The organism is Mycetohabitans rhizoxinica HKI 454 (assembly GCF_000198775.1).
GTDB classification, from domain to species: Bacteria; Pseudomonadota; Gammaproteobacteria; order Burkholderiales; family Burkholderiaceae; genus Mycetohabitans; species Mycetohabitans rhizoxinica.
In genome coordinates, this window is record NC_014718.1 from 749,394 (window position 1) to 807,064 (window position 57,671).

Sequence of the window (57,671 nt, forward strand, 5' to 3'; positions counted from 1 at the left end):
TCGTTTGATGCCACATCGGAGCGCTAAACGTGACGATATGACACAGCGCAGTGCAATAGTGGGGCCGTTGACATTCTCAGCCAGCGCCGACCATGCCCGCCGATGTTATCGTTTCGCCCTCGCGAGGCGTCATGTGCACTGCCTCCCCCGCAGTCGAGCACGCCGGCCCAAAATCCAATAGCGAAAAAGCGCTCGGATCCGCCGCTCGCAAGCCGGCCGCCACGTCGCGACACACGGCGCCGCTAGACGAGCTGCGGTCCAAGTTAGGCGTCCATCTTCGTGGTAAGCAGCCTCCGGCGTCGATCGGATCCACGATGCCAGGCCGTGCGGTCGGCTCCACGATGCCGGCCCGTGCGATCGGAGTCACACCGGCGGATCGCGACACGCCCGGCTACAGCATCGACACGGTAGGCGTGCTAGGTGTCGATGAGCCGCGCCACTGGACGCGTGCGCAGTTGCTGAATCATCTTGTCGAAGCCAATTATCCAGGCCCGACCCTGGCGACAGCTGAGCTGGCGTACCAACTCCATACAAGCTTGGATGACGGCACAGGCGAAGTGAACGCCGCGCGCGTCCAATTAGTCTTGTTTGCGATGCACGAAGCAGGCCTACGCGACAACACGAGGGCCATGATGGACAGCACGATGGCCACGATGGTGTTGCAGCAACTGCGCTTGTTGAACTTCGACCAGCCTTTCCACGACGCGCCCACCCCAACGGGCGACGCCCGCTTGCCCGATCAGCAACTGCAAGCATGGCGCGCGTCGTGGGAAACAGCTCGCGTGCTCGCTCGTACGGAAGAAGGGTTCGAGACGCTGCTCAAGCTGCGCGCAGAGAAGTGCGCGCCGCTATCCCGCAGCGTGGACCGGGACATGCTCCACGTGCTGTTGGATAGCGCCGACCGGATCGATAACCACGTACGATTGACTCAGCCGCACGACAGTCACGCGACGCCGGTGCACGCCGCGCCCGATTTCGATGACCCATCACCCTCGGGAACTGACAAGCGTCAGCAGTGGCTGCAAGGTCACTTGGCCATGAAAGGGCAGGACGCCAAATCCACGCTGCTGGCCAGCCAGGTCTTCGCCATCGCCAAGAAATTCTTCGACCAAACCGAACCTCCGCACAGCGCGAGTGGTCCCACGCCAGAGGGTCGTTTCGCGTCGTTCATTGAAACACTCACGCCCAACGAAAAAGAGGCATTATTCGACTGGCAACAGCGCTTCCACGAAAGCGGCCGGGGAACCGACAAGGCGAAGGCATCGGGCCGTTTGAACAATGTTAGAAAGGTTGTAACCTCGATTATAGGAAAACTCGTACCTGGCGAAGTTGCCGCATTTTTCAATCGGCGACCAGGCTTGCACGAAACCGATAAGGCGAAGGCATCGCACCGTTTGAACAAGTTCGTATCGGAGGTCGCGACCAGGGACCGTGAACATTACGGCTCCCACCTAATACAGCGGATTTTCGGAACCATGAAAGCCCCGATGGTCGCTGCTACTCGCATTAAATCAGGTGCCGGCAAAGCCACCGAGGAGTCGAGTGCTGCTGACGCGCAGGCCTCGGCGCCAGACTACGCGTCAGCGGCTTCAACGGCAGGGGCTGCCGAGCCGACCCGTGCGGCATCGACCGCGATTCAGTCGATCACGACTGCTGTTGCTGACGCATCCGATCGCGGCTGGGATGCACTAAAACGCATCGTGCCGTCGCTGCGTCCCGGCATGGCGGTCGAGTTCAGTGACGGGGGAGCGCTCACCGTCACGACAGAACGGGTATCAGCTTCGGTCACCGCCGCGGTAAGCCAGGCCACCCAGGCGAGCCCGGTACCCTTACCCGTCGTGGTCCCAAGCATCAACGCCAAGCGCTCACGCAAACGCAAGGCCACAGTGCAAATGGGATGTACCGAGCAGCACGCCTGGCTTTTTATCGGCACGGCCCATGCGACGGGCCGCGGCGCGGGCGCCGGTGTGCTGGTCGGCGCATCGTTCCCAGGCAGCCTTGTCGGTGGCACCGTCGGTGTGCAATTCTACGATTCGGAGCACGCACGCCCCCGCGGCATCCTCGTTCAAGTGGCTCGCCAGCCAAAGGCGGACGGCTCCGGCTACGACGACGAAGCCATGGAAGCCAGAATGGGCCACATCATCGACACCATGATGAGCCTATCACCCGCCGGCGCCACAGCCGAATCACGCGGCACCCGCGAGCAATGCTGGAACGCACTGGCGCAATCGCTGGTCGGCGCGCGCGATGTGTCCGTCGGATGGATCGACGGCACCGTGGACGAAAAACGTCATGGCTCGTCGACGGGGCCCGTCGCCAGCGCTGGCGTTCCCATTGGGCTTCCGCACCCGTTCGGTATGTCCACCAGCGTTTCCGTCCCGGTGTCCGGCAAGCACGTGCACAACATATCGACGTCCCGCAGCGACTCCGGCCGCATGTCCACCGAAAAGCGGCACGCGGAGCGCAGCATCGAGGTCAAGGTAGAGGTCAGGGTCGGCGCTTCCGTTTCAGCCACCCTCTCGAGCAACCCGAAGAGCGGTATCAGCACCGGCCCAAGCTCCAAACGCTTATGGGACAAGCAACTCTATCAGGCGAAGGTGTCACTTTCGCGGACGTTGCAGTCCTACCAGGGAAAAATCGAACCACGCGCCTGCTTTCTGGATGTCGATTTCCTGGACGCAACCGCATATGAATATGCGACGCGCCAGCTGCTTGACCACAATGGCGACCGTGACGATGCCGGAATCAAGGCGGTTCGCACGTATCTCGAACAGAAACGGGCCCAATCGGCCAAGCCGCTGGCGGACCAGGCGGCCAGCGCGGTAAAAAACGTGCTGGAGCTCGGCAATGGAACGAGGCAAACGGACAGCCATATCCATCGCTATGCGCTGACGGACCCGGCTGCGGAACAGATCAACCTGTTGCAGGCGCACTTCGAGCAGCATTACCTGCGTCCTTGGGAAGCCGGCTTGCGAGAACGCGTGTCCGCGAAGGATCTCGAGAGAATGAGGCAGGTCCTCGAGGCCAAACGCGAGCAGATCCTGGCCGATCCCGCTTCATGGAGATTGGCTTCTCTGGTCACGAGAGAACGCAGCGAGGCCCATGAGTCTGTTCCCGACCTGTCCCCGTGGGTAAGAGGCGCGGCGACAGCGCTGCTACTCGTGGATGCCAACGCGGGTGCGACTCGGATCGACGAGAACGAGGTGGTTCACCACCGCTTCGAAACCGACGTCAACGTTAAGCCGCTGGTCGACGTCTCGATGTCGTCCGGGATCACGTTCGAGCGCCTGCGTCGCGATGGATACCATGCTTTCATGGGTAAGCCGGTCGCGGCTACCAAAGCTACCAAAGCTACCAAAGCTACCAAGCTGCCAAAGCTGCCAAAGCTGCCAAAGCTGCCAAAGCTGCCAAAGCTGCCAAAGCTGCCAAAGGGACAAGGCAGCAAAAAGGCTAGTTCGCAAATTTAGTCGACAAGCGCGACGCCGAGGCTGCGCGTTCGCGCCCGATCGCGCAGCCTCACGTGCGGCGCGCTCAGTGGCCGAGTTCGCGCAACAGCGCCACGACGTCATGCGCCCATTCGATCCAGGTTTCTTCGGCACGGATGCCGTACCGCAGCACCGCATGCTGCAGACGTTGTTTCGTCGAGAGTACGGGGGCGGCGAAATCCCGCTGCTCGATGTTCCGGTAGGTATCGAGGCGGGCCTGCCACTGCTCGAGCAGTCGCGCTAGCTCCTCCCCCAGCCCGTCCGGACCGACAACAGCGGCCGCGCGAAGCTTGACCAGAAACGCTTGCCGGCAGTTTCGGTCTCCATCGTCCAATGGCTCGAGGATCCACCGCACGAGTTCTGCCCTTCCGGTCGGCAACACCTGATAGCATTTCTTGCGCCGTGCCGGATCGTTCGGGTCATCAACGGCCGCCACCCACCCGACGGTCGCCATGCGGGCAAGTTCGCGATAAATCTGCTGGTGCGTGGCGTGCCAGAAATAGCCGATCGAGCGATCGAAGCGGCGCGCCAGGTCGTAACCCGAAGTTGGCTTTTCGAGCAGCGACGTAAGGAGGGCGTGCTGGATGGACATGAGCCGCATTTTATCCGCTTGGCAACGTTAGCGACGCCGCATTTGATGATATTGACGCTGCGCTGGCTGTCCCTGGTGCGTCACCTCGCTTGACCGGTCATGACTTCGCATCGGTTGTCGCGTCAAAACGACAACCGCCGACGATGCGCAGCTTGTATCGTCGCGCCGTTACGCTTGCATGTGCCGCGGCACGACAACGAGCGCCGTATCACGGCCGGCATGGCGCACCGCCAGATCGAGCTGCTCAGGCAATGAGATTATCCTTACGTCTTCGGCGCGTTCCATTTTCATATGACCTTGTTCAATACACTAGCCAGCGTAATGCCATCCAGTCGTTCTGGACATCGCAAACGGTGCTGCTCAGCGACGTGCCGCTCGAACAAGCGATGTTTGCCCATCGAGCCCGGCCCCGGCGCGCCTTCTTGAACTGTTGCGACGGGATCCCGTTGGCTGCCACCGGGCACGCGCGATGAACACAACGGCACGGGCACGCGACGAATTCCTCGCACAGATTGGCCGCGCAGCTCACGCGACGCGGTCGTGAGACGGCGGCACATCGCGAGACGGCGGCACAGTTTGCGACGCGGCTCGAGCGGCGGCCCGTCTTTGCACTGCCCGACCACGCCACGCTGATTTCGGTCGACAATTCTGGCGCGCTCGAAGACGCTGGCTGCCGATTGATTGAGGCCATCGAGCGTGGCCGACTGCCGCATCTATGGCTCGATGACGGGGCCGTTTGCTGGACAATGCGAGAGGCAGCGGCTCCCCGTTGTTGCGGATCGGGCCACGGGCGCGAAGCAAGCGCCGGATAACCGCTGCGCCGGACCACAATAAAAGGCGTGCCGCCCCGGCACGCCGCCAGTCTGATACCATTTGAGCTTGAACCGTGGTTCCACTTCGCCGCGTTCCGTATCCCTCAACCTCTAGTGGTCATGCATTCGGCATCGATCACTACGCACGCTCAGCACAACGCATGGCGTCAGAATCCGGCCGGTCGCAAAACGACATCCTCAATTCAGCGCGCAAAGAACGCAAGCGCGTCCAGATCTACTTGGTCAACGGCATCCGTGTCGTCGGCCATGTTGAATCGTTTGATCAATATGTCGTGATGCTTCGTACTCCTGGCGGCATGCAGGTCATCTATAAGAAAGCGATTTCGACGGTCCAGCACGACACGCCCGACAGCCGTGCCGCCCGGTCGTCGACATCGGGCCGCGGCGCCGGACCCGCTCGCGGGGGGCCAACGTCCCGCATGTCGGTGCGCCCGCGCGCGGGTGCACCGACAGACACCGCCTCCCGGCCGGTGGTGGTCACCCGAAAGCGCCGCGTCACGATTCCGAACAACAATACCGGCGAGTAAGGCTGCCACCGCGCTTATCGAGAACCCGTCGGACACACGGGTAGCCGCGTCACGCCGCCGCCCGCCGCGTCGAGCCAATACTCAATCGTCCCGATCAGGCAGCCTAACGCATGCGACTCGCCGAGATCGACGACTCAGCGGGATCCCGAACAATCTCACCTATACGGTGGCCGGCTCCGACAAACCAAAAAAGCGCAACGCGTTTTGACCAAGGATCTTGCTTTTCGCGTCATCGCTTAGTTCCGGGTGCGTCGCGACCAGTTCGCCGATCAACTGCTCTCCGAGCGGGAACGGGTAGTCGGAGCCGAGTAACACCCGATCCTCCCCCATGGTATCGACCAGCATTTTCAGCGCACGTGGATCGAAGACCGCGCTGTCCACGTGAAACCGATTCAAGTACGACAGCGGCGGGTGTGGGCAATTTTCCCGAACGATATCCCGGTTTTCCCACGCGTTCTGCACGCGACCGAGCAAGAACGCAAAGCTGCCGCCGCCGTGCGCGAAGCAAAGCTTCAACGAGGCCGGGATACGCTCGAAGGCACCGGACAGAATCAACGACACCATGCTCAACTGCGTCTCCGCCGGCATGGCGACAAGCCACGGCAGCATCCATTTCTTCATCCGGCCATCGGTCATCATGTCCCACGGATGAACCAGCACCGGAATCCCATCGTTTGCGCAGTGTGTAAGAAACGTGACCAGTTGCTCGTCGTCCAGGTCGCGCGAGCCGAGGTGATTGCCGATCTGCACACCGCGGTGTCCGCAATGGAACGCGCGCGTCGCCTCGCGGCACGCTAGCTCGACGTCCTGCAACGGCACCTGCGCCAGCGCCATCAATCTGTCCGGTGCATACGCGCACATTTCCAGCGCGAGATCGTTCATCCGTCGCGCCCATTCGTCGGCCGCCGTGGCGTCGTAGCGATAGCCGAACATCACCGGCGTCGCACACATCATCTGGATGTCGATGCCGCGTTCGTCCATCTCAGCAATACGCGTGCGCGGATCCCACAGCGCACGGTACACTGGTCGAAATGACTGGTCTCCCGTCATGATCATGCCATGCTGGCCATCTGCGTCGATATTCAGCCAGGGAGCATGCGCGGCGTCCAAGCGCGCCGCCTCTTCCCGCGTGATACGCGGGAAGAAATGAGAATGCATGTCGATTCGAAGTTTCATTACAAGTCGGTGTGGCAATCCAGTCAGGTCCGGTTAATTAAGCAGCTTTACCCGCATGCAATTGGCCGCACTGCGGACATCGCCGCTTGTCCTCGGAGCCATAAAATGCGTCGAACAACGGCGGCAGGTCGGTCACGATGCTCTTAAGCTGAACCTCGACCCGATGCACCCGGTGGTGGCAAGCGTCGCAGTACCATTCGAACCCATCGAGTAGTCCCGGCGGCCGCTGCCGYTCGATCACCAAGCACGCGCTGCCGGCCTCAGGCCGCTGCGGTGAATGCCGCACATGCGGCGGCAACAGGAATATGTCGCCTTCTTTCAGTTCCACACGCTCCTTGCGACCGTCGATCCACAGGTACAGGTACGCGTTGCCGCGCAACTGGTAAAAGAACTCCTCGAGCGGATCATCGTGGTAATCGGTCCGATGATTTGGACCGCCCACGACCGTCACAATCAGGTCGCTGTCCTGCCAGACTTGCTGGTTGCCCACCGGCGGCTGCAGCAAGTGCATGTGTTCGTCGATCCAGCGTTGGAAGTTGAACGGCTTCCCATATCCCAGCATGTTGGTTTCCTCTATCGATGCACAGTACCGCCGCCTCACGCCGGCACAACCGACGTGCCGGACGCCCCGCACCCCATGCTTGGCGTCCCGCGCTCAGCGCTGGCGCGGCGCATACGCGACAGCCTTAATCTCGATCAGCAGGTGCGGGTGGGGTAGCTGATGGACGGCTACGGTCGTGCGGGTCGGCCCGGTCTCGTCAAAAAACTCGCCATAAACCTCGTTGTATCCACCAAAGTCATTCATGTTGACCAGGAACGCCGAGATGTCGACCAGATTCGAGAGGTTGGCCCCCTCGGCGCACAGGATGTCGCGAATATTCTCGATCACCGCCCGGGTCTGTGCCCGGATGTCCAAGTTCACCGTACCGAGCGCATCAACCGACGCGCCGACGATCGTATTGTCGGGACGGCGGGCGCTGGTGCCCGATACGAACAAGAAGTCACCGGCACGCTGCAGGTGCGGAAATCGGCCACGCGGCGTGGCCTTGCCTGGCACAACGCGGCCCTGGGAAGTCGATTCAGTCATGAGGTTTTCCGTATTTCGTGCGTTTATCCGATCTTCACGCAAATATTGGTAAGTTCAGAGTAGAAGTCGAGCGAATGTCGACCGCCTTCGCGACCGATGCCCGACAGCTTGGCGCCGCCAAATGGCGTGCGCAGATCACGCACGAACCACGCGTTGACCCACACAATGCCGGTCTCGATCTGGCGCGCGACACGGTGGCCCCGGGTCAGGTGCGTAGTCCAGATGCTTGCCGCCAGACCGTAGGCGCTATGGTTGACGCGGCTGATCACCTCGTCCTCGCTGTCGAACGGCGCCACATGGCAAACCGGCCCGAAGATCTCCTCGGTCACGCAGCGCGCGGTGTCCGGCAGGCCCGTCCAGATGGTCGGGTTCACGAATGCGCCACGATCCCGGGCATCACCGAAATGCGGGACATCGCCGCCGGTTACCACGTTGGCACCTTCCTCGACGGCCAACCGGAAATACGACAGCACCTTGTCGCGATGGTGTTGTGAAATCAACGGTCCCATCGTGGTGGCCGGATCTTCTGGTGCGCCCACGCGCAGCGCCTGTGCCTTTTGCTTCAGCGCGGCCACGAAGCGCTCGAAGATTGGCCGCTCGACGTACACCCGTTCGCTGCATAAGCAAACCTGCCCTGCGTTCGTGAAGCTTGATTTGGCCACGCCGTCAACCGCGGCGTCGAAATCGGCGTCGGCGAACACGACCGCCGCATTCTTGCCGCCCAGCTCAAACGAAATGTCCTTCACGCCATCGGCAACCGTCTTCATGATAGTGCTGCCGGTGCGCGACTCGCCGGTAAACGTGATCGCGCTGATGTCCGAATGACGGGTCAGGAACTCGCCCGCCGCGTTGGGCCCGTGACCATGGATCAGGTTGAATACCCCGCGTGGCAAGCCAACTTCATGGATCACCTCGGCCAGCAGTGTCGCCGAGCCGGGCGTTTCCTCCGACGGTTTGGCCACCACGCAATTGCCCATCGCGAGCGCGGGCGCAACCTTCCACGTCAGCAGCAGCAGCGGCAGATTCCATGGCGAAATGATGCCCACCACGCCGAGCGGCTTGCGCGTCACATAATTGATCAACTCGCCGCCGTCCGACGTATGGGTCTCGAAAAACTCGCTGTTTGCGGTACGCACCAAGTCGGCAAATATGCGGAAATTGGCGATGCCTCGCGCCACGTCCAGCGTCCGCGCTTGGGCAACCGGACGGCCGGTGTCCGCCACTTCCGTGGCAACGAATGCATCAAAGTGCGCTTCAATGCCTTGGGCAATCCGGTACAGCCAGTCCGCCCGCTGCGCCGGCGTCGTGTCGCGCCAACCGGCCAGTTGGGCTGCTCGTGCCGCCCGCACCGCGCGATCCACGGCTTGTGCATCAGCCTCGCAGACCAACGCAACCTGCGAGCCGTCGACCGGGCTCAAGTCCTGGAACGTGACATCGCCCGCCACGAACTCACCATCGATGTAGTGCCGTAACAACCGAGGATAGGACGACGCGGTGTCCGATTCGATGTTCACAACAACCCCTGCATATTCAAAAGGTTAAGAGCAGTCTATGAGAGGCACCGCGTGCGCGGAAATCAAACATTCGTGATTGACTATATGAATCGGTAATACCAGTGCCACAACCGAGCCGGCCGAGCCGGCGCGCGACCGGCCGTGGCGCTTCCACGCGGTTTGAAAGTCTGTACACCGCAGGCCCCATTACCAGTATCCGGCTGCCACCCGACCATAACGCAGCAGACCCGCCCTGTTTACTCAAGCGCCACCGAGTTCATCGCGTCGCGCTGCAGCGGCGTGGCGATGTGCATTCCTTCGTTCCAAAGACCTTAATTTCGGTCAGTCGTACGAAGCAGGCGGGTCGCGCCAACGCATGATGTCGATCAGTGCCTACACCCCTATCAGGGGATCGCAGCAGATGGTCAGGCGTGGGACTCATTCCTGCAATACGCGAGGCGCCATCCGGACCTCGTATTCATGAGAAAGGACGAGATTGTCCGCTACGCGCTCCAAAGTCCGTCGGCGCTGCGTAAACCTCCATTAAAGACGGGATATACGTTGCTGCGTCCGCATGCTCATGCCCGCGCGCCACATCAAGCCTATTGCGTCACGACACCGAGTTGACGCAAAAAGCGGGCGTTGGGGACAACGCGGGACGATGGCTGCCGCCTTCTCGCCAACCCAAGCGTCCGGGCGGCATCGATCGTACCGGTAGCACTCCCGAAAAAGCTCACCTGAACGTGCAGTTGCTACCGGCCTGGACTCGCAAGTTTTCAAATTCGCGAGCGGCTGCCCCTACTCGAGTCCATTCAAGGTTCAATCGACACGGATCTTTACTTGAAACCCCACGGTGAACGGCAGCTTCTCCGACGGTATCGGCGGGATCAGGATGAAATTCGTGCCAACACGCTTGTAATTCGTCATGAGCACGGGGGCGAGAACCGGCCCGACGGTCCGATTATGTCCCATTCCCCAACGGCCGTAGTTGTACCCGGAAATCACGCCACCCATCGCGGCAACTCGGAACCATCCCCAATGGACACACTCCGGCGCCCATATGGCGCCGCCGTAGAACGACGGACGCCGAATCGAATTGCGGAAGTACCCTGCCGTCGCACCCCACTGTGGCGAGAAGTAACACTCAACGCCGATCCCCGGATTGAACGGCTCGAAGTGCTTCGACGGATCGGGATCAATATGGTACGAGCCCAGCATCGCATCGACCCATACACCATGGTCACACCAGCCGGCGTGGGCACGCGGCACCCCGAACCCGGATATCGCTATGTACAATACCATTAGGCTGACGTGCACGCGCGCGTCACGATGCTGAAGCATCGTTCGAATAGGCATGCTTTCTCCAAAGGCAGGCCAGAGCCGGGAAACGCGCACTTTACCGCATCCAGCGAGACATCGATTCACACGCCCCGCAGCATCGACGACGCTGTCCAATCTAGGATAACCTTGCCGCTGTGTCCGGACAACATCGCATCAAAACCACTGCGGTATTCCTCCACGGGAAAGCGGTGCGTAATGATCGGTGACAGGTCCAGCCCGCTTTGCAGCATCGCGACCATCTTGTACCAGGTCTCGAACATTTCGCGTCCGTATATCCCCTTAATCTCCAGTCCTTTGAAAATCACATGGTTCCAATCGATCGCGGTGCGTGCCGGCGGGATGCCAAGCAGGGCGATCTTGCCACCGTGATTCATATGCTCCAGCATCGATACGAGCGCGCTCGGCGCGCCCGACATCTCAAGTCCGACGTCAAACCCTTCGGTCATGCCAAGTTCGCGCATAACCTGCGTCAATGATTCGTGCGACACGTTGACAGCACGGCTTGCGCCCATCTTCATGGCAAGCTCAAGCCGGTACTCATTGACGTCCGTGATCACGATATTGCGGGCACCGACATGACGGGCGATTGCTGCGGCCATGGCGCCGATCGGCCCTGCACCGGTAATCAGCACGTCCTCACCGACAAGGTTAAAAGTCAACGCCGTATGCACCGCATTGCCAAACGGATCGAAGATCGCGGCTAACTCGTCATCGATGTCATCCGGTATCTTGAAGGCATTAAAAGCCGGGATCGCCAGATAGTCGGCAAACGCACCTGCGCGGTTTACGCCGACCCCGATCGTATTACGACACAGGTGACGCCGACCGGCGCGGCAGTTCCGGCAGAAACCGCAAGTGATATGGCCCTCACCGGAGACCCGGTCGCCCACCTTAAATCCTCGCACTTCTTGCCCGATGGCGACGATTTCGCCGACGTATTCATGACCGACGTGCATCGGAACCGGGATGGTTTTGCTCGCCCACTCGTCCCACTTCCAGATATGAAGGTCGGTACCGCAGATCGCTGTCTTGCCGATGCGGATCAACACGTCGTTATGCCCGATCTCCGGTTTTTTCACTCTGGTCAATGTCAGGCCTGGTCCCGCTTCCAGCTTCGCCAGCGCACGCATGGGCGTTCCTCAAATGACATTTAGTGCTCGGCCAACGCGCTCGAACGCATCGACAGCCGCCTCGATCTGCTCCGGCGTGTGCGCGGCGCTCATCTGGGTACGAATCCTCGCCCGCCCTTTCGGCACCACCGGATACGAAAACCCGGTTACATATACCCCTTGAGCCAGCAATGCCTCGGCCATCCGACCGGCGAGTTGCGCATCGCCCAACATGACCGGGATGATGGGGTGCTCACCCGGAATCAACGTAAAGCCCAGCGAACTCATTGCGCGGCGGAACTGGGCGCCGTTCTCGCGAACGCGCCGGCGTAATGCCGCCCCTTCGTCGCTGCGCAGCAATTCCAGCACGGTGAGCGAGGCATAGGCAATGCTGGGCGCGAGCGTATTGGAGAACAAGTAGGGCCGCGAGCGTTGTCGCAACAACTCGACGATTGGCGCGCGGGCCGCGACGTATCCGCCGGATGCACCGCCCAGCGCCTTGCCGAGTGTCCCGGTGACGATGTCCACCCGGTCCTGCACACCACAGTGTTCGGGCGTGCCCCGTCCGTGCTCCCCAATGAAGCCCACAGCGTGTGAGTCATCGACCATGACCAGCGCGCCGTAACGGTCCGCCATATCGCAGATCGCCTTCAAGTCCGCGATGATCCCATCCATGGAGAATACGCCATCGGTCGCAATCAGCTTGAACCGTGCACCGGCCGCGTCGGCGGCCTGCAACTGCGCTTGCAGGTCGTCAATGTTGTTGTTCCGATACCGAAAGCGCTTGGCCTTGCATAACCGTATGCCGTCGATGATGCTCGCATGGTTTAGTTCGTCACTGATGACCGCGTCGTCCTCCGTTAACAGCGTCTCGAACAATCCGCCGTTCGCGTCGAAGCAACTGGAGTAAAGAATGGCATCGTCGGTATGCAGGAACGAGGCCAGGGCCGCTTCGAGTTGTTTGTGAACCGATTGGGTCCCGCAAATGAAACGTACCGACGCCATGCCGAAACCATCCCGGTCCAATCCATCTTTCGCCGACTTCACGATCCGTGGGTCGTCGGCGAGGCCCAGATAATTGTTCGCACAGAAGTTCAACACCTGAGCACCGTCCGCCAGCGCAATGCTCGATGATTGTGGCGAGGCAATCACGCGCTCCGACTTATAAAATCCATCTGCGCGGATCTGCTCCAGCACAGTGCGCACGTGCGAGAGATATGCGTCGTTCATGAACACTCCTGAGGTGGGATAACGCGTGATGCCGATGCAAGCCGCAGCGCGTAGCCTGCTCACATCCAGGCATTCTGGCTTGCTGAACTGATTCAAATATCGAATTCGTGTTCGATATAGGGAACAATTTACTCCACCGAGGCATCCGCGACAAGTTCCGGCCCACGCTCGCCAGTACGCCATACCATCCCGCGCAAACGGTCGGCAAGCGCGCGGAGCGACGATGGTGTCACGCCTCCTTGTGTCAGCGCCCACATTCAGCGATTGCGCAACGAACGCAATAAAGCCAATCTCACGATCGCGTTGGCCCGGCACTTGACCAATGCACTCGGCGTCAACCTGGTTTGCCTGTTTGCATCGGCAAGCCATGATGTGGACCCGATACAGGCCGCCGGCCCACGACATCCCGAGGCTGCCCGGCGGACAGAGCGCGCGCCATTCGCAACGCAGGCAAGGGTGAAGCCACGGCGCTGTTAGTCAGCATACACCCATAACGACGGCAACGTGGGCTCCATTTACGTCGGCGAGCCATGATCATGGCTCGCCGATAAAGCCTCCCCTTCTCCCGTAAATTCTCACCTTAGCGGTAGAAGCCGCATTCGCGCCGACTGCTCCATCTCTTCAAAAATTAGCTATTCGATATAAACTTGAGGCCAGTAATCGTTGGCATATCTCCGATTTTTGCATGGGATTGTGCTATTTGCGCCGCTATTAACGTCCATGTTGCTGTTTTTCTCCGGGCAAATCGTGCGCATAAGCACGATTTGCCCAACCTCGCCACGCACGGCAGAGGCCATTTTCTAGTAATGCAGATAGATTCCGGTACTGAACAGCCGGTTGTTACGCAACACTCCAAGGGTTGTCGATGTGTGAACACCGACGTGTTGAAGGGATGGGCTCTAGCTAGCGGCTATTTGCCAATCCCCTCTCGTTTTGCTGATTACCGCAGAGAAGAAGATATCCGCGACGTGAAACGAATTACCTGGGCTTTGCTATAGGTCCCGAAAACCTTCACCTTTGTTTATGTAAGCAACAGCGCGATGACAAGGAATCGTCAACCGCAAGCGCAGATGCAGAGGCGACGTGCTCAGACCCGACACACAGTCGAACGAGAATACGTTGTCGAGCACGTTCGGCGAACAAACCGAATGGCGCAGCAGCACAGCAGGCTACAGCTCCCCGTGTCGGCTCTCGAGCTGATCCTGTAAAAGCTCACCTTTTAGCCCCCGAAGATCCTCACCGTCGTTTTCAGCTAAAGCTCCCTCATCGATGTCCCGTAAAATCTCACCTTATCTTCCGAAAACGCTCGCCTCATAAGTTATCCGGCGCTGCAATGCCCTTTTACGGCTTGCCCAGGTGCGCGCACGGCCGCCCACAGCGCACCGAAGGATAGCTCCCGAAAAACCTCACCTTTGAGTGCAGTGTGACGCCTTGCGGCAACACATCGCTCCGGCCTAGCTGTGTCGCAAGCCGTCAGGCTGGCAGTGTTGCAAGCCGCTTGTTCCACGTTTAGCCTGATAGCGATGGCGAGACTGCAGCCGCAAATCGGTTATAGGCGGACAGCCGAGAAGGGGCTTCGCCGGAGGTGCGCTCGCACGCTGGACATTGCAATTCGAAGCGTTCATCGTGCTCATACAGTTCAAGCTCCGCATCGCCGCATGCCGCACATGTCGATGGCAATGCGACGTAACCGTCAACAGCGGTACCAATCGACGCAATTTCCTCAGGGGTGAGACGGCCAGCCAGCGCCAGGTCGGCAACCAATTTGCCAAGTGCCGACGGTACGCCGGCTTGCACGCGGAATTGCTCTATTTGCCGACTTAACCGGTCAACTTCGTCTGATTTTGTATCCAGCTGGTTTTGCAGCGTGTCGGCACGCGCCTTGATTGCCGCTAGTTGCTGGACATGCTCGAATTCCTTACGACTTTGCTCGCGCAAGCCGGCTTGGTACGAAGACGCGGCTGAACGTAGTGCGTCCAGTTCGACCAGCAACGGCTTGACTCGGCGCTCGGCGTTCGCGATGGCGTCCTTGATCTCGGCCGCGTAGTGTTCAGTGCGAGCCTTCAACTCAGTCTGTAGCGACTCGACTTTGTCGCGTAACGTTGAAATCTCTGCCTCGCTATCCGCCAACCGGCCTTCCAACACGACGACTTGTTCGTGTGCACGCTTAGCCATGGCCCGTTCGGTCGCCAGCCGCTCGGCCGATTCTCCTTCTTTGAGCGCTGCACCAGTCCATGCGTCATGGTGCCGTTGCAATTCGGCACGGGCATGCTCATACAACAGTTGCGCATCCCGGACTTTTTGCTCTGCTGCGGCGATAGTTTGTTGCATCCCAATCCGTTCTTGCGCGAGCTCGTCCCGTGCTGTGGCAAGTGCGGCATCGTAAAGACCGCGAAGCAGTTCGCCGGCGGTGCTGTGCAGCGCTGGTGGGAGTACACCAGCGTCGATCCGCACCTTCGACATGTCGCGTACTCGTTCCCAGAAAAACTCGATATCTTTCGGAATATCACTGGCGCTACCGACACCGGTCAATTCTCGGACGTTGGCCAGTGTTGGACGGACCGCGTGGTCGAAAAACAGACGTTTGCACGCATGCAGCGACAATTCGCGACGCCGAGTGCCTTGCGCTTTCAGGTTCTCCAGCTCGTCCCGTATTAACTGCTTGTCTTCGTCATTCATCGGAGCAGCCCAGTATGATCAATTGTATCAAGCATAACAAATTACGTAATTTTTGCTACTAATTTGTTCACTGAGCGTTGCCCTTCCTGTCATGAGGCTCGATCACGATATTTTGGGTCAACGGCTCTAGGATCGGCGTGAAACATTAATCGAAGCTGTCAGAAATAACTTTAGCTTCCAACTACTTGGCGCATCCTGAGGAACTTTACTTAATGTTTCACGAGCACGGCCAGTATCATTAGTCAAGCTCATTGATCCCGTTGTGTATCCCCGAGGTTCTGACCAGCCAAAGAGAGGAGATGTAGCATTTGCTACTTTCTTGGTAGTACCGGTGCAAACAGTCATCGCCACACGTTGTACCCAAGACTGTTTTTTTCAGGGTCTCGCGGGTTGCTAGAGTCAGTTAACAAGAACACGTAGAAGTATCTTTAAAAACGTTAACGCCGGCTCAAACCCTTGTCCAGCATGGCTTTCCGGACACCAAGGTGAGAGTTTTCGGGAGCTTAGGTGAGACCTCCCGGGATGCCACGGTGATGGGGTTCGGGGAGTCTGGTGAGAAGTGACGGGAAACATCGTGAGCGGATTCGGGGGCGGATCGTGCGGCCCTGATGGCTGTAGGTGAGTTTTTTCGGGAGGATACCCACGCGGACCCCCAGCCAGTAAAGCGTTGACGTGCTGGGATATTGGGCTGGCAGACAATATGGTGAGCTTTTTCGGGAGGTGGTGTTCGGCGCGCGAAGCTGTCTTCCATTGCTCAATTATTGTGCATGGTGAAGGTTTTCGGGACTCGAGCGTTTACTAAGGTGAGTCAATACGGGAGTAGACATAAGGTGAACGGCGCGCTGCGTATCGTGGCGCTGCAAAGGTGAGGGTTTTCGGGAGCGATGGTTTTCTTCCCCTTGCACACGATGGCTCGCCTCTGGGTGGCATGGAGGCGCATTGAGCGGGACTTTCAGCGTGAATATTTCGCTCAATTGAGCGTGGTGGCACCGTTAGGTGAGCCTTTTCGGGAGCCAGATTGCAGGTGAGATAGGCCGTTCAGTGGGTTTTGCCAGGCAACAAGGTGAGATTTTACGGGATTAGCTGGCGTGAGCATACGATGCCATTTGGCCGTTTCATTATGCAGTGTGAGCAGTCACTTTCCGTAAAGTTGTTGATTTATAAGGAATTCTGAGAGCAGAATTATCGCCGTTATGCTACGAAGGTGAGCTTTTTCGGGGCCTCGGGGCAGAAGGAGGGGCGTCGCGGCCGGACTTGACGCTGCTCAATGCGTCGTGCGAAGGGTGAGATTTTTCGGGACTCATAGTGCGTGGTCCTGAAGTCGCATGCAGTTTTAACGGATCAGTACCCCCTTTTCGAGGGCTGTGACAAGCGTTTTTGGCGTGTTATATGGCCAATGCAGGACTGTGGTGGCTTTGCCTTCAACAAAGGTGAGCGTTTTCGGGAGCCCCTGACGCACAATAAGAGTGCGTTGTTCTGCTCATCCCACGTCAGCCGGGCGGAGATCGCCGCGCAATGGTGAGAGTTTTCAGGAAAGGCCTGCAATCAACCCTGGCTTATCTGCGATCGTAATAAAAATTGCTTTAAGGACAAGGACATGCAACCCATCTCAGCCAGCGTATGAATTTCGCGACAGGTTAAAGGTGAGGCTTTTCAGGACTCAATTTTTAGGGTTCGTAGCGGGGGTGGCGGTTAGGCATACGCCTGCAGCCCCGACTACAAGGGGCGCCCACCGTATCAGTCCGGTCTTTAAAGGTGAGAATTTTCGGGGGCATATCGCGGTGAGGTAGGTATTTTCGCGACACCTCACCCATCAGGGGTGAGATGATGGATGTAGACGGCTCTCACCATAGCGGGTATTCTTCAAGCAACCACTGTCCGGACCTGACACATGGCCACCCGCGTTGCAAAGAAGAAGACCGATGTCGTCAGCCCAAACTCCTCGGAGTTGCGTAAGGCCGTCGAAGCCATTGCGATTCAGCCCAAAAGCGGCAAGATTACCTTGCTGACTCGCAAGCTGTTCAATGTGTTGTTGGCTGTCGCGCAACAGGCCGATGAGTCGGGCGACACTTATCGGGCGTTGCTTTCGGATATCGTCGCGAATTCTGCGTTCGACTCTAATGACACGGCGCTGGTCAAGGAGCATTTGCGTCGGATGGTATCAGTGCAGGTCGAATGGAGCACCGGGACATCGAGCCAGAAACCGGGGCGTAAGTGGGGCATCTCAACGTTGATCGCGGACGCCGAAATTCTCGAGGATGCAACCACGCGGCGCGTATGGGTTGAGTTCTCGTTCGCGCCGAAGATTAAGAAGAAGCTTCTCGACCCGGTCCAGTATGCCCGCTTGAGCCTGCAATTCCAAAGCCAACTGCGTAGCAGTGCCGGGCTGGCGCTGTATGAGATTTGCGTACGCTATTTGACCAATCCGAGTCATCTTACGATGCGTGAGCCGTGGCAGTGGTGGCGTCCCATCCTATCCGGAACACCGGACTCGGAGGCTGGCGATGAAGCCAAGCGTGAATACAAGTATTTCAAGCGCGATTATCTGCGGCCCGCCATCGCGGAAGTGAATGCGGTAACCAATATCAATGTCGAATTGATCGAGCATCGTGAAGGGCGGCGCGTATCGGAAATCCAGTTTCGGGTAGCGGAGCGTAAGCAACCGATGCTAGCGCTCGATGAACATCCAAACGTGTTTGACAGCACGCTGGTCGATCGCATGGTCAAGCTTGGGATTCCGTTGAAAGAGGCGCAGACGTTGTACGCCGACAGTGAAGAGAACCGCATTCGCGCCGCGTTGCAGATGACCGAGCAACGGATGCGTAGTACGACACTGCCTGCGGTGCGCAGTGCTGCGGCGCTATTCAAGGACGCACTGAAGAAGGGCTACGCGCCGCCGGTCGAGGAAGTTCCAGCGTTGCAAGACAAGAAGGTTGCTGGGAAGGAGGATCCAAGGGCCCGGCTAATGGCAGAATATGCTGCGTATCGTCGTAAACAGGCGCGTGAGCTTTATGACGAGCAGGATGACGCTGGGCGGGATTTCGCCCGGAAATCATTCGAGGACGAAGCGTTGCCGGGTCTGGGCGCTCACCTGCGGGACGAATGGCGTAAGCGTGGCATTGCATCGAAGATCGCCGAGACGGCCTTTTTTGATTGGCTGGCGTTGAAAACGTGGGGCGAGCCGACGGATGGTGACCTGCTTGCGTTCACGTTGAATCATGCACGCGCCGTGGCATGATCGGCTTGCGAGACGTTGCCGATGGCGCGTGCGGGATATTACGCGTCAGCGGTGTTGGCGCCGCGGCCGTCGATATCCGAGGTTTTCGGCATCAATAGCGCTTCGATTTGCGCTAACAATTCGTCACGCTTTTCCCGTGCCAGTCCCTTCAGCTTCAACTCGAGGCGATCGTCACCATACGACTTTAGGTCGCCAAGCGTCGCCCCGCCGACTTTGATCTCCAGCCGTTGCGCGTAGCGCTGCCGGCGCAGCGGCTTAGATGCGTCGCTAGACACTGCTCTGCCCTTGATGATATCGGCGACTTGCCGGGTACTGAGGTCGTCGGCGACGATCTTGTTAATCAACCGAAGCGTGGCATCCGTACCCTTTGCGGAATGATATCGGGCAACTTGGTACGCCATGTTGGAGCCAAACCGATCCGGTCTAGCCACCATTTCCTGCATGACGGCTTCCGGGAGTTTTGCGATGCCTAATGCGACGGCAACCGTCGACTCATCAATGCCGAGGTGTTCGGCAAGTTCGCGTTGACTTTGGAAGTGCTGCTCATCGAGAAAGCGCCGCCATACGATTGCGTTGTCGAAGACTGTTTGCGAGTCCCGCTGGACGTTCAAATCATAGCCGAGCTTATAACTCTCGATGCCAATGGGCAAGTCTACGACGATTGCCCTGACATTTTCCTTGTTGGCTTCTTTCAGTGCTCGCACGCGGCGACCACCGTCGCTGACAAAGAAGGTGCCGGGGTTTTGATGATCCGGAATGACGTGAATAGCTTGCTGCTGCCCTTGCTTGGCAAGATTCACGGCAAGTTCGGCAATCGATGACTTCAGGTAGAAATGGCGCGGATTGAAGGGACTGGGTTTGATGGCTTTTAGCGGAAGCTCAATGACCTGTCCCGGCGTGTATCCATTTGCGGTGCGCCAAGCCCGGTACGCCGCCGATTCGTTAGTGTTTGGGGTGACGGCTCCGGACGGATCGGGCGCCCCGTTCTTTTTAGCGATCGCGACCGGTTCGGACGTATCAGGGCTACCTGGTTGCTTGACCCACGTGTCAATCGCGTTGAGACGCTCCAGTGCTGTTCGTTTTTCGCTGGTCGTCGTATCCGGCCGTGCCTGGAAGCCTCGGGCGAGTTGAGAGGATTTCATACGGCTCCTTTATGCGCATAAAGTCACTGCAATAGCGCCGCGATCTCATCGGCGCAGGCTCGGATCTCGGCGCTTGCCAGCTTGGCGCCACGGTCCGACATTTGTAGAACGGTCTGTCCCAACGCCATCGCCTGCTTGTAGCACTCGCGGGTAGGGATCTGGGTTTTCAGAAGTGGGAGACCTAGCTCCTCAAGCGCGCGCTTCAATTCGCGTGTCAGCATTCGTTTCTCTTCGGTCTTGTTGAGGAGAAAGACAGCTTTCAAATCTTCGTTCATTGTCTGCGCTTGCTGGATTAGCTTAACCAGACCAACGCTCGACCAATAGTCGGCCGGCGACGACGACGTTGGCACAACCGCAATGCTAGCCGCCAGTAGTACGACGCCGGAGACCTTCTCTGTAATCGACGGCGGGCAATCCACAATGATGAGATCGTAGTCGTTGACGAATTTCTTGATTTCTCTATGAATCTGGCCCCCTGCCTCTGCCAAATTCACAATTGGGAACGGAATGCTTGACTCTTCACTGGCGGCGCTGGACCAGTGGACCAATGTATTTTGTCCGTCCGCGTCGACGACCAAGACTTTCTTTTTTCTTTCGTGGAACGCTGCGCCAAGATGCATTGCGATCGTGCTCTTGCCGACGCCCCCCTTCTGCTGAGTAACCGCAATGATTTCGGCTGCCACTCGTTACTCCCTTAGATAAACTTTAAGAAGTATATAGGAAATTACGATTGAAAATCCATAGTCCATTCGGAGTATGTCGCTCAGCCGAGACTTTATGCGCATAAATTAGGACGGGGGCCTCGGCGGCGCACGGATGATGGCGTGTGCTGCCTTCGTGGTGGTCGATACAGAGTACGGCGCTGACTTAGCCGCATCTAGCGGCAGGGTGCGAGTAACAGCGACATCGGCAACGGTTTGGCTGAGTGTTTTACGAACGGTGTCGCGTGGTTTCCGATGGTTGCGCTATACGAAAGCCAATGGGCTGGAGTCATGCGATCTGAAAATCGACTTAGTCTTCTATCAACAGCTTCTCATCGACAGTGAAAGCTGTGCCGCTTGGAGGATGTGAGGTGACAGCCTAGCGGCAAGGATTTCAGACTCGATGCTTGATAATTCTCTCTTCGCCGCGACGAAGACCTCGTAAGCCTTGTTCGAACGTTATTTCCAGTATGCAGGAGGTGCCGCAGAGAGGGCCACGCCACGGTTAGGCCAGTGTCGCCTGCGTGAATCATAGGCATGTTCGGCGGAACTTAGGCGTATATTGTGGCGCAGCGCAGCTAAGTTAACGTTTTGGCGAGGCGCTTTGAGTGGGAGGTGTACTAGCGTGCAACGCCGAAGGTCTGTGCTGGTCACAAAAGCAGACGAAATGGCTGACGGCTGCCGCAGTACTTTCCCGCGCGCAGACTTTATGCGCATAAAGGTTTGCTTCCTCCGTTGATTCGACGCCTCCATAGCTCCGTAACGGTTGGCAGCTCATCGCTGTCGCTATTAGTCAGGGATTTGATGTAGCAGGAACTTGATACAGTATTATCGCTTTACTATAGACCGGCCACCTCCCACGCGTCATCGATTGGTTCAACGCCACAAGTCTCCGTGATTGTTTCTTTTTGTTTAATTATAACAATCTAGATTTTTTATCGAAATTGTATGTTACTGCTGGCGTAGCGGATAAGTATTGGCAATAGCACGATGCTCTACGAGCGTGCCTGCACGCCACAGTGCCACGCGGCACAATGATGCCCTTCATTCTCTCCTCATATTGCGACCGAGGTACCCATGATTACGATTTACCATCACCCCCGTTGTTCAAAATCACGCGCTGCCTACGCCTTGCTGATCGACGAGTTGGCAGGGCGCGAGGAGGTCCGGACGGTCGAATATTTGAAAACTCCTCCTACACTCGACGAATTGAAACAGCTGCATGCATTGTTGGGTGTACCGGTGCGCAAAATGATCCGGGACAACGAGTCGGCCTTCGCTGAACTTGGACTGGGCGATACCTCACTTTCTGAGGACGCGCTTCTCAAGGCTGTTTCCGAGCATCCGGTATTGTTGCAACGCCCGATCGTTGTTCGCGATTCTCGGGCTGTGATCGGACGGCCACCCGAGCAGATCGCCACACTGTTCGATTAAGCGGCGCCAGCCTTGAGCGAGCGACTAAATCTACGGGCGATCGTTGAGCGGGCGGCTCGCCATGCGCCTATCGACTGGCACAGCGAGACGGACGCGCAACACGCAGGTGCCGGCGGTGAATGTACTGTTTGGTGGCCAGTGGCTGTAGGTGGGTGGGAGAGACGACCGGATTTGCTCGCGTGGCGAGTTGGACGGACGACAGGTGGCCGTTTGCCGAAAATTTGTTTGTGAAGCAATAATCGAATGGCCGCTGCGGCGACGAGGCACGGCCATCGAGTGGTGTATTGACAAGCTTGTCAGTGACCTCGCTCGTCATGTTCACAATGTTGTCGCTTCAAGCAGGCGGTAGACCGATCGATAAGGTGCGCATGGAAGCACACCATCGCTGGGGGCCCCGTTCGGCAAAGGATAGCGAATGGACTGGCGTCACGGCCCCTCTTGCAAGCGGGCAACCGCATGGTACATCGTCGCCATGTGGTAGGGCGTCGTTGATGGCATGTCCGCGCGCACCACGGCGCCGTCCTGAGCAATCAATTCTATCCAGCCGTAGTCGCGCAAGAAGCGCTGCTTGAAACGGCCGAGCTGCGTCTTCAGTGGCACATGCGCATCTTGTACGTCGCTGGTGCTGCGCAGCGCTTGCGATGTGGCCAGCGCGCGGGCGAATTCGGTTTGCGCCCACAACCGCTCGTTTGGCTCGGTTACATGGCCATGCTCGTCCAGCGCAGCACACACCCCGCCGGTGACAGGCGACACACCGTGCCGAAGCGAGAACACATAGGCCGAGCCGAGCCAATTGGGCAGGTCGCTGCATCCAAAGACATCCGGCGCACTCGACGCGAGATAGAACCATTCGAACTGGTGTCCGGGTTCGATGCGCACGGCGTCGCAGCCGATCGGCAACTCCGCGATGCAGCCGGTCGGGCGATGCACGAATGTCGCGATCATTTGTTCCGCGATACGCTGCAGCGCATCGGAAAACCACGCGTCGCGCTGCACGTCGCGGGCAGATAAGTAGGCTTCGGCCAAGTGCATGATCGGGTTCTGCCGCGGGCCGGTGACGATTGTTCGAAAGTCGGCGGACAGCACCGCGTTGTACAGGCCGGCGTCGGTCGCGAAGCGCGTCTCAATCACGTGCAGCGTCGCTTCGAGCAGATCCAGTGCCTCTCGGTTGCCCCGATGCCGGAAATATTCCGCGCAACCGAACACGATGAATGCATGCGTGTACAGATCTTTTTGCGTCTCCTGCGGCGCGCCTTGTGCATCGATGCTGTAGTGCCAGCCGCCATGTGTCGCATCCATGAACCGGCTGCGCAGCGATTCGAACAGGCGGTCTGCGTGATCGTGCCAGCCAGCTGCGCTGAACACGTAGAGCTGGCGCGCACATGCCATTGCCCGGTAGCGCGTGGGCGGCAACGCGGGCTGTCCCGGCGGCGCAATCACGTCATAGGGCAGGCCTAGAGTGTCATTGAAGCCCCAGCTGGTCCACAACGGCAAAATCACGCTGGCCAGGTGCTGTTGCAACTCGTCGATGGTTGCGCTGGCGTAGTTTGGCTGGTTCATGCAACAGGCTTTTTTCTGGGAACGGCTGGGACGCGAGTGTACCGCAACTGATGCCCCGCTGCGCTGTTGGCGTGGCGATGTAGCGCGTACCTGTCGCGTCCGGCCGGGAGCCTGCTATGCTAGCGGGCCCGGCATCGCCGGAGTCCGACTCGTCCCACGGGCGGCCGTGCCCGGATTGGCCGGTGCAAGCAACGTCCCTTCCGACCTATGAATACAGTACAAGAATCGAACGTTCGTCCGCTCGGCATCATGGCCGCGTTGCCGGAGGAAATCGCCCCCCTAATCGACGAAATGCGTGCCGCACCGGACTGGCGTACGGTGACGCTTGGTCGTCGCGAATACGCGCTCGGTACGCTGCGCGGCATGCCATGCGTGATGACGCTGGCGCGCGTGGGCAAGGTGGCCGCGGCGACCACCGCAACCGCGCTGATCCACCAATTTGGTGTTGACGCTATTATTTTTACCGGGGTCGCGGGTGGTGTCGCGCGGCAGGTGCGGGTGGGCGATATCGTCATCGCGGATGCGCTGATGCAGCATGACCTGGACGCATCGCCGCTGTTTCCGCGATTCGAAGTGCCGTTGCTTGGCGTGTCCCGCTTTGGCACCGACGACAGCCTGTCGGACGCGCTCGCAGTGGCCGCGGCCTCGTTTGTGCGCGCGCACGCCATGGAACTCGTCCAGCGCTACCGTGGTGTGATCGACGACGTACCGCGTGTGCACCGGGGGCTCGTGGTCAGTGGTGACCGGTTCATCGCCGACCATGCCGCACGCGAAGCCGTGCTGGCGGCCGCGCCGGATGCGTTGGCGGTTGAGATGGAAGGGGCCGCGCTGGCGCAAGTTTGCCACGAGTACGAAGTGCGCTGTGCGGTGGTCCGCACGATCTCGGACGCCGCTGATGCACACGCCGCGGTGTCGTTCTCGACGTTTCTCGCTGAGGTGGCGAGCGCGTATTCGGCCGGCGTATTACAGCGTTTCCTTGCGCAGCCTCGGGGGCACCAATAGTGGTCGCGACGCGGTGCCGTTCCACGTGGGCCGGCGGTCTTCGGGGTGGTGCCGGCCCGTTGAGCTTGGGGCCCGCTATACGAAGGTTAAGCCCGGCGTTGGTGCGGTAACGTACGAGGAGTTGTGCCTTGCAATGGCGCTTGATCGGATCTTACGGCTAAGGCCGTTGGCGTCGTACCGCAAGCCCCGCCTGCTGGCGTGAGCGAGGCTAGATGTTGGTCACGCTTCGCATCTCAGGCCGGCGCTTCCGGATTCGAGCACCCTCCTGAAGTCATTTATCGAGGCTTTTGCACGATGCTGCGATAAGGTAGGACGCCGAATCGTCAAAGCGTAGTAATACTGAATCGCGTTAGAGGGCGTGATGCGTTATTCGGTACCCCAACAAACGCACCACGTGGCCACACGAGTTGGCAAAGTCGTGTGGCCTAACGCTTCGCACCCGCCCGATGCCCGACTACGCGGAACGCACGCGTAGCCCGACGCGCCATCTGCGATTCACTGTTGAACCGTGGAAGGTTCTATCAGGCAACGAGCGGCCGGTTGACGGCCCGATCCTTGGTCCCAAAGCCGCTTTACGCTACACAGCCTTTTCCGTGCACTCCGCGCACAAGCCCTTGAGTTCGAGTTCTCCTCGGGCGAGCGTGAAGCCGGTGGATTCAATCTTGTCCACCAATGCGTGATGAACGCCCGGCGCATCGATTTCCGCGACTGCGCCGCAGGACTGGCAGACAATCAGGATGCCGTGTCGACAGTGCGTCAGGTCATGGCATACCGCGAACGCGTTGATCGACTCAATCCGATGCACCAACCCCACGGACTGCAGGAAATCGAGCGCGCGATAGACAGTCGGCGGCGCGGCGCCCGGATGAATCTTGCGCATTTCGTCAAGCAGCGTGTAGGCCTTGGTGGCGCGGCCGGATTGCAGCAGCAACGACAGGACTTTCTGGCGCAGCGGCGTCAGCGATTCGCCGCGCTCCTGGCAGTACGCCTGCGCGAGCTGCAACGCCTGCGTGACATCGGCCACCGGCGGACCGGCCTGTGCCGCGAGGGCAGCGAGCGTGCGGGATGGAGTGTTGAGCATGCCAATGATTTTACATGGGCCGGCGCGCCCGTGCGGCGCTGCCGCGCCAGCGCCGCAGCAGTAACGCGTTGCCCACCACACTTACGCTGGACAGTGCCATCGCCGCGCCCGCGATCATCGGATTGAGCCACCCGAGCGCGGCCAATGGCACGCCGACGACGTTGTAGACGAAAGCCCAGAATAGATTCTGCCAGATCTTGCGATAGGTGCGTCGCGACAGGTCCAGTGCGTCGGCCACCAGTGCGGGATCGTCACGCATCAGCGTGATGCCGGCGGCGTGCATCGCGACGTCCGTGCCACTGCCGATCGCGATGCCCAGGTCGGCGGTGGCCAGTGCCGGCGCATCGTTGACACCGTCGCCGACCATCGCCACCACATTGCCTTGTTCGCGCAATCGCGCGATCATCGCGGCCTTGTCCTGTGGCGACATGTCTGCGTGCACTTCGGCGATGCCAACCGCCGAGGCGAGCGCCGCTGCGCTGCCAGCGTTGTCGCCCGTCATTAGCAGGGTGCGCATGCCCGATGCGGCGAGCTGGGCGAGCGCCGCTTGGGCCGATGGCCTGACCGTGTCGCCGAACGCGATCAATGCCAGCGGGGCAGGCGATGGCGCCACGCGCACCAGCCACGATACGGTGTTGCCGACCTGCTGCAACGCGTCCGAACGCGCCTGCAGCGCCGCGTCGGGCGTGATGCGAAGCTCGCGCAGCCATCGCGTGCTGCCGATACCAAAGATCGCGTCGCCGATCGTTGCCTGGATGCCGCGACCCGCGATGGCGCGGGTGTCGCGCGCCTCGGCAGTAGCCACCTGCCGCTGCTGCGCCAGGGCAACGATTGCGCGCGCCAGCGGATGTTCGCTGTGCTGCTGCACGCCGGCGGCAATCGACAGCGCGTCCTCGTCTGTGCCCTCTAATGCATCGAAGGCCACGACCACGGGCTTGCCGTCGGTCAACGTGCCGGTCTTATCGAGCGCGATGACGTTAACTCGATGGGCAAGCTCCAGCGTCTCGGCGTCCTTGATCAGCATGCCATGTCGTGCTGCGACGCCGGTGCCGGCAAGGATGGCGGTTGGCGTCGCAAGCCCGAGCGAACAAGGGCAGGCGATCACCAATACGGCGACTGCGTTCAGGATCGCGTGCTGGACCGGTGCGCCGGCGAGCAACCAGCCGCACAGTGTGACCAGTGCAATCGCGATGATGGCCGGCACGAACACGGCGCTGACTCGATCCACCAGTCGCTGGATCGGTGCCTTGGCGGCCTGCGCGGTCTCGACCAACTGAATAATCTGCGCCAGCATCGTTTGCGCGCCGACTCCCGTTGTCTCAATCACGACCGCGCCTTCGCCGTTCAGCGAGCCGGCGTGCACTGTGTCGCCTTCGTCTTTCGCCACGGGAAGGCTCTCACCGCTCAACATGGCTTCGTTCGCGTGCGTGCGGCCGCCGACGATGTGGCCATCGACCGGGAATCGCTCTCCGGGACGCACGATCACTTGCATGCCGACGCGCACGTCGGACAGGGGTAGCTCACGTTCGGTGCCGTCGATGCGCACGCGCGCCGTATCGGGCCGCAGCGCATTCAGCGCACGGATCGCGGCGGTGGTCTGTCGCTTGGCGCGGGTTTCGAGCCACTTGCCGAACAGCACCAGCGTGATGACGACGGCGGATGCTTCGAAATAGAGGGGGGCTCCGCCATGGGGATGGGTCGCCCATTGGTAGAGAGACTAACCCATAAGCGGCCGATGTGCCGAGCGCGACAAGCAGGTCCATGTTGCCGGACAGCGCTCGCACGGCCTTATAACCGGATCGGTAGAAGCGCGCGCCGAGCACGAACTGGATCACGGTCGCCAGCACGGCTTGCAGCAGGATCGGCACGCTCGGCGCTCCGTGGCCACTAGCGGCCTGCATGTCCGAGATCGGCTCGCCGGACGGCGCACCACCCGCCAGCATGTTGATCATGGGCGCCAGCAAGGGCAGTGTCAGCAACGCGGAAGCGATCACCGCCGCTAGCGGCTGCGCTGCGTTCTCGTGTGGAGCCGCAACGGGCGTCTCGGGCGTTGGGTGTGCGTCATAACCAGCCTTCTTGACGGCGGCGACGAGTGTTGGAACCGCCACATTGGGCCCAGCCGTGACCGATGCCCGCTCGGTCGCCAGATTGACGGTCACATGGGATACCCCCGGCACCTTGCCGAGTGCGCGCTCGACACGCGTCACGCAGGAGGCACATGTCATGCCTTCAATATCCAGCGATGTCGTGTAGTCCAGCGATGTCGTGTAGGTCGGAGAAGCTTTCATCATGTCGGGCACGATACAAGATGGATGCAGTATTAGCCTTCCCATGATGGGAGGGTCAAGGTCCCACGACGACGCAACGCCACGGAGGCTCACGACCGCACGGCATCTCACGACGACATGGCAACTCACCACGGCACGGCGATCTGCCACGCACGACAGCACGACCACTACGATGCCCATCCTAGGTCCGGCGATGCGATCGAAGGGGCTACCGTCGGTCGATACGGCACCCAGGGCGGCGTGTTCAGGGCCCAATTGTCAAGCAATGAGAACGCATCGAGCGGGTTCGATGATGTATCGGGCATCGTGCTGATCCGTTACTCCGCTGGTTGCGTGTTCGGTATGCTATGGCGTGTGAGTCGCGTGTCACCCGACTGTGCGCAACGCATCGCAATCGCGCGCCCGACCCGCCCGACGTCGGGATAACTGTTTCGGTTCAGTGCGGGCAACGTGCCGTCGTTGTATGCTGCGACGGCCATCGCGGCGGGCTGCCGCGATGGTAGGGCTATAGTACCAACTCGCCCTCGTTCTCTCCGATCTCGGCCCGATGCGCCGGTTGCGCGCCCACCGTGGCCACCGTTGGCGCGCAACGCTTCTCCGCGTCCTCCTGGCCGGATAGTAGCGGGCAGCGCTCGAACATTTCGGCTATCCAATCGACGAACACCCGCACCTTCGGCGACAAGTGCCGGTTATGCGGGTAAACCACGGAGATCGGCATCGGCTGAGTCTTCCACTGCGGGAGCACTTCCTTTAACTGCCCCGACTGAAGATATGGCAGTGCCATGAACCGAGCCGGCTGGATCATGCCGAAGCCGTTGATGCCGCAGTTCAGATAGGCATCCGCATCATTAACCGCGACCGCGCCCTTCATCTTCACGGTCACTGGCTTGCCATCGACGAGAAAATCCCAGCCGATGATCCGGCCGGTGCGGCTTGAGAAGTAGTTGACCGCGTAATGGTTCTCTAACTCTTCCAGCGTGCGCGGCTCGCCGTGTCGTTTCAAGTACTCGGGGCTGGCGCAAGTCACGCCCTGGAACACACCGACCCGGCGCGCAACGAGCGTTGAGTCCTGCAGTGTGCCGACGCGGATCACCGCGTCGATGCCTTCCTGGATCAAGTCCACTGGCTTGTCGCCAAGCCCGACCATCAATTCAATGCCCGGGTAGCGAGTATGGAATTCACACAGCCGTGGCAGTACCACCAACCTGCCGATCGAGCTCGGCATGTCCACGCGCAACTTGCCGCGCGGATTGCGCGCGCCTTCATGAAACAATTGTTCCGTCTCGGCGATATCGGCAAGAATGCGCACACATCTTTCGTAGTACGCGGCGCCGTCCGGTGTCAGATTCAATCGCCGTGTCGTACGTTGCAGCAGTCGCACGCCAAGAAACGCTTCGAGATTCTGAATGATCGTTGTGACCGACGCGCGGGGCATGTCCAGCGTGTCGGCGGCGCGCGAAAAGCTGTTGCTTTCGACGACCCGAGTAAACACTTGCATGGCTTGTAGACGGTCCATTTCGCTCACCGTGGTTAGCTTTGCAGCGTCGGCGCGAAGCCAAACCGATTGTTCGGTTGCGCTGAATTGTGTTGCCGGATTATAGGCATTTATCTGGCACTGCGTCGCCACGAGAATTCGCATCACTGCAATTGACCAGAGAGGCGCAGGATGCGCCAGTGCGATTGGGGCGATACACCCTACGAAATCAAAATTACCGGCCATGCGCGCGAGATCGCGTTGCGCATCTACCGGCCTGTGCAGGCGTCGATAGACGCCGGCAATCAGGCCGATAGCGTCGAGCCGTCACGGCGCGCAGCGCGAGCGCGGGCCGCGGCGCGTCAATCGCCGCGCTTGGTGCCGGTGGTGCTGTATTTCCATGGTGGCCTGTTTACGCGCGGATCGCTCGATGACGCCGATGCGACCGCGGTGGTGCTCGCGCGCGTACCTGCGCTGGTCGTGTCGGTCGACTATTCGTTAGCACCCGCGTACCCGTTCCCGGCTGCGCTGGAGGATTCGTACCACGCCGCGTGCTGGATCGCCGAGCGCGCGCACGAATTCGGTGCGGACAGGCACCGCCTCGGCGTGGCTGGGCATGATGCGGGCGGCAACCTCGCGACGTGCCTATGTGCGATGGCCCGCGATCGCGGCGGCGTATCGATTGCCGCGCAAGTATTGCTGGCGCCGTTGCTCGATCCAAGCATGACGCGCGTGGCCGATGCGCGGCGCGTGATCTCCGATGTGGATGTTAGTGAGTGCGCGCAATGCTACCGCGCTTATCTGCCGCATGCGTTACAGCGACTGCATCCGTATGCGGCTCCACTCGAATCGCGCCGCCTGCATCGATTGCCACCGGTGCTCATCGCCAGCGCCGAGCATGATGTGCTTCACGTGGAAGCCGAGAAATATGCCGGCGAACTGATCAATGTCGGCGTGCCGACCCAGGTCACTCGCTTTGCAAGCGTATCGCACACGGCGCTGGCGACGCACCCGCCGGCCTTGACCGAGGCCGTGGCGTTTTTCCGGCATCGGCTGGCCTGTGTGCCGGACGATGCCCTCAAGCAACTCGACCCATTGCACAAAGTCAACAGAGGAAGCTCGAAATGATAATGATCCGCAACCCGCGCCACCGGCATCTGCTGCTTGCGTTCGCAGCGCTGGCCGTCATCGGCGGCCTGGGCGTCGTGATGGCGCTGCGTGACAATCCGGCTTTGCAAGCCAGGGCCGCTAACGCGCCCAGCGCGCCGGAGGTTGACGTTGCACCGGTGGTGGCCAGGACGATCACCGACTGGCAGTCGTACTCGGGCCGTCTCGAGGCCATCGAAAAGGTGGACATCCGTCCGCTCGTGTCCGGCACGATCGTCGCCGTGCACTTCAGGGACGGCCGCAAGACGGCTTGCGCGTGATTACCAAGGGGCTCAAGCCCGGCGAGCGCATCGTCGTGAACGGACTGCAGCGGGTGCGTCCTGGCGAGCCAGTGAAGGTCAATGCCGTGCAGATGATGGGCTGATGTAAAAGGAAATCAGCGTGAATATTTCAAAGTTCTTTATCGACCGGCCGATCTTCGCCGGGGTGCTGTCGGTGTTGGTGTTGCTGGCCGGCGTGATTGCACTGTTCCAGCTGCCCATTTTCGAGTATCCGGAGGCCGTGCCGCCGTCGGTGATCGTGTATGCGCAGTATCCGGGCGCGAACCCGAAGGTGATTGCCGAGACGGTGGCCTCGCCGCTGGAGGAGCAGATCAACGGTGTCGAGAACATGTTGTACATGCAGTCGCAGGCCAATAGTGACGGCAACATGGCCACGACCGTGACTTTCAAGCTCGGCACCGATCCGGATAAGGCACAGCAGCTCGTGCAGAATCGAGTATCGCAAGCGTTGCCACGATTGCCCGAGGATGTGCAGCGGCTCGGGGTGACCACGGTCAAGAGTTCGCCGACGTTGACGATGGTCGTGCACCTAATCTCGCCGAACGACCGCTACGACATGACGTATTTGCGCAACTACGCGCTGATCAATGTCAAGGACCGGCTGGAGCGGATCCAGGGCGTCGGCCAGGTGCAATTGTGGGGTTCGGGCGACTATTCGATGCGTGTGTGGCTCAACCCGCAAAAGGTCGCGCAGCGCGGCATGGCCGCGAGCGACGTGATCAACGCGATTCGCGAGCAGAACGTGCAGGTCGCCGCCGGCGTGGTTGGCGCCTCGCCGTCGTTGCCCGGCGCGCCGTTGCAGCTGTCGGTCAACGCGCAGGGTCGGCTGCAGACTGAAGAGCAGTTCGGCGACATCGTGCTGAAGACCTCGCCTGATGGCGGTGTGACGCACCTGCGAGACGTGGCGCGTGTGGAGCTGGGCGCCTCCGAGTACGGGCTGCGTGCATTGCTTGACAACAAGCCCGCGGTTGCGATCGCAATCAACCAGTCGCCGGGGGCGAATTCGCTGGCGATCTCCGAGCAGGTGCGCAGAACGATGGCCGAACTCAAGGCCGATATGCCGCCGGGGGTCGAATATCGCATCGTCTATGACCCGACGCAGTTCGTGCGCGCCAGCATCAACGCGGTCGTACACACGCTGCTCGAGGCGATCGCGCTGGTCGTGATCGTGGTGATTGTGTTCCTGCAGACCTGGCGGGCGTCCATCATTCCGTTGATTGCGGTGCCGGTGTCGATCGTCGGCACGGTGGTGCCCGACGCGGGCCTGATGGAGGATGTGCTGATGCCGGTCGCCGATGTGGACCGTGACAACCGCCCGCTATCGGGAAGGAACGGCTACGTGATGCATTTCACGCGCAACCCATTACCCGTCTCGGCCGGCGGCTGGACGCTCGTCGCGGAGCCGTTGGATGACGACGGCACCGGCGGCGACGCGCGTAGGCCGGGGTGGCGCAACCGCCATGTCGTGCTGACCAACCGCGACCATCTAGTGCGCAACCGAGATGGCTCGATTGACATCACCGTGCAGCCGACCGCGCCGGCGCGCCCCGCCACAGCGAACTGGCTCGTATCGCCGACTGGCCGTTTCAGGATGGTCATGCGGATCTATGGTCCGAATACGATGATGCACCGCTTGAACTGGCGGCCGCCGGTATTGGATCGCCAGTAGCCAAGCCCGTGTCGCGAGAGTGGCCCGACTTGCCGGTGGCGTGAAGGTGCGCTGGGCCGCCGGTCACTCCGGTCACGTCATCGGACTTTTATAAGGTATTCAGTCGCTATCTGATACCTGCGTCGGCTCATGGCCTATCCCGGCTGGCATGCGGATCGGCTGTGCTTGACCGCTATTTGTAGGAGTCGTTTACGTAGATCGTGCGATGACGGGTTGCTCTGCGTTTAGCATGCTTGCCGACAACATCGTCACTTGCTGAAACCGGCGTGCCCCTCGTGAACCCGTGGGACGCACCGAAGTAATCGTGTGAGTTTGCCCGGCCAACGGGCGTGCGTTTCGATCAACAGCAGCGATGGCGAATATCCTGTAGCCGGCCGCGTTTGCATTGCCGCCAATGCTCCCGCCCGACGCAGTGCAGCCGGCCTACGTGTCTCGCGCTCGTCGGTGACGCCAAGGTGGCACTCGATCGCCGGTAGCGTTAGGTCGGCCTTCGATCCGCCGTCGTGCGAGCCGGCTCGTGGCACCGCTATGGCTGAACGTCACCTTATGCCGCTTTGAGCCGGTGCTGTGTATCAATCCACAATTTTCCCCAGCGCAATGCGTACGCGGTAGCCTGTTCGGCCTCGAAAAAATAGTCGAGTGCCTCGAAGTGCTCCACGTGCGCCTGTGCGCCATGCTGCTGGCCTTCGAGGTCGAGATTGGCGGCATACAGACCATTGCCCAGCGGCTCTGCGCTGGGCAATATCGTGTAGCCCTTGTAACTGCGGCATATCCCCATGGGTATCTTGCAAGCTAGCGTGACACCTATAGCATACGCCGGACAAAACTGGCCGCGAACGAATCAATAGCGCGATTGATACGAAGACGGCTGTTCGACGCTAGTCAGGCTGCTCCGGCAGTCGGCACGGCGCGTCTGGATGCGAGGATCGTGTCGACGTACGCCTTCAGCCTCGCGTTGCTTGCGTCGATGCCGTAATGCTGTGCTCGTTGGCGAGCGCGTTCGGTGAGCCCAGCGCGCAGCGCAGGGTCGGTTAGCACCGTGCGCATCGCGTCCACCATCGCGTCGACGTCCCCGACCGGAACGAGGATACCCGCACGGCCGCCATCGAGGATCTCGCTGGGCCCGGTCGGGCAGTCGGTCGCGATAATCGGCCTACCCAGCGCGAGGCCTTCGAGCAGCACCATCGGCATGCCTTCGGAGCGTGAACTCAGGATTTGGAGCGTCGCGCCAGCGATCACTGGATGCGGGTTGTTCAATTGACCGGTGAAGTGTACGCGCTCGCTGATGCTCAGCTCGCGCGCCAATTGCTCGAGTTCGGCGCGAAACGCCCCGTCGCCCACGATCACCAAATGCTCGCGTACGGCGTGTGCCGTCACCAGACGTTGGTACGCGCGCAACAGCGTACGATGGTCCTTATAAATTTCATCGAGGCGGGCTACCGAGACGATATAGGGCTCGTCAGGTATTGACGCGCTGCCGGCCTGATGGGACGCGCGTTCGCGGATCGCCGCGATATCGATCGCATTGGGCAGCAGCAGCAGTGGAGGTAGCCGCGAGCCGAACATTGCCCGTGCTTCGTCGGCCATTTGCTCGTTCAGCGCCGCAATCCGGTCGTAGGCTTGATATTGTTTCAGCAAGCGCCGGATCTTGCGGAGCCGGCCACCAAGTCGCGCATTGAAGCTGAAGTGATTGACTCCAAGCCATCCGACGCCATATCGCCCTGCAATGCGGCGCAGCGACATATCGAAATCGACGATCAAATGATGCTCGCGCGCAAGATGGGCGATGCGCTGCGACACATAACGGCGCACGACAACCGTATTGAAGATGTCGCGCGCGACGCGTTCGAGCTTGCTGCGCTTGTGCAGATGTCGTCGTGTTTGGAAAAAATCCAGCCATCCGCGATCGACCAGCGTCTCGATGCGCACGTCGGCCGGGATCGACGCGCGAAAGCGGTGTTCCAGCGCAGCTGACGTGAACATGACTGATAGCGTCACATCGAAATGCTTGCGATCGAAGACGCGTAACCACTGGATTATTGCACTTTCAATGCCGCCGTCGTTGAACTCGGTGATGTGGAAAATAATCCGGGTGCGCTGTGCCGTGTCGGCTTCCCTTGACGATAATTGATTCATGAGCAACATGTGGTAAAAATGGCTACGACGACTCGACGACGCGTTAATGGCGTGAGGCGTACCCGTAACCGCAAAGTGTTATACCACAGTCCAATGGGGGCCCTTTTCACTCGCGCGCGAGCGCTCATGCTGCAGCAGTGCAAAACTTTATGCGCACAAAGCTTGTGTGGAGCCCCGTGATCGATGGTGATGCCGATGATGGATGTTCGAAAGCGCCGATGGACGTGCGTAATCGGCTTGCGGCGGAGAGGATGGCTATGCAACGCCGGTCCGTCCCAGTCGAAATCATGTCCATGCGAAGAGCGGGCATTGCGGGCCAAAGCGTGAGCGACAATACGGCGCCGAGTAGCGGTGCAACCAAACAGCGGTGCCACCAAGAAATAGGCGTCGGCGCAAGTCGTACCCAGGCTGCGCAATGCGACGACGCATAGCACTAGGTTGACGCCGTACCTGGCAAAGCCTGTCAGCGCGCGGCGGCGACTCAGCACAAGCATGCCAGTCGCCCGGCGAGGCGCGCGAGGCAGACGCCCAGCTAAATGACAGGATACCGCACGGTCTATGTGGCACTATGCGGCCGGCAGCCGGTGGGGTGGGACGATGCCCAGCTTAGCGATGCGCCGATACAGCGTCGCGCGCGATATGCCGAGTGCCTGCGCCGCAGGAATGGGGCGCCACTGGTTCCGCGTCAGCGCAGCGACGATACGTTCGCGCTCGTCGGTCAGCGATTCGAGCGCCACCGGTGGCGTCGCCGGTGAGCCCAGCTCGGCTGCAATTTCGGCCGGCAGATGGTGCCATTCGACCCGGTTTGTGTCGGCCACGGCGCATGCGTAGCGCAGTGCGTGGCGCAGTTGCCGCACATTGCCGGGCCACGGATGATGGCACAGGCGTTCGAGCACCGCGGCGTCAAGCACCAGTCTATGCGGCACGGCGCGCGCTTCGTCGTCAAAAACGGCCTGTATCAGCGCCCGAATGTCGATACGTTCGCGAAGCGGCGGCAGCCGTAGTACCGCACCGCTGAGGCGGTAGTACAGATCCTCGCGGAACGTGCCTTGCGCGACCATTGCGCCTAGATCGCGGTGTGTCGCGCAAATCACGTTCACGTCGACGCGGGTCGCCGTCTCGGCGCCCAACGGTAATACCTCGCCGTCGGCCAGTACACGCAGCAGCCGTGTTTGCAGCAACAGCGGCATGTCGCCGATCTCGTCTAGGAACAGCGTGCCGCCATGCGCGAGCGCGATCTTGCCGCGCGTGCCTTTGCTGCGTGCGCCCGTGAACGCGCCGGCCGCATACCCAAACAACTCACTTTCGATCAGCGACTCCGGCAGCGCACCGCAGTTGACCGCCACGAAGGGTTGCTGGCATCGGATGCCCGACTCATGAATCGCGCGTGCGAAGACTTCTTTGCCGCAGCCGCTTTCCCCGAGAATCAGGATCGGCAGGCGTCGCTCCGCGACGCGCAGCGCAATGCTCGCCGCCTGGGCAACCCGCCGGTCCTGGCTCTGTGCGAAAGCCTCCAGTGGCCCAGCACCGGCTGGTGTATTGGACAACCGACCGGATGGCATACTGAATAGGCCCGGCGCCCGACCATCGTGCAGCGGCGTGCCGCGCAACGGTGGCGCAAGCTGTGCTGGCGCCGCTGGCTCGGCAACACGCGCTGGGGTCGAGGCGCCCGCCGCGTGGCCGCGCCGTTGCGGTCTACGGATTCGCGCATACAGGATCGTACCTGACGCGCACAGTCGCAACGGCAGCACGTCATGCAGGTTTGATGCATCAAGCATGCGCGCAAGTGGCACGTCGAACAAGTCAGCCAGGTGGCTAGGGGCGCTGCCGGTGAGCCCTGGAATGGTCTCGCGGGCGTGGGCGTTGGCCGCAACGAGGTTGCCGTTCTCGTCGAACGCGATTAGCACCTCCGGCCGCGCCTCGACGAAGTGCCGGCTGCTGTGGCCAAATAGGATCCAATGATGGGGGGTCTGGTTCAGGAAGTAGGCGTCCTCGATCAATCGTGCACTTTGTTGTACTAATTGATAGACCAATCCCTGGCTGTCGCGATTGTCCGGCGAGCGGATCGCCGACGCATCGAGCACGCCAATCAGCGCCCCGTCCGGAGCGAAGATCGGCGACGCGCTGCACGTCAGCGTGGTGAACGCGGCGCGGAAATGATCCGTCTTATGCACGGTAATCGGCGCCAGGTCGGCAAGCACGTTAGCGATACCGCACGTGCCTTCCTCCTGCTCAGACCAGCACGATCCGATGTGTAAGCCCGCGTGCTTGAAGTCTGCGCGACGATCGCGGTCGATCCGATAGTCGATCGTTACGCCATGTGCATTAGTTAGTAATACGCAATAGTCTGCGATCCGGACCGCCTCATGCAGCTTGGATAAGCACTGGCCCGATGCACGCAAAAATGCTTCTTCGCGCTCGCGCAACTCGCGCAGTTCGCTGGCGGTGACGACGCGCGGCCCCACGCGCGAGGATGGATCGAGCCGGTACCGCTCGAGCGAACGTTGCCAAGACGAAACGAGGCGCGCCGATTCGTTGTTAAGTGGTGCGTTGCGGCCTTCGATCGCGCTGCGCACGCGTTCGATGTGCTGGCTGAATGAGACGTACGGCATCGCGAACCCCCGGCAAAGAACCTGCAGTTTGAGCCGTTTGTAGCACATTCATCGCCCTTGGCACACGTTGCACTGCAACACGCCGCATCGTGAGACGATCGTCTCACGATGCGGCGTCCTTCGTCTCACGTTTATCCAGGCGTGCCGCGCTCGCGCGTCAGCCCGCACCGCCCCCGTCGCAGCGGACTTGTCCCGACTTGACGCCGTTACGCTGTGCCGCACGTCGATGCGCGCATGCGCATACGGGCGGCGACGCTTTGAGACGGCTAGGTAGAGACGCACAGCGTAGCGCCACCGCGCATGCAGTTTCTTCGTATTGGCCGCGCAGCCCCACTGCAATGGGGCGGCGCGGCCGGTGTGAACGTGGCTCGCTTATATTGGCATGCACATTGCAGTGACAACGCACGTAAGCAACATGTCCGCTCAGGCTCATGAGCAACGACGCCGGGCGGCAACGCCGGGCAAGGAGACAACGCCGTGTCAAGCACCGTTCCGGCAGTCGGTATCATCGCCAATCCTGCATCCGGCCGCGATATTCGTCGCCTGACCTCGCATGCGTCGGTGTTCCCGACCGCCGAAAAAGCGAACATGGTGGTCCGGCTATTTGCAGGGCTGGGTGCGTTGGGCGTGCGTCGCGTATTGACGTTGCGGGACAAAACGGGTGTCGCGGCGCTCGTGTTGCGCGCTGTGCAGGCGCATGCGGCCCTGAGTGGACGCGAGCGGTGGCCGCAGGTGGAGTTCGCCGACCTGCCGATGACGCAGAGCGTAGCCGACACGCATGCGGGGGTGGCGTACATGGTCGAGCGCGGCGTGTCGCTGATCGCCGTGCTAGGTGGCGATGGCACCCATCGCGCGGTGGCGATGCATTGCCGCGATGTGCCGCTGCTCACGCTGTCCACCGGTACAAATAACAGCTTCCCGGATCTGCGCGAGGCGACCGTGGCGGGCCTGGCCGGTGCCCTGGTCGCGACCGGCTCGGTTCCCCCGGACGCGGCGCTGTCGCGCAACAAACGCCTCGTGGTGCGTTGTGTGTCCGGGCGCAAGTGTGGACATGAGGAGATTGCGTTGGTTGACCTATGCGTGAGCCGGCAGCGCTTCATCGGCGCGCGTGCGCTATCCGATCCGTCCGATATTCACGCGTTATTCCTGACCTTCGCTGCTGCCGACGCCATTGGCCTGTCGTCGATTGGCGCCGCGTGGGCGCCGGTAGCCCGCACTGCGCCGCATGGCTTGCAAATGACATTTGCCGATGCGCCGCTGACTGGCGTGCCGCTGGTTGCGCCCATCGCGCCGGGCCAAATCGGCACCGTGTGGATGACTGACTGTGAGCGGTTGGAGGTCGGCCAGCAGGTCATGCTCGACGTCGGTTACGGCACGTTGGCGCTCGACGGCGAGCGCGAGATCGAAATTGAGAAAGGCGAAACCTATGTCGTTTCGCTCGACTGGGCGGGGCCGCTGACGGTCGATGTCGAGCGAACCCTGCGTTTCAGCGCGGCGCGTCAATTCCTGCGTGAACGCGCAGCAGCGTTGTTCAACTAGCACGATCTACCCATAGGAGGCACAACCATGTCCATATCGGGCCAGCTTACCCGCGAGACATTGCTCGACGCGTACCGGTCGATGCGTACGATTCGCGAGTTCGAAGAGCGTTTGCACGTTGAATTTGCGACCGGTGAAATACCGGGCTTCGTTCACCTTTATGCGGGCGAGGAAGCGTCCGCAGTCGGTACGATGATGCACCTGAACGACATCGATTATGTGGCGACGACGCACCGTGGCCACGGTCATTGCATTGCCAAGGGCGTCGACGTGCACGGCATGATGGCTGAGATCTACGGCCGCCGCACTGGCGTTTGTCGGGGCAAAGGTGGCTCGATGCACATCGCCGACCTATCGCGCGGCATGTTGGGCGCGAACGGCATCGTTGGCGCGGGCGCGCCGCTAGTGTGCGGCGCCGCGCTGGCGGCCAAGTTCAAGAAGACCGGCGGTGTTGGCGTGTGCTTCTTCGGTGACGGCGCGTCCAATCAGGGTGTGATCTTCGAATCGATGAACCTGGCCTCGGTCTGGCGGCTGCCGGCCATTTTTGTGGCTGAGAACAATGGGTACGCTGAAGCGACATCGGCATCGTGGTCCGTCGCGGCCGACAACATTGCCGACCGCGCCAACGGCTTCGGCATGCCCGGCGTGATCGTGGACGGATTCGATTTTTTCGCCGTGTATGAGGCGCTGGGCGAAGCCATCAGCCGCGCTCGCAACGGCGGCGGCCCGACGCTGGTCGAGGTCAAGTTGACGCGCTACTACGGACACTTCGAGGGCGATGCGCAGACGTACCGGGAAGCAGGCGAAGTGCAGAAGGCACGAGAAGAAAAGGACTGCTTAAAGCATTTTGAGCAGCGCGTGGTACGCAGCGAGCTGGTCCGGGTGGATGAGCTACGCGCGATCGATGAACGTGTCAAGGCGCTGATCGACGACGCGGTGCGCAGTGCGAAGGCCGCTCCGTTGCCGACCGAAGCAGACTTACTGAGCGACGTCTACGTCGCTTATCCGTGAGGTGGGCGTAATGGATGCGATGCGAAGCGGGACGATGCCCCGTCAGACGTCGCGGCGCGATGCGAGAAGTGACGTGCGGCGCGCGCGCGCCGCGCTCCGATCCAATTCGAAACTAGCTACCAGGAGGCGGAGATGGCCAGGAAGATCACTTATCAACAAGCCATAAACGAGGCGTTGAGCCAAGAGATGGCGCGCGACGAAAACGTCATCGTGATGGGTGAGGACAATGCCGGCGGCGCGGGCTCATCCGGCGAGCAGGATGCGTGGGGTGGCGTGCTCGGGGTGACCAAGGGGCTGTTCCATCGGTACCCTGGGCGGGTGCTCGACACACCGCTGTCCGAGGGCGGGTTCATTGGCGCGGCGGTCGGCGCTGCGGCGTGCGGCATGCGGCCGGTCGTCGAACTGATGTTCATTGACTTCATGGGGGTGTGCTTCGACCAGATATTCAATCAGGCGGCCAAGTTCCGCTACATGTTTGGCGGCAAGGCGCTCACCCCGGTGGTGATCCGCACGATGCAAGGTGCGGGACTGCGTGCCGCCGCCCAACACTCGCAAATGCTCACGTCGCTGTTCACGCATGTGCCCGGGCTGAAGGTGGTATGTCCGTCCACGCCCTATGACGCGAAAGGGCTGCTGATCCAGTCGATCCGCGATGACGACCCGGTGATTTTCTGCGAGCACAAGCTGTTGTACAGCCAAGAAGGGGACGTGCCGGAAGAGTCTTATGCGATTCCGTTTGGCGAGGCCAACGTGGTGCGCGACGGCGACGATCATCACCTATGGACGGATGGTGCACCAGTCGGTGGAGGCGGCCAGCACGCTAGCTAGGCAAGGCATCGACGTCGAAGTGATCGACTTACGCACGACGTCGCCGCTGGACGAGGAAACGATCCTGGAGAGCGCGTCGCGTACTGGTCGGGTCGTGGTCGTCGATGAAGCCAACCCTCGTTGCTCGGTGGCGACCGACATTGCCGCGCTCATCGCGCAGCGCGCATTCAAATCGCTCAAGGCGCAGATCGAGCTGGTCACCGCGCCGCATACGCCTGCCCCGTTTGCCGGCGTGCTTGAGGACATGTACATCCCGTCGCCCGAAAAGATCGCGGCGGCCGTTACCAAGGTAAGGAGCTGATCGATGCCGATCCACATGATTAAGATGCCCAAATGGGGGCTGTCGATGGAGCAGGGCCAGGTCAACGGGTGGCTCAAGCAGATTGGCGACAAGGTGTCCAAGGGCGATGAACTGCTTGACGTGGAGACAGAGAAAATTTCGTCCGACGTGGAATGTGCTTTTGACGGCGTGCTGCGCCGGCAAATTGCCGTCGAAGGCGAAACGCTGCCGATCGGCGCCTTGTTGGCGGTGGTGGCTGATGCCGACGTGAGCGATGCCCAAATCGACGAAGCTGTCGCGGCGTTCCAGCGCGATTTCGTACCGGCCGCGGCCGATGCGGCTGACACGGGACCGCAGCCGCACAAGCGCATCGTCGGCTCGCATACGATCCGCTACTTGAAGCAGGGCGATGGCGGCGTTCCAGTGTTGCTGATCCATGGGTTCGGTGGTGATCTGAACAATTGGCTGTTCAACCACGCCGAGTTGGCGGCGCGCCGCGCGGTATGGGCGTTGGACCTGCCGGGGCACGGGGAGTCGAGCAAGCCACTGCAAGCCGGCACATTGGACGAGCTTGCCCAGTATGTGACCGCTTTTATGCGTGAAGAGGGAATTGAGCGTGCACACTTGGTGGGCCATTCGATGGGCGGCGCCGTTGCGCTGCAGATCGCCAGCCTGGAGCCGCAGCGAGTCGCGTCGCTGGCACTGATCGCCAGCGCCGGGTTGGGCCGCGAGATCGACGCGGATTACATTGACGGGTTCGTTGCCGGCACCAGCCGCAATACGCTCAAGCCACACCTGCTGAAGCTGTTCGCGGATCCCGCGCTGGTTACCCGTCAATTGGTCGAGGACATGGTCAAGTACAAGCGTCTGGACGGCGTGAACGAGACGCTTGCCAAGATCGCTGCGGCGACGTTCGGTGATGGTGTCCAGCGGCACGTGTACCGTGACCGGCTCGCCGAGCTGGCGCCGCGCACGTTGGTGCTCTGGGGCAGCGAGGATCGCATCATTCCGGCGCTGCACGCCCAGGGGCTGCCTGCGGGCGTGCAGTCGCACGTCATTGAAGGTAAGGGGCACATGGTGCAGATGGAGGCGGCTGCCGAGGTCAACCAAGTGTTGAACGCATTCTTCGGAGACTGACGATGGGAACGGTGACGCCGTACCGGAGCCTGACCGCGCTCGGGCAGCGCGGCGCGCGCAGTCACGACAAGCTCGCTCGCATCCCGGTGAAGGTCGTGCATCCGGACGGTGCGCCGTTGCCCAAGCCGGCATGGCTGCGGGCGCGGCCGATGATGAGCGAGGCCGTCGCACACGTGGCCGCGGTGCTGCGCGAGCACGGCTTGCACTCGGTATGTGAGGAAGCGATGTGCCCGAACATCGGCGAGTGCTTTACCCAACGCAGCGCGACGTTCATGGTGATGGGCGGCATTTGCACGCGCCGGTGCCCGTTTTGTGACGTCGCCCATGGCCGGCCACCGCCGCTGGATGAGCAGGAGCCGGCGAGATTGGCCGATGCAGCGGCCGTGCTCGGTTTGCGCTACGTCGTCGTGACCTCGGTAGATCGCGACGACTTGCGCGATGGCGGCGCGGAGCACTTCGCGCGCTGCGTGCAGGTATTGCGCGCACGCGTGCCGGGCGTTGGCGTGGAAATTCTGACGCCGGATTTCCGCGGCAGGACGCATCGGGCACTGGATGCACTGTCAATATCGTGGCCGGATGTGTTTAACCACAACATCGAAACCGTTCCTTCGCTGTATCGTGTCGCGCGGCCGGGCGCCGATTATGCCGGATCGCTGGCGTTGCTCGCCCAGGTTAAGATGCGTAACCCGGCGCTGCTGACTAAGTCAGGCCTAATGCTCGGCCTCGGCGAGCGTGACGACGAGGTTATGGCGACGCTGCGGGACTTGCGCCGGCACGGCGTGGACATCATCACGCTCGGGCAGTATCTGGCACCGTCGCCGGGGCATTTGCCGGTGAAGCGCTACGTGAGTCCCGTGGCGTTCGACGCGTTGCGCACGACGGCGATGGAGCTCGGTTTTCGGCAGGTGATCGCCGGGCCGTTGGTGCGCTCCTCGTACCACGCGGCGCAAACCGTGCAGGGCGTCGAACTAGGCGACGCTATCTAGCGCAGCGCTGACTGTCGCTGGCGCGTAATCGGATCTTCGATATTCACCAGTATCGTCGCGCCGGTGGGTTGCGCAAACTGTTGCATTGTTGTCGATGGCCAGCGGGATGTTGTCGGCGTACGCCACGGCGGCAAGCCGTCATGAGACGATACTGTACGTCACTAGCAGGCGTACGACGGCGCCGGCACGGGGCGATCACAGTTTCGGTCTGTCGGTTCCGGCTTGCTTCGATGCGGTTCGGCCGCCAGTGCTGCTGGCATGTCTGAGCAGAAATGGGCATCGACACTTATACCGGATTGCACCGAGAAATCGTCAGCGTGATTGAATCCGCGCGCCTGACTGCGGCACGCAGCGTTAATGCGGCGATGACGGCTGCTTATTGGGAGATCGGTCGGCGTGTCGTCACGGTGGAGCAGCGTGTCGCCGAAAGGGCGACGTATGGGCAGGCGTTGCTGACGCGGAAAAAAGCCAGACATCGTCTGGCAAATCCCTGCTGGCTGCGTCCGGCACGGCGTCGTCCCCGCAGTTTGCGCAACTGGCCGCGCGTTTCGCGCTGCCGTGGTCCGCGTATGTGCGCCTGTTGTCGGTCAAGTCGCCCGCTGCGCGAGCATTCTATGAGAGCGAGGCATTGCGCCAGGGGTGGTCGGTGCGGCAACTGGATCGGCAGATCAGCAGCCAGCTGTATGAGCGGCTTGCGCTATCACGCAACAAAGTCGCGCTGCTCGACAAGACGGGAAAGCCGCACCCGGAAGACGAGCCGACGCCTGAAGAAGCGATCCGCGACCCGTTCGTGCTCGAGTTCCTTGACCTGAAGGACGAGTATTCCGAATCGGATCTCGAACAGGCGTTGATTCAGCATTTGGCGGATTTCCTACTCGAATTGGGCGATGATTTCGCCTTCGTCGGGCGGCAGCACCGTCTTCGGATTGACGATAGCTGGTTTAGGATCGACTTGCTGTTCTTCCATCGGCGCCTCAAGTGCCTGATCGTCATCGACTTGAAGGTTGGCCGGTTCACGTATGCTGACGCCGGTCAAATGCACATGTACTTAAACTACGCGCGTGAGCATTGGATGAGACCCGGCGAGAACCCACCGGTTGGATTGATACTGTGCGCGCAAAAGGGCGCTGCCGAGGCTGAACCGCCCCCCGAAGGTTGGACATTCTTTCGGGGTGTTTCTTGGGCAAATATACAGAGCAGGCCAAGTTGGCAGCCGTCGAAGACTACTGCACCGGCCATCACGGACTAAAGGTCGTCGCTCAACGTCACGGCGTGAACGTTGAATCGCTACGCAGATGGTCTGCGCTTTACCGCGTACATGCGCGCGCGTCACATGGACGGCGAGGAGGCACCCGACTTGCTCGAGCAAGTGGACCTGACGCGCGCCCAAGTCGAGGACATGTACCACTACATAGCGATCGCCAATTATGAGGACCGCTTCGTGATCCCGAGTACGCATCGCGAATATGCGGAGAATGCATTTGACCTGCGTTCATCGTGTGGCTTCTCGTTCGGCAACGGCTGTTCGGGTGGAGCGAGCGACACGAACCTGTTCGGACTCAAGCGTCCGGGCAACGGTAAGGCCATTCCGATTCGCGCGGAGCATTGAGATGGCAATTCAGGCATTGACCTGCCGGGCGCTTTCTGCCTGGCTCGATTATCCCAGTGTGGCACTGGTCGACTCGGTGCCGGATACCGTCGCGGCGCTGGACGCTGATCCGGGGCTGGATCCGGACATCCGGGTTGCACTGTGGCGCTTCGCGGATTATTTGCTCAGTCGGTCGTTGCTAGAGTTGGAAGCAGAGACGGTGCGATGTTCGAGCAACTGAGCCACTACGTGCAACGCATCGTAACATTCCAGCCCGATGCGGCTGCATTGGTGGCCGGTGTGCCGCTCGTGTACCGGCTGCACATTCTGCTCGGGTTCACCCTCTTCCTCGTCTCGCCCTTCACGCGGATGGTACACGTGTGGAGCGGGCTAGGCGCGCTTGCGTACATGCTGCGTCCGTACCAGATTGTGCGCAGGCGTTGAGCGTAGGCACGTGCGGGTTTAGTCAGTTCGAACCAAGGGGAGAATCATGTCGAGCCAACCCACCGGATTCGCGACGAGCCGGGATATGGCACTCGCTTATCGAGTGCTCGTCGTCAGCACGCTGGCATTCATGGTGTGCTTCATTGTCTGGATGATGTTTGGCGTACTTGGCATATGCCTGCGCGAAGAACTAGGGTTGTCCGGGGCACAGTTTGGCGCGTTGACGGCGACGCCCGTGCTCACCGGCGCGCTGCTGCGGTTGCCGCTCGGCGTCTGGACTGACCGGTTCGGCGGCCGCGTGGTGATGACGGCGCTGCTCGTGTGTGCGTGCGTACCGGTGTTTCTCGTGAGCTACGCGAACGCGTATTGGCAGTTCCTCGTCATCGGGTTGTTCCTTGGCGCGGTCGGCGCATCGTTCGCCGTCGGTACCCCTTATGTCGCACGGTTCTTTCCCGCGGACAAGCGCGGCTTCGCGATGGGCACGTTCGGCGCGGGCACGGTCGGCGCCGCAGTCAACTTGTTTATCACGCCGTCGTTGCAGGCCGCATACGGTTGGCGAGCAGTACCGAAGCTCTATGCGGCGATGCTGTTGGTCACGGCGGTCATTTTTTGGCTCGGCGCGGCACGCGATCCAGGTGCCGGCAAACCGGCTGGGTCATGGCTAAAGCAGCTCGCCGTCCTGCGCAATGCGAGGGTTTGGAAATATTGCCAGTACTATTCGATCTGCTTCGGCGGCTTTACCGCGCTGTCGCTGTGGGTGCCGCAATACGTGAAGGGCCAATACGGCTTCTCGGTGGTGGCGGCGTCCGCGCTGGCGGCCGGTTTTTCGTTGCCGGGTTCCGTGCTGCGCGCGGTCGGCGGCGTGCTTGCGGACAAGTTGGGTGCGCATAACGTCACGTGGTGGGGGCTGTGGGTCGCATGGGCCGCGTTGTTCCTGCTTTCCTACCCGGATACCGATTTCACAATCCATGGCGTGGCTGGGCCGATGAGTTTCCATTTGCATATGCCGCTGCCGTTGTACTTGTGCCTGCTGTTCGTGCTGGGCGTCGTCTTTGCGTTCGGCATGGCGTCCACGTTCAAATACGTCGCGGACGATTTTCCGCAGCAAATGGGCGCGGTCTCAGGTATCGTCGGGCTGGCGGGGGGATTCGCGGGGTTCCTGCTGCCGATCATCTTCGGCGTGCTGCTCGACTGGCTCAAGGTGCGCTCAAGCTGCTTCATGTTCCTGTATGGCATGACGTGGGTGTCGTTGATCCTGTTGTACGTGTCCAATCTGCACAAAGTTGACATCACTGGGAAGCAGGTCAGCAGATGACGTCACGCAACGCCACCGCGTCGCCCCGCCGCCGGATTGCTTCAGCGGTAGAAGCTCGACGGTGGCACGCCCGGCGCGAGGCGCTCGAGCGACAGCAGCAGGCGGTCCAGCTGGCGCCAATGGCCAAGCGTCAAGCCGGTGTAGCGGTGGAATTGGCGATGAAATGTCTTCGTGTTCATGGCTAGCGCGGCGGCCCATTCGCTGGCGCACGTCGCGTCGTCTGGATGCTCGGATAGCCGCTGACATACCTGCGCAGGCCTTGGCTCCTGCGGCCACGGTAGGTGGAATGGCAACACAGGTAGTTCGCGCGGCTCGTTCAGCAGGAACTGCATCGACTGCCCCCGCAATTGCGGGTTGGCGACCTTGGAGTCGCGTCTGGATCCACAAAAAAGGGTGTGCATTGGAACCGCGCCGCGCATGCATACCGTATGGGTCACATGACGGCAGTGCTGGCGATCGTATTGCTCGGCGCGCGGCTGGCGTCATACCCTGTGGTGGGTGGTGTGGCCGCAGTGCTTGGCGTGCTGGTTTCGCAATCGATGCGTAAGCCGCTGCGCATGCCACGTGTGTTAGACGGAAAATCAGCATGATCGTTTAACCCCCGTTAGCCTGCGTGCTGCTTGGCTGGCGGCACCGCTGCGCGAAGCGCATGCTGGTTTGCGCCGAGAACCAGGCGCCGCAGCGTACGCGAGGACGTTGTCGCCCGCAGCCTATTCTTCCAAGACGTGCATGGCCTGCGAGATGCCGATGACGCACGGCTGCGTGCACCAGCGTCTCGTCCATGTGGGCGCATGACATAGCACCCGCTGTTCGCGGCGCCGCCCAGCTATGCGCTGAAATTCCTTTCGTCGAGAGCGCCTTACACCATTGAATGGTTCTTACCCGTATTAAGTATGGTAGCGCGAGCGCGCCACCCCGGCGTTGGCGCTGTCCGCGGACGTAGCGGCGCGATTAGCTACGGGCAATGTACGGCCAGAGGCGTGATGCGCGCTTTATCCAGTACGTGACATCGACCAGTGTCGGCCAATGCTGATGTGCGAGGCCGGTGTCCTGCTTCGCGTTTGGTTAAGTGATTTGGCTGGTGATGTTGTATTGCGAGGACACGGCTTTCGAACGAACTCTCCGTTGCAATAGAAAAAATACTGCGTTACAGGTACCCAATCTCCATGGTACGACCAATCGATTCGTATCCCAACGGGATTGATTCCCCAATCGATCCCGATATGGCGCGATAGTCGTGCTGGGTTCTTTTCCAAATGGATGTCTTTCATACAGCTTTCTACAAGCAAGGAAAAGACGGGTTCTGCGGTGCCATCTTTTATCCGCAACATATAAAGGACGGCTTCATCTCCCGAAGCACAATATTGGTTCGGACGTCGGTTGGAACGGTGGTTGATCACTGTGAGGACGTATTCTTCTCCGTCGATGACCTTTGAGTGTGTTGTGGGGAACGTGAAGCTCGACGCGGTTAGCAATGTTTTGCGTAACAATATTGGTATATGAAGCACCATTCGCTGACTGCCATTATCATTTAGTACTGTTAGCTTATTGTCAATGTACTGGAGAACCCTGCCGTCACGAAGTTCGACGTATTTTGGCGAATCATACTGGTAGGCGTAGGCCGAAATGCTAAATCCGTATAGAATATGGACGAAAAATACTCGTGCCGTCATTTTCAAACTATTTAGCATGCTTAATCCTAAGTATTGCTAAAAGCTAAACATAATAAAGAGTTTAGTGTGCTTGCCTGCCTTCATCAGAGAGATCGGTGGTTCGCTCGCAACGCCAGCAGATGCTGTCCGTCGGCACGAGCCGCCGTCTGTTTTAGAGCGAAAATGCTGTGCTCGAGATGAAAATGTAATTGACAAAAGGCATCTCGACCATTGAATATTTGGATGCCGACTGTTGAGCAACAGAAAACTGTCCACTACTCAAAAGAGTATGTCCCACAATGCAGGAACTATTGGCGTTCGATGCTGTCGCTAAGCATAAGAGCTTTACTCGAGCAGCAAGTTTTTTATGCATTACCGTCAGTGGCGTGTGTAAGCAAATTTCCGCGTTGACGGCTTTCGTCGGGTGGCTGAAGAAGCTGCTGGCCAAGGCGATACTCGACATGGAAGCGCTGAAGGTTATCATTAAGGCAAAGCCCTGAGCCCGCCAGCTAAACGCGAAGCAGTGGAGGCGATTCGGGAGAAGGTTAACAGCTCGGAGCGCCGCGCCTGGTGGCTTGTTAAGATTTTTTCTGCGTATTGCATGACGAAGCGAAGCCAGACTACGAGAGCGAAGTGTTGACGGTGCGCCTGGTGGAACTGGCGCATGAGCCTTGGCGGTTCAGTTATCGGCGATTGCACGCGTTGATGAAGTGCGACGGTATCCATGCGAACCACAAGCGCGTGCATCGTCTTTATCGCGAAGCAGGGCTCGCCGTGCGGCGCCGTCGCCGGCACCACGGCGTCATGATTGAGCGCGAGCAACCGGCTTTGCCGAGTGGGCCGAACGAAGTTGGATTAATTTCGTGGTGGACGCGCTGTCGAACGGGCGGCGTTTGAAGTGTGACTATCATCGACGATTTCCCCAAGGAGGCTGTCGATATCGTCGTAAGCTACGGCATTTGGGGCGTGTATGTCGCTCGAGCGTTGACTGAACAGCGCGTTTCCGGGGCTATCCCAAAGCGCTGCTAACGGAGCAAGGACCGGAATTGATGAACCAGATGTTCGACCAATGGGCGTACATCAACGGCGGCGTGACGTTGAAATTGATTCAGCCAGGCAAGCCGACGCAGAATGCGTACATCGAGTCGTTCAACGGTAAGTTCCGCGACGAATGTCTCAACGAGCACGGGTCCACGACGTTGGCCTATGCCCGCGCAATCACCGCGGCATGGTGTCAGGAGTATAACGAAAAATCGCTACACAGCATACTGAACTACTTTCGCCTGGAAAATTTAGTGGCCCCTTGTGGCTCTTTTTGTACGATCTTTAGTTCAAGTTGACTGAATCACTTGAGACCAGTGAATATTTGACCATTCAGGGTTGAGTGACAGGAAATAATTAGGCCAATGAAGAGAGCATGCCCGACCATCCAAGAGTTGCTTGCATTCGATGCAGTCGCCAAACATGAAAGTTTCACACGTGCAGCTAACGTACTGTGCGTGACGGTCAGTGGCGTCAGTAAGCAAATTGCCAGCTTAGAGTCCTTCGTGGGGCGCCCTTTGCTTCAAAAAGCGGGACGCGGAGTCACACTGACCGCTGTAGGGCGGGAATATTGGGGAAAGATATCTCCAAGTCTACGCGTTATTGAATCCGCGACCTTTGAAGCCAGGTTAGACGAGTCTAGCGCAGGCATACTAACTCTAGCCAGCGTACCCACCTTTTTAACAAAGTGGCTTATCCCGCGGCTACCCAGCTTCCGTAAGCTTCACCCTGGCGTCACCTTCAGTTTTAGCCAGCATCTCAGGCTGAACGACTCGCAGCCAGCTGACATTGATGCGGCTATCCGTTTTGGCGCAGGTAATTGGCCATCCGTCGTCTCTATTTACATTGCAGGCAAAGAATTTATCTGTATCTACGCTGCCAAGCTGGAGCAACAACTAGGCCACTCTCTCAAACCGAGCGACCTATTAAAGCAGACGTTGCTACACCACGAAGAAACACCTTTTGCCTGGCGGAAATGGGCGGCGCATTGGAATATAGACGAAACAAGTACTCTTGCAGGCCCGCGCTTTACTCAATACTCTGCCATAATCCAAGCGGTGGTGAACGGTCTAGGGGCGGGTCTCGTGCCTCGGATTCTTGTAGAAGAAGAGCTTGCGCAAGGCGTTGTGCTGCAATTGGGGCCAGCGCTGGAATTTAACCTCGGACATTACCTATGCTTCAATCCAAACCGGATGAACCGGCCAATATTTGCAGCGTTCCACTCTTGGATACTTACGCTTAGCAAGGCAGAACAGCCATGTTACCACGTTCCCGTGGCATAATCCGATGACGGCGGTGTCACCGCCGGTCAACAAAAAGCGCAAAGTTCGATACTATTATTGAAGTTTAGCATCAGACTCACGGACTAAATATTCGATCACCCATCCAAGAAGCTGATCGGTACTTTCGGCTGCCTGGGCTCCGGGTAGATTAAACTCTTCGTATAATGTAAAAACGGCTTTCCCCCACTTCACGCCCAATGCCATTTCAGAAAGCGTTCCCATTCCGCCCCCAATGGCAACCACACACACGCTACCGCGCACAATCAACACATTGCGTATTTCACCGATTCCTGTAGGAAGCGCCAACGTAACATATTTGTTAGCGTTACGACGGTCTTCTTCTGGGAGAATACCGATAGTCATTCCTCCCATGTCATACGCGCCATGGCATGCAGCTTCCATTACACCACCCCGTCCTCCACAAACGATAGGCACGCCGGCACTTGCCAAAACGCTTGCCACTTTGTACGCCGCTGAACGGCATGCCTCGTCACAAATACTTGGCCCAATTATTCCTACAGGCTGAGGGTTACGATGAGGCCCCGCTTGGATTTCAATCAACCGGCGAAGCTGCTTGTCAATTTTGTTTGGCAGTGGCATATTCGCGCCGGTTTGTAAAAACATTACCCGCCCCCAAGACAAAAACACAAAGACCCAATAATATTAGCGAAATGGCTGATGCTTCAGCCAAGTCAGCGCAACTATCGCTGATTTTGGTAAACAACAGCAATGGAAGAATATTCAGTTGCGTTCCCACTAGAGCAAGCGCCGTACCATAAGTCCCCATGGCCAAAACCGCAACGAGACAAGCGTTTGCAATGATCGATGGTGCAACCTCAGGTATGATCGTATCGAAAAATGCACGTGTACGCGAGGCGCCCAGTGTACGCGCTGCGAGCCACGGTCGTTCATCCAAGTTGGCGAAGACCGGATAAAGCGATAACGCTACGCGCGGAATCAAATAATAAGCGTAAGCTAAAGCAAGTCCGGGAGCTGAGTAAATCCATCCCCCGACCTGAGCAGGATCGAGACCCAACATTGCTATAAGCTGCGTCACGAAGCCCGCCCTACCATAAGCTAGAATAAAGCCATAAGCAATAACCAGACCTGAAAAAGCAAGCGGAATCCCTAGTAACATCATTAGCCACTGGCGGCGGGATTCCGGTTGCCTCGCCAGTTCGATGGCAATCACGGTACCCACGATAGCTGAGATGCCACCGGAGAATAGGCCGAGTATCACTGTATTTCTAAACGCGCTTAGGAATAAATGGTCGGCAATCACTTGGCCAAATGCTTTGCCGCCGCTTCTGACGGCCTCGGGGACGAGAGCAAGGAGCGGCAAAACAAAAAATAAGATGAGAAACGCCCAAGCTGGAAACAGGCCAAATCGTTTCATGTTTAATTCTTCAAAACAGCCTTCGCCCATAAACGATCGACTTCGTTCTTGCGAGCAGAGGCCTTGATCACATCAAGAGGTCGAATTTGTGGCATTTCTGGCATCTTTTGCTGAATATCGGGAGGCAGCGGAATACTTTTTACCGAGGGCCGGACAAAACCTCGGGCAAACAATTGCTGTCCGATTTCGCTCATGATGAAGTTAAGCCACAATTTGCCCGCATTTGGGTGTGGGCCGTTCTTCACGAGGCTAATCCCGTAAGGTGCTGCAACACTGGCTTCTTTAGGAATCACGACATCGACAACATCAGTCATGCCTTTTTCTGTGTATTTAGCCTTAAGTCCATCATTTTCGTAACTGATCCAGATCGGTATCTCACCCTTCATGAACTTCGAATAAGGCGTTGTTCCTTCAGTTCGAATAACATTGCCCGCAGCATGCAGTTCTTCCAAATAATCGATGCCGGGCTTAACGTCGTCTACTGAACCTCCGTTGGCGTAGGCTGCAGCGAAGGCAACAACCTGTCCCACACCCGCGGAGCGCGGATCAAGGTAGACGATGCTATTCTTGTATTCTGGCTTGAGCAAATCAGCCCAAGAAGTGGGCGTATTACGCACCAGTTTTTTGTTCACAATAAATGCCACGTTCAGCGTATGGATGGCGAACCACTTACCTTCCGGATCTCGAAACACCTCGGGCAGTGTATCGAAGTGGATCGGTTTAAAAGGTGCCACCACGTCCTGGTTCACCGCCTCCACCGCGGATGCCGCAAAATAATAAGCCGTGTCTGCTTGAGGCCTGCGCCGGCTCTTATTCAGTGCAGTCACAGTCGCAGCAGAACCCAAATCATTATAGTGCAGTTTGATTCCTGGGTAGCGCTTGTTGAATGCATCGAATAGCGCCTTCCAATTGGCCCATGTTGGCCCCGTATCCCATGAAACGACCTCGCCTTCCTTTCTGGCGGCTTCGTAAAGCGCAAGTTCACCAGGATAAAGCTGCGCTTTTTCCCAAGCAATAGCAGGAGTAGGAGCTGCAGCGGAAACAATAGTCCCAAAACCTGCAAATGACACTAGAGCTGCCGATTGAACAAATTGTCTGCGTTTCATGAGGCTTCCTATGAAGGGTCGTCGTTAAGCAGTTGGACACACTGCGGTGGGATAGAAATACCGCTTACCGGCACCTCGGTTGCTTCGCCTAGAATCGGTTTGAAAGCGCCGTTTACTTGAAAGTCATACCGGACCACTGAGCCCAAGTAACGCTGGTTAACTGCACAACCTGCCAAATAGTTTAGCGTCCCTTCTGGAGGATCCGTCACCACATGCTCGGGACGGATCAGAACAAGTACCTTTTCTCCTAAGCGTCGTCCATCAGTATCGGCAGCGAGTTGAGCAAACCCTAAATCCACTTGATTATGTGCTAAAATTTTTGCGGGAAGCAATGTCGACAACCCCACGAACTCGGCTACCGCTCGACTATTGGGATAACAGTAAATTGTTTTTGGCGAGCCAAACTGTAGAAGCTTGCCATTTTCGAGAACGGCGACATAATCGGATAGCGTCAACGCTTCTTCTTGATCATGTGTGACTAATATAGTTGTTGCGTTGAATTTTTTCTGAATTGCCCGGATCTGATCGCGCAAATATCCTCGAATGCCTGCATCGAGCGCAGCCAATGGCTCATCGAGTAATAAAGCTTTGGGATCGATTGCCAAAGCTCGAGCCAGCGCAACTCGCTGCTGTTGCCCGCCTGATAGATTGGAAACTGGCCTGGTGGCAAAATTTCCTAAACCCACTGTTTCCAATAATTCGGCCGCTTTCGCTATTCGATTTTTTAGCGGGATCTTTTTTAATGCGAGTCCGTATGCTACATTTTCGATCACATTGAGATGTGGGAAAAGTGCATAATTTTGGAATACCATTCCAATATTACGCTTATGCACAGGTTTTTCTGCTAAATTTTCGCCGTCCAGGATGATTGACCCCGATGCTCCGCTAATTAGGCCGGAAACAATTTTCAAAAGCGTTGATTTACCAGAACCGCTGGCGCCAATCACAGCCACCATTTCACCGGTCTTGACCTCAAACGAGATATCAGTTAACCCATGCTCGGTACTTGGATATTGGTAACTCACTCGATCCAGAACCAGGCTCATGATTTTTTGATGACGGTAGAAGAAATAAATGCCGCCGTACTGGCTAACACAAGAAGAATAACGGTGGCTGCACAAGCAAACCCAGTTGCTCCATAAAAAGCTTGCCACAAGACAACTGGATAAGTGCGATTCTGGAAGCTGGCAAGTAAATTGGATAAACCAAATTCGCCTATTGAAATGGCAGCAACCATTACAAGACCGCTTAACAGGCTTTGTCGTAAATTAGGTATAACAATTCCAAAAAACTGCTGTAATTCTGTAGCCCCTAACGTCGCAGCTGCCTGTTCTAACCTTGCCAAGTCCAAATGTCGAAGATCAGTCAACAAAGTATTAGTAAGGTATGGTAACGTATGGACAGCATGTACTATGATCAGCAATGGCAAAGTTCCAAGCCAAGGGAAAATGTCTGTATTAAATATAATGATATAGCCAAAACCCAATGTGATGGTCGGTACAGCTATAGGCAGCATACTCACAATTTTAGCCGCGATGCTCCCGCCCCGTCCAGCTTTATGGTATAGGGAGTAAGCAAGCGGGATGGCTAAGATCGTATTGATCGCGCACGCGCTCAGCGCCACCACGAGGCTCGTCGTAAATGCATTTCGAAAAGACGAATCCAGCCAAACATCGACGTACCATTGACCCGTTATCCCGCTAGGGAGTAACGAATTCATCCACAGCTCGCCCACACTGCCGATGCTCAACAATAGGATGGGCAGTAACAGGTATATTGCGTAGACAGCAGCAATGCCTCGAACCACTATTCTCTCCACACTGAGCAATCGCCCAATACGCTTTGCTACTATGCAACCCTGATAACGCTGGTAAAAGCGAGCAGCCGTCGCTTCCGTTCTGTATGTAGGGAGCAGCGCCGCTCCGGGTTGGTTTAAGTTGCGGCCGTTATAGCGATCGCGCTAACGAGTTGTCGGCAGTAGTTTGCCTCAGACTTTGCCGGAGCGATAGGCTTTGCAAATTGGCCTAATTTCTTTAAAAATCCGCCATATTTAATTGTAACTCACTGATTTGAATAAAAATCGGTCACTGGATTGCGCGGCGAAACGGAGCGTCCCCTTCCCTGCGCTTCGTTCTTGCGCGACATCCTCTATACGTGGTACAGAATCCCCCTGTTCGCGACGAGGAGCTGTACTCGATGGTCTTGCGCTGCTCGCTCTTGCTGGTTGCTGCGGGAGTTGTGCGATGAGAAGGAGGTGGTCTTAGTGGCTCGGGCAATGTTATGAAATTTTTAAGTGCAGCATCCGGGGCAGTCATGCTGCCGATTTAATTGTGGGCAGCGTCGCAAAGTATGCCTCATCCGGCATTCGATTGGTCAGGCCTGAATAGCGCCTGTTCCCGTTGTACAGGCTAATGTACTCACTGATGGAGCGCGGACGGTCCCTGCTCGTTCGCACGTGCACTCACACCTGTTTCATATTACGAAACAGCCTCGGCGATAGATGCGGCCAATCAGTCCGATACAACTAAACAACTTCACCGCAACGCACCATTTGTCGTAAGCTTCGGGGTGGTCGTCTTCAACTCAAGAAGGAAAAGCGCAATGTCTCTTATCAACACGCAAGTCAAACCGTTCAAAGCAACTGCCTACCACAATGGCAATTTCGTGACAATCACGGAAGAGAACCTGAAGGGCAAGTGGTCGGTCGTCGTGTTCTATCCGGCTGACTTTACGTTCGTGTGCCCGACCGAGTTGGGCGATTTGGCAGACCACTACGCTGAATTCCAAAAGCTCGGTGCCGAAATTTATGGCGTGTCGACCGATACGCATTTCACGCACAAGGCCTGGCACGACACGTCGGAAACAATTGCCAAGATCAAGTATCCGTTGGTTGGCGATCCGACGGCCACGCTGGCTCGCAACTTCGAGGTGCTGATCGAGGACGAAGGCCTGGCGCTGCGCGGCACGTTCGTGATCGACCCGGAAGGTCAGATCAAGCTGTACGAGATTCATGACAACGGCATCGGCCGTGACGCGAAGGAGTTACTGCGCAAGGTGCAGGCTGCGCAGTACGTCGCGTCGCACCCCGGCGAAGTGTGCCCGGCCAAGTGGACCCCGGGCGCCGAGACGCTGAAGCCGTCGCTGGACCTGGTCGGCAAGATCTGACGTTCATGCGCCGTCCTACGCCGGACGGCGCATGAACGCGGCGACGCGGCACTGCACCGTGCCGCGTCGCCTGCCCAGCGCGCCCCTTCTGTGCTCCCTTCGCTGGAATCCTCGCGATGCTCGACGCCAATCTCAAGACCCAATTAAAAAGCTACCTGGACAACGTTACCGAAGCGATCGAGATCGACGCGTTCGTGGATGACAGCGATAAATCAGGTGAGTTGCGCGCACTGCTGCAGGACATCGCATCGCTGTCTACGCGCATCGCGGTGGCCGAGCACGTGGGCAATGACGTGGAGCGCGTGCCATCATTCGCGATCCGGCGCGCTGGCACGGATATCGCGGTGCGCTTCGCCGGCATTCCGATGGGTCACGAATTCACGTCGCTGGTGTTGGCGTTGCTGCAAGTCGGCGGCCACCCGGTCAAGCTCGATCCGGACGTGATCGAACGGATCCGGAGCCTGGACGGCGACTACACGTTTGAGACTTATCTCTCGCTGTCTTGCCAGAACTGCCCTGAGGTTGTCCAGGCATTGAACGCGATGTCGGTGATCAATCCTCGGATTCGCCATGTGGCGATCGATGGCGCGCTGTTTCAGGACGAGGTGCAGTCGCGGCAGGTCATGGCGGTGCCGACCCTGTACCTGAACGGCGAAGTGTTCGGTCAGGGCCGCATGGGTGTCGAGGCATTGTTGGCGAAGCTGGACAGTAGCGGCGCCGCGCACGTGGCTGCTAAGCTCAACGCGAAGGAGGTATTCGACATGCTGATCGTCGGCGGCGGGCCGGCTGGCGCCGCCGCAGCGATCTATGCCGCGCGCAAGGGTATCCGCATCGGCGTCGTGGCCGAGCGGTTCGGTGGACAAGTGCTGGATACGCTGGCGATCGAGAACTTCGTCTCGGTCAAGGAAACGGACGGGCCGAAGTTTGCTGCGGCGCTTGAGCAGCATGTGAAATGCTACGACGTTGACGTGATCAATTTGCAACGCGCCGAATCGTTGCAGCCCGGCGACGTGATCGCGGTGCAGTTAGCCAGTGGCGCACGGCTGCGTGCGCGTAGCGTGGTGCTTGCCACAGGTGCACGCTGGCGTGAGATCGACGTGCCCGGCGAGCGCGAATATCGCAACCGTGGTGTCGCGTACTGTCCGCATTGCGATGGTCCGCTGTTCAAGGGCAAGCGCGTGGCGGTGATCGGCGGCGGCAATTCCGGCGTCGAGGCCGCGATCGATCTGGCGGGCATCGTCAAGCATGTGACGTTGCTGGAGTTCGATGGCCAGCTGCGTGCCGATGAGGTGCTGCAGCGCAAGCTGCGCAGCTTGGGCAATGTGACGGTGCACACGCATGCGCAGACGACCGAGGTCACCGGCGACGGCAGCAAAGTCGATGGCTTGACTTACCTGGACCGTTCGTCGGGCGAGCGCCACCATTTGGCGCTGGAGGGCGTGTTCGTGCAGATCGGCTTGGTGCCGAACACCGAATGGCTCACGGGCAGCGGCGTTACGCTGTCGCCGCGTGGCGAGATCGAAATCGATGCCAAAGGCCAGACGTCGGTACCGGGCGTATTCG

42 protein-coding genes and 10 pseudogenes (2 of these 52 cut by a window edge) are annotated in these 57,671 nt (G+C 59.4%); 28 read left to right on the top strand and 24 right to left on the bottom strand.

Annotated features, from left to right (window positions below; all coding sequences use genetic code 11):
- Positions 1 to 27, top strand: the final stretch of a protein-coding gene (locus tag RBRH_RS14970; protein WP_157864585.1) for a winged helix-turn-helix domain-containing protein. 1,629 nt of this gene lie to the left of the window's left edge; 27 of the gene's 1,656 nt are visible here — the last part of the coding sequence; its start codon lies off the left edge, out of view; its stop codon occupies positions 25 to 27.
- A 617-nt stretch (positions 28 to 644) separates the two neighbouring features.
- Positions 645 to 3,467 (top strand): hypothetical protein, encoded by a 2,823-nt coding sequence (locus tag RBRH_RS14975; protein ID WP_162145575.1) that lies wholly within the window; start codon positions 645 to 647, stop codon positions 3,465 to 3,467.
- 64 nt (positions 3,468 to 3,531) lie between these two features.
- On the opposite strand, the gene RBRH_RS14980 is transcribed toward RBRH_RS14975, so the two are convergent.
- Entirely contained in the window at positions 3,532 to 4,077 is a 546-nt protein-coding gene (locus RBRH_RS14980; protein ID WP_041755079.1) for a PadR family transcriptional regulator, read from the bottom strand.
- Between the two features lie 288 nt (positions 4,078 to 4,365).
- On the opposite strand from RBRH_RS14980, the pseudogene RBRH_RS21510 reads away from it, so the two are divergent.
- Together RBRH_RS21510 and hfq are read left to right on the top strand one after the other, a co-directional pair.
- A pseudogene (locus tag RBRH_RS21510) lies at positions 4,366 to 4,503 on the top strand (hypothetical protein); the annotation flags it as partial.
- Positions 4,504 to 5,050: 547 nt separating this feature from the next.
- Entirely contained in the window at positions 5,051 to 5,437 is a 387-nt protein-coding gene (gene hfq, locus RBRH_RS18185; protein WP_041754909.1) for an RNA chaperone Hfq, read from the top strand.
- 159 nt (positions 5,438 to 5,596) lie between these two features.
- Here hfq and RBRH_RS14995 read toward each other — a convergent pair whose 3' ends face one another.
- The 8 genes from RBRH_RS14995 to RBRH_RS15035 all read right to left on the bottom strand — a co-directional run bounded on the left by RBRH_RS14995 (position 5,597) and on the right by RBRH_RS15035 (position 15,552).
- Positions 5,597 to 6,613, bottom strand: coding sequence for an amidohydrolase family protein (locus RBRH_RS14995; protein WP_041754910.1), 1,017 nt, complete (start codon positions 6,611 to 6,613; stop codon positions 5,597 to 5,599).
- Between the two features lie 37 nt (positions 6,614 to 6,650).
- Entirely contained in the window at positions 6,651 to 7,175 is a 525-nt protein-coding gene (locus tag RBRH_RS15000) for a 3-hydroxyanthranilate 3,4-dioxygenase (protein WP_041754911.1), read from the bottom strand.
- A 93-nt stretch (positions 7,176 to 7,268) separates the two neighbouring features.
- A complete protein-coding gene (locus RBRH_RS15005; protein ID WP_041754912.1) occupies positions 7,269 to 7,700 on the bottom strand; it encodes a RidA family protein in 432 nt (143 codons plus the stop codon).
- 23 nt (positions 7,701 to 7,723) lie between these two features.
- Positions 7,724 to 9,214 carry a 2-hydroxymuconic semialdehyde dehydrogenase gene (locus RBRH_RS15010; protein ID WP_013428991.1) on the bottom strand — a complete coding sequence of 497 codons (1,491 nt, stop codon included), beginning with the start codon at positions 9,212 to 9,214 and terminating at the stop codon, positions 7,724 to 7,726.
- A gap of 798 nt (positions 9,215 to 10,012) precedes the next feature.
- Positions 10,013 to 10,495 (bottom strand): hypothetical protein, encoded by a 483-nt coding sequence (locus RBRH_RS15015; RefSeq protein WP_232509417.1) that lies wholly within the window; start codon positions 10,493 to 10,495, stop codon positions 10,013 to 10,015.
- A 119-nt stretch (positions 10,496 to 10,614) separates the two neighbouring features.
- Entirely contained in the window at positions 10,615 to 11,664 is a 1,050-nt protein-coding gene (gene tdh, locus RBRH_RS15020; protein ID WP_013428994.1) for an L-threonine 3-dehydrogenase, read from the bottom strand.
- Between the two features lie 9 nt (positions 11,665 to 11,673).
- Positions 11,674 to 12,873, bottom strand: a complete 1,200-nt coding sequence (locus tag RBRH_RS15025; RefSeq protein WP_041754914.1) for a glycine C-acetyltransferase — start codon at positions 12,871 to 12,873, stop codon at positions 11,674 to 11,676.
- 1,509 nt (positions 12,874 to 14,382) lie between these two features.
- Positions 14,383 to 15,552 (bottom strand): DNA-binding protein, encoded by a 1,170-nt coding sequence (locus tag RBRH_RS15035; protein ID WP_013428998.1) that lies wholly within the window; start codon positions 15,550 to 15,552, stop codon positions 14,383 to 14,385.
- A gap of 1,891 nt (positions 15,553 to 17,443) precedes the next feature.
- On the opposite strand from RBRH_RS15035, the gene RBRH_RS15040 reads away from it, so the two are divergent.
- Complete coding sequence (locus tag RBRH_RS15040) at positions 17,444 to 18,790, top strand: replication initiation protein (protein WP_013428999.1); 1,347 nt, start codon at positions 17,444 to 17,446, stop codon at positions 18,788 to 18,790.
- A 38-nt stretch (positions 18,791 to 18,828) separates the two neighbouring features.
- Here RBRH_RS15040 and RBRH_RS15045 read toward each other — a convergent pair whose 3' ends face one another.
- Positions 18,829 to 19,932 carry a ParB/RepB/Spo0J family partition protein gene (locus RBRH_RS15045; protein WP_013429000.1) on the bottom strand — a complete coding sequence of 368 codons (1,104 nt, stop codon included), beginning with the start codon at positions 19,930 to 19,932 and terminating at the stop codon, positions 18,829 to 18,831.
- 23 nt (positions 19,933 to 19,955) lie between these two features.
- Positions 19,956 to 20,615 (bottom strand): ParA family partition ATPase, encoded by a 660-nt coding sequence (parA, locus tag RBRH_RS15050; protein WP_013429001.1) that lies wholly within the window; start codon positions 20,613 to 20,615, stop codon positions 19,956 to 19,958.
- Positions 20,616 to 21,710: 1,095 nt separating this feature from the next.
- On the opposite strand from parA, the gene arsC reads away from it, so the two are divergent.
- Positions 21,711 to 22,067: an arsenate reductase (glutaredoxin) gene (arsC, locus tag RBRH_RS15055; protein WP_013429002.1), complete on the top strand. Its 357-nt coding sequence runs from the start codon at positions 21,711 to 21,713 to the stop codon at positions 22,065 to 22,067.
- A gap of 426 nt (positions 22,068 to 22,493) precedes the next feature.
- On the opposite strand, the gene RBRH_RS15060 is transcribed toward arsC, so the two are convergent.
- Positions 22,494 to 23,627, bottom strand: coding sequence for an AGE family epimerase/isomerase (locus RBRH_RS15060; RefSeq protein ID WP_013429003.1), 1,134 nt, complete (start codon positions 23,625 to 23,627; stop codon positions 22,494 to 22,496).
- 207 nt (positions 23,628 to 23,834) lie between these two features.
- Here RBRH_RS15060 and RBRH_RS15065 point away from each other — a divergent pair, with 207 nt between their 5' ends.
- The gene (locus RBRH_RS15065) at positions 23,835 to 24,629 is read left to right on the top strand and encodes a 5'-methylthioadenosine/adenosylhomocysteine nucleosidase (RefSeq protein ID WP_013429004.1); all 795 of its coding nucleotides are present in this window, start codon (positions 23,835 to 23,837) and stop codon (positions 24,627 to 24,629) included.
- Positions 24,630 to 25,206: 577 nt separating this feature from the next.
- Here the strand turns inward: RBRH_RS15065 and RBRH_RS15070 are convergent.
- Both RBRH_RS15070 and RBRH_RS15075 read right to left on the bottom strand, forming a co-directional pair.
- The gene (locus RBRH_RS15070; protein ID WP_013429005.1) at positions 25,207 to 25,710 is read right to left on the bottom strand and encodes a Fur family transcriptional regulator; all 504 of its coding nucleotides are present in this window, start codon (positions 25,708 to 25,710) and stop codon (positions 25,207 to 25,209) included.
- Between the two features lie 10 nt (positions 25,711 to 25,720).
- Positions 25,721 to 27,992 (bottom strand): annotated as a pseudogene (locus RBRH_RS15075) (heavy metal translocating P-type ATPase); the annotation flags it as partial.
- A gap of 123 nt (positions 27,993 to 28,115) precedes the next feature.
- Here RBRH_RS15075 and RBRH_RS19710 point away from each other — a divergent pair.
- Positions 28,116 to 28,424: a hypothetical protein gene (locus tag RBRH_RS19710; protein ID WP_041754916.1), complete on the top strand. Its 309-nt coding sequence runs from the start codon at positions 28,116 to 28,118 to the stop codon at positions 28,422 to 28,424.
- Positions 28,425 to 28,503: 79 nt separating this feature from the next.
- Here RBRH_RS19710 and RBRH_RS15085 read toward each other — a convergent pair whose 3' ends face one another.
- Entirely contained in the window at positions 28,504 to 29,514 is a 1,011-nt protein-coding gene (locus RBRH_RS15085; RefSeq protein ID WP_083813565.1) for a LysR family transcriptional regulator, read from the bottom strand.
- A 150-nt stretch (positions 29,515 to 29,664) separates the two neighbouring features.
- Between RBRH_RS15085 and RBRH_RS15090 the strand changes: the two genes are divergently transcribed.
- The 4 genes and pseudogenes from RBRH_RS15090 to RBRH_RS21515 all read left to right on the top strand — a co-directional run bounded on the left by RBRH_RS15090 (position 29,665) and on the right by RBRH_RS21515 (position 32,589).
- Positions 29,665 to 30,600: an alpha/beta hydrolase gene (locus RBRH_RS15090; RefSeq protein ID WP_013429010.1), complete on the top strand. Its 936-nt coding sequence runs from the start codon at positions 29,665 to 29,667 to the stop codon at positions 30,598 to 30,600.
- Between the two features lie 134 nt (positions 30,601 to 30,734).
- Positions 30,735 to 30,878 (top strand): annotated as a pseudogene (locus tag RBRH_RS20760) (acriflavin resistance protein); the annotation flags it as partial.
- Between the two features lie 142 nt (positions 30,879 to 31,020).
- A pseudogene (locus RBRH_RS15100) lies at positions 31,021 to 32,166 on the top strand (efflux RND transporter permease subunit); the annotation flags it as partial.
- Positions 32,167 to 32,202: 36 nt separating this feature from the next.
- Positions 32,203 to 32,589 carry a DUF1214 domain-containing protein gene (locus RBRH_RS21515; RefSeq protein WP_232509418.1) on the top strand — a complete coding sequence of 129 codons (387 nt, stop codon included), beginning with the start codon at positions 32,203 to 32,205 and terminating at the stop codon, positions 32,587 to 32,589.
- A 544-nt stretch (positions 32,590 to 33,133) separates the two neighbouring features.
- Here RBRH_RS21515 and RBRH_RS15105 read toward each other — a convergent pair.
- The 3 genes from RBRH_RS15105 to RBRH_RS15120 all read right to left on the bottom strand — a co-directional run bounded on the left by RBRH_RS15105 (position 33,134) and on the right by RBRH_RS15120 (position 37,337).
- Positions 33,134 to 33,367: a hypothetical protein gene (locus RBRH_RS15105; protein ID WP_013429014.1), complete on the bottom strand. Its 234-nt coding sequence runs from the start codon at positions 33,365 to 33,367 to the stop codon at positions 33,134 to 33,136.
- Positions 33,368 to 33,471: 104 nt separating this feature from the next.
- Positions 33,472 to 34,725, bottom strand: coding sequence for a glycosyltransferase (locus RBRH_RS15110; RefSeq protein WP_065757447.1), 1,254 nt, complete (start codon positions 34,723 to 34,725; stop codon positions 33,472 to 33,474).
- 566 nt (positions 34,726 to 35,291) lie between these two features.
- On the bottom strand, positions 35,292 to 37,337 hold the full coding sequence (locus RBRH_RS15120; RefSeq protein ID WP_041755086.1) for a sigma-54-dependent Fis family transcriptional regulator: 2,046 nt from the start codon (positions 37,335 to 37,337) through the stop codon (positions 35,292 to 35,294).
- 477 nt (positions 37,338 to 37,814) lie between these two features.
- Between RBRH_RS15120 and RBRH_RS15125 the strand changes: the two genes are divergently transcribed.
- The 11 genes and pseudogenes from RBRH_RS15125 (at position 37,815) to RBRH_RS15165 (ending at position 46,465) form a co-directional block, all read left to right on the top strand.
- The gene (locus RBRH_RS15125) at positions 37,815 to 38,876 is read left to right on the top strand and encodes an ATP-NAD kinase family protein (RefSeq protein WP_013429020.1); all 1,062 of its coding nucleotides are present in this window, start codon (positions 37,815 to 37,817) and stop codon (positions 38,874 to 38,876) included.
- Positions 38,877 to 38,903: 27 nt separating this feature from the next.
- Positions 38,904 to 39,887 (top strand): thiamine pyrophosphate-dependent dehydrogenase E1 component subunit alpha, encoded by a 984-nt coding sequence (locus RBRH_RS15130; RefSeq protein ID WP_013429021.1) that lies wholly within the window; start codon positions 38,904 to 38,906, stop codon positions 39,885 to 39,887.
- Positions 39,888 to 40,019: 132 nt separating this feature from the next.
- Positions 40,020 to 41,016: pseudogene (locus RBRH_RS15135) on the top strand (alpha-ketoacid dehydrogenase subunit beta).
- 3 nt (positions 41,017 to 41,019) lie between these two features.
- A complete protein-coding gene (locus RBRH_RS15140) occupies positions 41,020 to 42,132 on the top strand; it encodes an acetoin dehydrogenase dihydrolipoyllysine-residue acetyltransferase subunit (RefSeq protein ID WP_013429024.1) in 1,113 nt (370 codons plus the stop codon).
- A 2-nt stretch (positions 42,133 to 42,134) separates the two neighbouring features.
- Positions 42,135 to 43,118: a lipoyl synthase gene (lipA, locus tag RBRH_RS15145; protein ID WP_013429025.1), complete on the top strand. Its 984-nt coding sequence runs from the start codon at positions 42,135 to 42,137 to the stop codon at positions 43,116 to 43,118.
- Positions 43,119 to 43,390: 272 nt separating this feature from the next.
- A pseudogene (locus tag RBRH_RS15150) lies at positions 43,391 to 44,274 on the top strand (PDDEXK nuclease domain-containing protein); the annotation flags it as partial.
- A gap of 50 nt (positions 44,275 to 44,324) precedes the next feature.
- Positions 44,325 to 44,384 (top strand): annotated as a pseudogene (locus RBRH_RS21520) (hypothetical protein); the annotation flags it as partial.
- Positions 44,385 to 44,418: 34 nt separating this feature from the next.
- A pseudogene (locus tag RBRH_RS19485) lies at positions 44,419 to 44,727 on the top strand (nitrate reductase); the annotation flags it as partial.
- 1 nt (position 44,728) lies between these two features.
- Positions 44,729 to 44,947, top strand: a complete 219-nt coding sequence (locus RBRH_RS19490) for a hypothetical protein (RefSeq protein WP_157864591.1) — start codon at positions 44,729 to 44,731, stop codon at positions 44,945 to 44,947.
- Positions 44,923 to 45,150 (top strand): annotated as a pseudogene (locus RBRH_RS15160) (respiratory nitrate reductase subunit gamma); the annotation flags it as partial. The gene RBRH_RS19490 and the pseudogene RBRH_RS15160, both read left to right, overlap by 25 nt.
- 46 nt (positions 45,151 to 45,196) lie before the next feature.
- The gene (locus RBRH_RS15165; protein WP_013429031.1) at positions 45,197 to 46,465 is read left to right on the top strand and encodes an MFS transporter; all 1,269 of its coding nucleotides are present in this window, start codon (positions 45,197 to 45,199) and stop codon (positions 46,463 to 46,465) included.
- Positions 46,466 to 46,506: 41 nt separating this feature from the next.
- On the opposite strand, the gene RBRH_RS15170 is transcribed toward RBRH_RS15165, so the two are convergent.
- Complete coding sequence (locus RBRH_RS15170; RefSeq protein WP_049786566.1) at positions 46,507 to 46,797, bottom strand: helix-turn-helix transcriptional regulator; 291 nt, start codon at positions 46,795 to 46,797, stop codon at positions 46,507 to 46,509.
- 96 nt (positions 46,798 to 46,893) lie between these two features.
- Here RBRH_RS15170 and RBRH_RS18215 point away from each other — a divergent pair, with 96 nt between their 5' ends.
- From RBRH_RS18215 to RBRH_RS15190, 3 genes and pseudogenes are all read left to right on the top strand, one after another.
- Positions 46,894 to 47,055, top strand: a complete 162-nt coding sequence (locus RBRH_RS18215) for a hypothetical protein (protein ID WP_157864593.1) — start codon at positions 46,894 to 46,896, stop codon at positions 47,053 to 47,055.
- 1,361 nt (positions 47,056 to 48,416) lie between these two features.
- Positions 48,417 to 49,394: pseudogene (locus RBRH_RS20775) on the top strand (integrase core domain-containing protein); the annotation flags it as partial.
- Between the two features lie 129 nt (positions 49,395 to 49,523).
- A complete protein-coding gene (locus RBRH_RS15190; protein WP_013429039.1) occupies positions 49,524 to 50,441 on the top strand; it encodes a LysR substrate-binding domain-containing protein in 918 nt (305 codons plus the stop codon).
- 54 nt (positions 50,442 to 50,495) lie between these two features.
- On the opposite strand, the gene RBRH_RS15195 is transcribed toward RBRH_RS15190, so the two are convergent.
- From RBRH_RS15195 to RBRH_RS15215, 5 genes are read right to left on the bottom strand one after another with little or no spacing between them, the layout of a single operon-like run.
- Positions 50,496 to 51,065, bottom strand: coding sequence for a TIGR00725 family protein (locus tag RBRH_RS15195; protein WP_013429040.1), 570 nt, complete (start codon positions 51,063 to 51,065; stop codon positions 50,496 to 50,498).
- On the bottom strand, positions 51,019 to 51,837 hold the full coding sequence (locus RBRH_RS15200; protein WP_041754920.1) for an ABC transporter permease: 819 nt from the start codon (positions 51,835 to 51,837) through the stop codon (positions 51,019 to 51,021). Before RBRH_RS15200 ends, RBRH_RS15195 begins: the two co-directional genes overlap by 47 nt.
- Positions 51,838 to 51,839: 2 nt before the next feature.
- Entirely contained in the window at positions 51,840 to 52,943 is a 1,104-nt protein-coding gene (locus tag RBRH_RS15205) for an ABC transporter substrate-binding protein (protein ID WP_013429042.1), read from the bottom strand.
- 8 nt (positions 52,944 to 52,951) lie between these two features.
- Positions 52,952 to 53,989, bottom strand: a complete 1,038-nt coding sequence (locus tag RBRH_RS18230; RefSeq protein ID WP_157864595.1) for an ABC transporter ATP-binding protein — start codon at positions 53,987 to 53,989, stop codon at positions 52,952 to 52,954.
- On the bottom strand, positions 53,986 to 54,750 hold the full coding sequence (locus RBRH_RS15215) for an ABC transporter permease (protein WP_083813566.1): 765 nt from the start codon (positions 54,748 to 54,750) through the stop codon (positions 53,986 to 53,988). The genes RBRH_RS18230 and RBRH_RS15215 overlap by 4 nt, the downstream gene beginning before the upstream one ends.
- A 794-nt stretch (positions 54,751 to 55,544) precedes the next feature.
- Here RBRH_RS15215 and ahpC point away from each other — a divergent pair.
- Positions 55,545 to 56,108 (top strand): alkyl hydroperoxide reductase subunit C, encoded by a 564-nt coding sequence (gene ahpC / locus RBRH_RS15220; RefSeq protein WP_041754923.1) that lies wholly within the window; start codon positions 55,545 to 55,547, stop codon positions 56,106 to 56,108.
- Between the two features lie 116 nt (positions 56,109 to 56,224).
- Positions 56,225 to 57,671 carry the 5' portion of an alkyl hydroperoxide reductase subunit F gene (ahpF, locus tag RBRH_RS15225; RefSeq protein WP_013429046.1) on the top strand. Its footprint extends 152 nt past the window's final position, so 1,447 of the gene's 1,599 nt are visible here — the first part of the coding sequence; the start codon lies at positions 56,225 to 56,227; its stop codon lies beyond the right edge, outside the window.

Coding starts and splice junctions, on each gene's coding strand:
- RBRH_RS14975 (WP_162145575.1), top strand. CDS start 645: ATGGCCACGATGGTGTTGCAGCAACTGCGCTTGTTGAACTTCGACCAG.
- RBRH_RS14980 (WP_041755079.1), bottom strand. CDS start 4,077: ATGTCCATCCAGCACGCCCTCCTTACGTCGCTGCTCGAAAAGCCAACT.
- hfq (WP_041754909.1), top strand. CDS start 5,051: ATGGCGTCAGAATCCGGCCGGTCGCAAAACGACATCCTCAATTCAGCG.
- RBRH_RS14995 (WP_041754910.1), bottom strand. CDS start 6,613: ATGAAACTTCGAATCGACATGCATTCTCATTTCTTCCCGCGTATCACG.
- RBRH_RS15005 (WP_041754912.1), bottom strand. CDS start 7,700: ATGACTGAATCGACTTCCCAGGGCCGCGTTGTGCCAGGCAAGGCCACG.
- RBRH_RS15015 (WP_232509417.1), bottom strand. CDS start 10,495: ATGGTATTGTACATAGCGATATCCGGGTTCGGGGTGCCGCGTGCCCAC.
- tdh (WP_013428994.1), bottom strand. CDS start 11,664: ATGCGTGCGCTGGCGAAGCTGGAAGCGGGACCAGGCCTGACATTGACC.
- RBRH_RS15025 (WP_041754914.1), bottom strand. CDS start 12,873: ATGAACGACGCATATCTCTCGCACGTGCGCACTGTGCTGGAGCAGATC.
- RBRH_RS15035 (WP_013428998.1), bottom strand. CDS start 15,552: ATGAATGACGAAGACAAGCAGTTAATACGGGACGAGCTGGAGAACCTG.
- RBRH_RS15040 (WP_013428999.1), top strand. CDS start 17,444: ATGGCCACCCGCGTTGCAAAGAAGAAGACCGATGTCGTCAGCCCAAAC.
- RBRH_RS15045 (WP_013429000.1), bottom strand. CDS start 19,932: ATGAAATCCTCTCAACTCGCCCGAGGCTTCCAGGCACGGCCGGATACG.
- arsC (WP_013429002.1), top strand. CDS start 21,711: ATGATTACGATTTACCATCACCCCCGTTGTTCAAAATCACGCGCTGCC.
- RBRH_RS15060 (WP_013429003.1), bottom strand. CDS start 23,627: ATGAACCAGCCAAACTACGCCAGCGCAACCATCGACGAGTTGCAACAG.
- RBRH_RS15065 (WP_013429004.1), top strand. CDS start 23,835: ATGAATACAGTACAAGAATCGAACGTTCGTCCGCTCGGCATCATGGCC.
- RBRH_RS15070 (WP_013429005.1), bottom strand. CDS start 25,710: ATGCTCAACACTCCATCCCGCACGCTCGCTGCCCTCGCGGCACAGGCC.
- RBRH_RS19710 (WP_041754916.1), top strand. CDS start 28,116: ATGGCAACTCACCACGGCACGGCGATCTGCCACGCACGACAGCACGAC.
- RBRH_RS15085 (WP_083813565.1), bottom strand. CDS start 29,514: ATGGACCGTCTACAAGCCATGCAAGTGTTTACTCGGGTCGTCGAAAGC.
- RBRH_RS15090 (WP_013429010.1), top strand. CDS start 29,665: ATGCGCCAGTGCGATTGGGGCGATACACCCTACGAAATCAAAATTACC.
- RBRH_RS21515 (WP_232509418.1), top strand. CDS start 32,203: ATGCCGGTCGCCGATGTGGACCGTGACAACCGCCCGCTATCGGGAAGG.
- RBRH_RS15105 (WP_013429014.1), bottom strand. CDS start 33,367: ATGGGGATATGCCGCAGTTACAAGGGCTACACGATATTGCCCAGCGCA.
- RBRH_RS15110 (WP_065757447.1), bottom strand. CDS start 34,725: ATGAATCAATTATCGTCAAGGGAAGCCGACACGGCACAGCGCACCCGG.
- RBRH_RS15120 (WP_041755086.1), bottom strand. CDS start 37,337: ATGCCGTACGTCTCATTCAGCCAGCACATCGAACGCGTGCGCAGCGCG.
- RBRH_RS15130 (WP_013429021.1), top strand. CDS start 38,904: ATGTCCATATCGGGCCAGCTTACCCGCGAGACATTGCTCGACGCGTAC.
- RBRH_RS15140 (WP_013429024.1), top strand. CDS start 41,020: ATGCCGATCCACATGATTAAGATGCCCAAATGGGGGCTGTCGATGGAG.
- lipA (WP_013429025.1), top strand. CDS start 42,135: ATGGGAACGGTGACGCCGTACCGGAGCCTGACCGCGCTCGGGCAGCGC.
- RBRH_RS19490 (WP_157864591.1), top strand. CDS start 44,729: ATGGCAATTCAGGCATTGACCTGCCGGGCGCTTTCTGCCTGGCTCGAT.
- RBRH_RS15165 (WP_013429031.1), top strand. CDS start 45,197: ATGTCGAGCCAACCCACCGGATTCGCGACGAGCCGGGATATGGCACTC.
- RBRH_RS15170 (WP_049786566.1), bottom strand. CDS start 46,797: ATGCAGTTCCTGCTGAACGAGCCGCGCGAACTACCTGTGTTGCCATTC.
- RBRH_RS18215 (WP_157864593.1), top strand. CDS start 46,894: ATGGGTCACATGACGGCAGTGCTGGCGATCGTATTGCTCGGCGCGCGG.
- RBRH_RS15190 (WP_013429039.1), top strand. CDS start 49,524: ATGAAGAGAGCATGCCCGACCATCCAAGAGTTGCTTGCATTCGATGCA.
- RBRH_RS15195 (WP_013429040.1), bottom strand. CDS start 51,065: ATGTTTTTACAAACCGGCGCGAATATGCCACTGCCAAACAAAATTGAC.
- RBRH_RS15200 (WP_041754920.1), bottom strand. CDS start 51,837: ATGAAACGATTTGGCCTGTTTCCAGCTTGGGCGTTTCTCATCTTATTT.
- RBRH_RS15205 (WP_013429042.1), bottom strand. CDS start 52,943: ATGAAACGCAGACAATTTGTTCAATCGGCAGCTCTAGTGTCATTTGCA.
- RBRH_RS18230 (WP_157864595.1), bottom strand. CDS start 53,989: ATGAGCCTGGTTCTGGATCGAGTGAGTTACCAATATCCAAGTACCGAG.
- ahpC (WP_041754923.1), top strand. CDS start 55,545: ATGTCTCTTATCAACACGCAAGTCAAACCGTTCAAAGCAACTGCCTAC.